The sequence below is a fragment of the Plectonema cf. radiosum LEGE 06105 genome (assembly GCF_015207665.1).
In the GTDB taxonomy this organism is placed as follows: Bacteria; Cyanobacteriota; Cyanobacteriia; order Cyanobacteriales; family Nostocaceae; genus Rivularia; species Rivularia radiosa_A.
Window position 1 is genome coordinate 1 of sequence record NZ_JADEWL010000045.1, and the last position, 48047, is coordinate 48047.

General features: G+C 36.7%; 36 protein-coding genes. 16 read left to right on the plus strand and 20 right to left on the minus strand.

Features of this window, described 5'->3' with window-relative positions; translation table 11 throughout:
- The first annotated feature begins 528 nt into the window (after nt 1-528).
- Complete coding sequence (locus IQ247_RS14835; protein WP_228059753.1) at nt 529-5088, plus strand: WD40 domain-containing protein; 4560 nt, start codon at nt 529-531, stop codon at nt 5086-5088.
- Nucleotides 5089-5415: 327 nt separating this feature from the next.
- On the opposite strand, the gene IQ247_RS14840 is transcribed toward IQ247_RS14835, so the two are convergent.
- From IQ247_RS14840 to IQ247_RS14865, 6 genes are all read right to left on the minus strand, one after another.
- Nucleotides 5416-6408 (minus strand): hypothetical protein, encoded by a 993-nt coding sequence (locus IQ247_RS14840; protein ID WP_193921209.1) that lies wholly within the window; start codon nt 6406-6408, stop codon nt 5416-5418.
- Between the two features lie 426 nt (nt 6409-6834).
- Nucleotides 6835-9237, minus strand: a complete 2403-nt coding sequence (locus tag IQ247_RS14845) for an AAA-like domain-containing protein (RefSeq protein ID WP_193921211.1) — start codon at nt 9235-9237, stop codon at nt 6835-6837.
- Between the two features lie 575 nt (nt 9238-9812).
- On the minus strand, nt 9813-10253 hold the full coding sequence (locus IQ247_RS14850; RefSeq protein WP_322745508.1) for an AAA-like domain-containing protein: 441 nt from the start codon (nt 10251-10253) through the stop codon (nt 9813-9815).
- 378 nt (nt 10254-10631) lie between these two features.
- Nucleotides 10632-12050, minus strand: coding sequence for an FHA domain-containing protein (locus IQ247_RS14855; protein WP_193921215.1), 1419 nt, complete (start codon nt 12048-12050; stop codon nt 10632-10634).
- A gap of 41 nt (nt 12051-12091) precedes the next feature.
- Entirely contained in the window at nt 12092-13771 is a 1680-nt protein-coding gene (locus IQ247_RS14860; protein ID WP_193921217.1) for a 4Fe-4S binding protein, read from the minus strand.
- A 122-nt stretch (nt 13772-13893) separates the two neighbouring features.
- The gene (locus IQ247_RS14865) at nt 13894-15495 is read right to left on the minus strand and encodes a vanadium-dependent haloperoxidase (RefSeq protein ID WP_228059754.1); all 1602 of its coding nucleotides are present in this window, start codon (nt 15493-15495) and stop codon (nt 13894-13896) included.
- A 291-nt stretch (nt 15496-15786) separates the two neighbouring features.
- On the opposite strand from IQ247_RS14865, the gene IQ247_RS14870 reads away from it, so the two are divergent.
- Complete coding sequence (locus tag IQ247_RS14870) at nt 15787-15966, plus strand: hypothetical protein (RefSeq protein WP_193921219.1); 180 nt, start codon at nt 15787-15789, stop codon at nt 15964-15966.
- A gap of 105 nt (nt 15967-16071) precedes the next feature.
- Here the strand turns inward: IQ247_RS14870 and IQ247_RS14875 are convergent, their stop codons facing one another.
- Together IQ247_RS14875 and IQ247_RS14880 are read right to left on the minus strand one after the other, a co-directional pair.
- Nucleotides 16072-16233: a hypothetical protein gene (locus IQ247_RS14875; protein ID WP_193921221.1), complete on the minus strand. Its 162-nt coding sequence runs from the start codon at nt 16231-16233 to the stop codon at nt 16072-16074.
- Nucleotides 16234-16428: 195 nt separating this feature from the next.
- Entirely contained in the window at nt 16429-16956 is a 528-nt protein-coding gene (locus tag IQ247_RS14880; RefSeq protein WP_193921223.1) for a helix-turn-helix domain-containing protein, read from the minus strand.
- 336 nt (nt 16957-17292) lie between these two features.
- Here IQ247_RS14880 and IQ247_RS14885 point away from each other — a divergent pair, with 336 nt between their 5' ends.
- On the plus strand, nt 17293-17463 hold the full coding sequence (locus IQ247_RS14885) for a hypothetical protein (RefSeq protein WP_193921225.1): 171 nt from the start codon (nt 17293-17295) through the stop codon (nt 17461-17463).
- 73 nt (nt 17464-17536) lie between these two features.
- On the opposite strand, the gene IQ247_RS14890 is transcribed toward IQ247_RS14885, so the two are convergent.
- The 4 genes from IQ247_RS14890 to IQ247_RS14905 form a co-directional block, all read right to left on the minus strand.
- Nucleotides 17537-17869, minus strand: a complete 333-nt coding sequence (locus IQ247_RS14890) for a hypothetical protein (protein ID WP_193921227.1) — start codon at nt 17867-17869, stop codon at nt 17537-17539.
- A gap of 47 nt (nt 17870-17916) precedes the next feature.
- Nucleotides 17917-18780: a hypothetical protein gene (locus tag IQ247_RS14895; protein WP_193921228.1), complete on the minus strand. Its 864-nt coding sequence runs from the start codon at nt 18778-18780 to the stop codon at nt 17917-17919.
- 595 nt (nt 18781-19375) lie between these two features.
- The gene (gene glsA / locus IQ247_RS14900; protein WP_193921229.1) at nt 19376-20395 is read right to left on the minus strand and encodes a glutaminase A; all 1020 of its coding nucleotides are present in this window, start codon (nt 20393-20395) and stop codon (nt 19376-19378) included.
- 77 nt (nt 20396-20472) lie between these two features.
- A complete protein-coding gene (locus IQ247_RS14905; protein ID WP_193921230.1) occupies nt 20473-21135 on the minus strand; it encodes a glutathione S-transferase family protein in 663 nt (220 codons plus the stop codon).
- Nucleotides 21136-21319: 184 nt separating this feature from the next.
- Here IQ247_RS14905 and IQ247_RS14910 point away from each other — a divergent pair, with 184 nt between their 5' ends.
- Complete coding sequence (locus IQ247_RS14910) at nt 21320-21859, plus strand: helix-turn-helix domain-containing protein (RefSeq protein WP_193921231.1); 540 nt, start codon at nt 21320-21322, stop codon at nt 21857-21859.
- Nucleotides 21860-21873: 14 nt separating this feature from the next.
- On the opposite strand, the gene IQ247_RS14915 is transcribed toward IQ247_RS14910, so the two are convergent.
- The 3 genes from IQ247_RS14915 to IQ247_RS14925 form a co-directional block, all read right to left on the minus strand.
- Entirely contained in the window at nt 21874-23553 is a 1680-nt protein-coding gene (locus tag IQ247_RS14915) for an FAD-dependent monooxygenase (RefSeq protein WP_193921232.1), read from the minus strand.
- A gap of 124 nt (nt 23554-23677) precedes the next feature.
- A complete protein-coding gene (locus tag IQ247_RS14920) occupies nt 23678-27028 on the minus strand; it encodes a ferritin-like domain-containing protein (protein ID WP_193921234.1) in 3351 nt (1116 codons plus the stop codon).
- A 398-nt stretch (nt 27029-27426) separates the two neighbouring features.
- Complete coding sequence (locus IQ247_RS14925; protein ID WP_193921236.1) at nt 27427-28872, minus strand: CHASE2 domain-containing protein; 1446 nt, start codon at nt 28870-28872, stop codon at nt 27427-27429.
- Nucleotides 28873-29223: 351 nt separating this feature from the next.
- Between IQ247_RS14925 and IQ247_RS14930 the strand changes: the two genes are divergently transcribed.
- From IQ247_RS14930 to IQ247_RS14940, 3 genes are read left to right on the plus strand one after another with little or no spacing between them, the layout of a single operon-like run.
- On the plus strand, nt 29224-29889 hold the full coding sequence (locus IQ247_RS14930) for a sigma-70 family RNA polymerase sigma factor (protein ID WP_193921238.1): 666 nt from the start codon (nt 29224-29226) through the stop codon (nt 29887-29889).
- 32 nt (nt 29890-29921) lie between these two features.
- Nucleotides 29922-30845: a DUF1822 family protein gene (locus IQ247_RS14935; RefSeq protein ID WP_193921240.1), complete on the plus strand. Its 924-nt coding sequence runs from the start codon at nt 29922-29924 to the stop codon at nt 30843-30845.
- A gap of 52 nt (nt 30846-30897) precedes the next feature.
- Entirely contained in the window at nt 30898-31263 is a 366-nt protein-coding gene (locus IQ247_RS14940; protein ID WP_228059755.1) for a hypothetical protein, read from the plus strand.
- A gap of 511 nt (nt 31264-31774) precedes the next feature.
- Here IQ247_RS14940 and IQ247_RS14945 read toward each other — a convergent pair.
- Together IQ247_RS14945 and IQ247_RS14950 are read right to left on the minus strand one after the other, a co-directional pair.
- Nucleotides 31775-33385 (minus strand): vanadium-dependent haloperoxidase, encoded by a 1611-nt coding sequence (locus IQ247_RS14945; RefSeq protein WP_193921244.1) that lies wholly within the window; start codon nt 33383-33385, stop codon nt 31775-31777.
- 270 nt (nt 33386-33655) lie between these two features.
- Entirely contained in the window at nt 33656-34921 is a 1266-nt protein-coding gene (locus tag IQ247_RS14950) for a calcium-binding protein (protein WP_193921246.1), read from the minus strand.
- Nucleotides 34922-35505: 584 nt separating this feature from the next.
- Here IQ247_RS14950 and IQ247_RS14955 point away from each other — a divergent pair.
- On the plus strand, nt 35506-36030 hold the full coding sequence (locus IQ247_RS14955) for a helix-turn-helix domain-containing protein (protein ID WP_228059756.1): 525 nt from the start codon (nt 35506-35508) through the stop codon (nt 36028-36030).
- Nucleotides 36031-36059: 29 nt separating this feature from the next.
- On the opposite strand, the gene IQ247_RS14960 is transcribed toward IQ247_RS14955, so the two are convergent.
- Together IQ247_RS14960 and xisF (IQ247_RS14965) are read right to left on the minus strand one after the other, a co-directional pair.
- Nucleotides 36060-36629, minus strand: coding sequence for a tetratricopeptide repeat protein (locus tag IQ247_RS14960; protein WP_193921248.1), 570 nt, complete (start codon nt 36627-36629; stop codon nt 36060-36062).
- A 58-nt stretch (nt 36630-36687) separates the two neighbouring features.
- Nucleotides 36688-38241, minus strand: a complete 1554-nt coding sequence (gene xisF, locus IQ247_RS14965) for a fdxN element excision recombinase XisF (RefSeq protein ID WP_193921250.1) — start codon at nt 38239-38241, stop codon at nt 36688-36690.
- Between xisF (IQ247_RS14965) and IQ247_RS14970 the strand changes: the two genes are divergently transcribed.
- From IQ247_RS14970 to IQ247_RS15005, 8 genes are all read left to right on the plus strand, one after another.
- The gene (locus tag IQ247_RS14970; RefSeq protein ID WP_228059757.1) at nt 38200-38553 is read left to right on the plus strand and encodes a nitrogenase component 1; all 354 of its coding nucleotides are present in this window, start codon (nt 38200-38202) and stop codon (nt 38551-38553) included. The two genes, xisF (IQ247_RS14965) and IQ247_RS14970, sit on opposite strands and share 42 nt — an antisense overlap.
- Before the next feature lie 274 nt (nt 38554-38827).
- Nucleotides 38828-39418 carry a nitrogenase component 1 gene (locus IQ247_RS14975; protein WP_193921252.1) on the plus strand — a complete coding sequence of 197 codons (591 nt, stop codon included), beginning with the start codon at nt 38828-38830 and terminating at the stop codon, nt 39416-39418.
- Between the two features lie 33 nt (nt 39419-39451).
- Nucleotides 39452-40858 (plus strand): fdxN element excision recombinase XisF, encoded by a 1407-nt coding sequence (gene xisF / locus IQ247_RS14980; RefSeq protein WP_193921254.1) that lies wholly within the window; start codon nt 39452-39454, stop codon nt 40856-40858.
- A gap of 589 nt (nt 40859-41447) precedes the next feature.
- On the plus strand, nt 41448-42923 hold the full coding sequence (locus IQ247_RS14985; protein ID WP_193921256.1) for a sigma-70 family RNA polymerase sigma factor: 1476 nt from the start codon (nt 41448-41450) through the stop codon (nt 42921-42923).
- Complete coding sequence (locus IQ247_RS14990) at nt 42910-44172, plus strand: DUF1822 family protein (RefSeq protein WP_228059758.1); 1263 nt, start codon at nt 42910-42912, stop codon at nt 44170-44172. Before IQ247_RS14985 ends, IQ247_RS14990 begins: the two co-directional genes overlap by 14 nt.
- A gap of 454 nt (nt 44173-44626) precedes the next feature.
- Nucleotides 44627-47038: a CHASE2 domain-containing protein gene (locus IQ247_RS14995; protein WP_193921258.1), complete on the plus strand. Its 2412-nt coding sequence runs from the start codon at nt 44627-44629 to the stop codon at nt 47036-47038.
- A gap of 51 nt (nt 47039-47089) precedes the next feature.
- Complete coding sequence (locus tag IQ247_RS15000; protein ID WP_193921260.1) at nt 47090-47407, plus strand: UPF0175 family protein; 318 nt, start codon at nt 47090-47092, stop codon at nt 47405-47407.
- Nucleotides 47400-47654 carry a type II toxin-antitoxin system VapC family toxin gene (locus IQ247_RS15005; RefSeq protein WP_193921263.1) on the plus strand — a complete coding sequence of 85 codons (255 nt, stop codon included), beginning with the start codon at nt 47400-47402 and terminating at the stop codon, nt 47652-47654. Before IQ247_RS15000 ends, IQ247_RS15005 begins: the two co-directional genes overlap by 8 nt.
- Nucleotides 47655-47867: 213 nt before the next feature.
- Here IQ247_RS15005 and IQ247_RS15010 read toward each other — a convergent pair.
- Nucleotides 47868-48047 (minus strand): hypothetical protein (locus tag IQ247_RS15010; protein WP_193921265.1); only part of this gene is annotated, 180 nt, incomplete at its 5' end.

Consider the following 48047-nt stretch of genomic DNA (forward strand, 5'->3'; position numbering starts at 1 on the left):
GGGGATGGGGGGAGGTTACAAGATATGTCCGCAGTGAGTAAAGTTTTTTACTTTAAAGTTACAATTAAAACTGAATTATGTAGAGCGTTCTAGACTTTCAGGATGTGCTGGGTTTGCAAGATTTGTTTATAACTTTGGCAAGCCAGTGAAAAACAATGACGATACTTGGGTTGCGATCGCGGTTATTTTGAGACAATTGAGTTCTGGATCGAAAATGCTGTACTACTAGAAATAGCTACACCAGAGTTAGCAGAAAAATATACCACTGCTTTAAAATCAGAAAAATTAGCTGAATATTTTGCTGGAAAAAATTCTTAAGTTAAGAAATTTAAATCTAGGAAACGGAACAATAACAACATTACTTAGAAATCCTACCATGTTTTTCTGATCCGGTTCCAGTTGGGAATGCAGTTTGTCTAAAAGCAAAGCCTAGGTACAAACAACCTTAAGCGGAATAATTGTTTTAATACAAATTATGATTATTATTTAACAAGAGAACAGTTTTTCCTCGGCTTTGCTGCATCTATAATGATTCATTCCGTTGTCATCAATCTGGGGTATGGTAATTTAACCGAGGGATTTCCTGTGGTGACTGCTGGATTATGGGAATTAAATAATCCTCGTCCGCAACAGTTTGTCGGTAGTTTACCCCCAGCGCCCAATTTGGTAGAGTTATATCGAAATTGGCGATTGATTTACCAGAGTTTGTGCGACCGTATTGTAAGTTCATCGCTCAGAAATTTGACGGATGATGATGAAATCGAAATTGATCAAGGTGATATTACGAATGTCTCTACTGTAGATTTCCACGATTTATGTCAACGATTGCAGCTAGATATTAATAATTGGCTGGAATCACCGGGGATTATTAGTATTAGCCGACAGCTACGAGCTTTACTTAATCCTGTTGATGAAATAAGAATAATTATCGAAACTCAAGATACTATTATTCAAAAGTTACCTTGGCATTGTTGCAGTTTTTTTGAAGATTATCCACGCTCAGAAGTTTCTTTTTCCAGAACTGAGTATAAACGCACTCCTGAATTGCAATTATCACCAAATACTCGAAATCAAGTGAGAATTTTGGCAATTTTGGGTAATTCTCAAGGTATCGATTTAGAACAAGAACAAAGGTTTTTACAAAGTTTACCTGATGCGGAAGTTGAATTAATTATCAATCCTTTACGACAAGAATTTAACGATAAACTTTGGGATTCTTTAGGTTGGGATATATTGTTTTTTGCCGGTCACAGTCAAAGTGAAGAAGAAACTGGGATAATTTATATTAATGAAAATCCCACTAATAATAGTTTAACCGTTGAACAATTATCTGAGGCTTTGAAAACTGCGATCGCGAAAGGTTTGAAGTTAGCAATTTTTAATTCTTGCGATGGTTTGGGTTTGGCTGATGGCTTGGAAAAATTAAATATACCCACGACAATTGTGATGCGGGAACCTGTACCCAATCGGGTTGCGGAACAGTTTTTTAACTCTTTTTTAAAAGCATTTGCATTTGAACAGAAATCTTTATATATATCGGTACAGGAAGCACGACGCAGATTACAAGGGTTAGAAGATGATTTTCCCGGTGCTAGTTGGTTACCTATAATATTTATCAATCCTGCTGAAGAACCTCCGACTTGGGTAAGTTTAAAGGAAAAATTTGTCTCGGCAGAAGATTATCGATTAAAAAACCGCAGCGGAAAGTGCGGTCTTGGGGTCTCCCCCTTCGGGTTCACCACTCCCCTCAACCGAGGAAACCTCGGCACGGGGGTGGATTCACCAAGTGGAGCAACTTTCCAAGAGAGAGACGCAGAGGGCACGGAGGAAAGAAATAAAAGAAAGCGTCGGGATTGGGGTGAAGCAATTGATGTTTCGACGTTTTATGGACGTAATGAAGAAGTTAATCGGTTGGAAAAATGGATTTTAACGGATAATTGCCGATTAGTTACTGTAGTTGGGATGGGTGGAATTGGCAAGACTGCTTTATCTGTTAAGTTAGCAGAATTGGTAGAAGATAAATTTGATTATTTAATTTGGCGAAGTTTACGAAATGCAACTCCTGTAAACGAATTATTGAGCGATTTAATAGGTTTTTTATCGTCTGAGCATCAAATAGTTTTAGCAAATTCTTTAGATAAACAAATAGGTCAATTAATTGATTGTTTGCGGAATTCTCGCTGTTTAATTGTGTTAGATAATCTCGAATCAGTTTTAGATAGCGAGCAAAAATCCGGAAGTTATCGAGGGGGATATGAAGGATATGGACAACTTTTAAGATGTGTCGCAGATACTCGTCATCAAAGTAGTTGTATAGTCACCAGTCGCGAACCACCCAAGGGATTTAGCGCTAGAAAAGGCGATAATTTGCCTGTGCGAATGTTGGCGTTAAAAGGATTAAGTTATCAAGAATGTCAATTGATTTTAGCACAAAAGGGTTTATCAACTTCAGCCACGCAAGTCAATAAATTAGTAGAGTGTTATGCAGGTAATCCTCTTGCTTTGAAGATTGCTGCCACGACGATTGAAGAATTATTTGATGGTGATGTTGTTGACTTTTTAGAAGCAGGTACAATTATTTGCGGTGAGATTTTCTATTTACTCGATCAACAGTTTCATCGTCTTTCGATTTTAGAAAAGCAAATCATGTACTGGTTAGCAATAAATCGGGAATGGGTATCTTTAAAAGATTTGCAAAGCGATATTATTGATGTTGTAAAAACGCGGGATTTACTCGCAGCTTTGGAAGCTTTACAATCTCGTTGTTTAATTGAAACTCAATCGGGAAAATTTACTCAGCAACCAGTGGTGATGGAGTATGTAATTGAAGAATTAATCGAACAAGTTGCTCAAGAAATCTATCATAACGAAATTGAAATACTCAATAAATATGCTTTAATTAAAGCCCAAACTCAAGATTACCTCAGAAATGCTCAAATCCAATTTATACTAAAGCCTCTTATCGATAAATTATTCAGCTTTTGGGTGACAAAAGAAATTATTCAAAGTCATTTAAATCAAATTTTATGTAAACTCAAATCTTCCCCAAAACCTGGATATGCTGCGGGTAATATCATTAATCTGCTGCGACAATTCGATATAGAACTAAATAACTATGATTTTTCTAACTTAAATATTTGCCAAGCTAACTTTCAAGGAATCAATTTACAACAAACAAACTTTGCTAATTGCAATTTGCAAAAATCAGTATTTACTCAAACATTAGGTAGTATTCTCGCTGCTAAATTTAGCCCCACAGGAAACTTATTCGCCACAGCAATTGAAAATCAAATATATCTCTGGGATGTTGACAATATTCGACAATTGCATCAACTTGAAGGTCATACAGGTTGGGTAAGGGCGATCGCATTTACTCCAGATGGTAAAATCTTAGCTAGCGGTAGTCATGACAGCACCATCAAACTATGGAAGGTCGAAACTGGGCAATGTTTACAAACAATAACAGGTCATACATCAAATATCCAATCCCTCGCTTTTAACCGAGATGGAACCATTTTAGCTAGCGGTAGCAACGATAAAACCGTTAGATTGTGGAATATGTCTACCGGACAATGCTTGATATTGCAAGGACATACAAATAATCTTTGCTTTGTCAGCTTCCATCCCTTTGACGAAAAATTAATTACAGCTAGTACAGATAATACCGTCAGATTGTGGAATATTCAAACTGGTGAATGTTTACAAATTTTCCATATTTCGATTAATTGGCTACTTGCGATCGCAATCAGTCATGATGGAAAAACTTTAGTTACGGGAAGCGATGGGAATGCGGTAAAATTCTGGGATATTGAAACGGGTGAATGTATTAAAACCTTACCAGGTTACCACAGCTGTGTCTGGTCAATAGCTTTTAGTCACGACGATAAGTTTATCATTACTGGCAGCGAAGATAACACGATAAAAATTTGGGATGTAGAAACGGGCGAATGTCTACAAACCTTGCGGGAACATCAACAGCGGGTTTGGTTAGTTGATTTACATCCAGATAATCAAAAATTACTGAGTATTAGCGAAGACCAAACAATCAAATTATGGGATGTTTCATCAAGACGCTGTTTAAAAACACTAAAAGGTTATAGTAATTGGATATTATCTCTTGCTTTTAGTCCCGATGGTCAAACCTTAGCCAGTAGTTCTCAAGATGGGAAAGTGAGATTATGGGATATGCAAACGGGACAATGTAACTCAATATTAGCAGGACATGACAAAATAGTATCTTCAGTAGCCTTCGCACCTCCACATCTTCCAGATTGTCTCTTAGCTAGCGGTAGCGATGACAATACCATCAAACTATGGAATCCTGACGGTGAATGCTGGAAAACGCTCCAGGGACACGATGATTGGGTGTATTCCGTGGCTTTCAATCCCCAGGTGAATATTTTAGCTAGTGGAAGTCGCGATCGCAATATAAAAATTTGGGATTGTCAAACTGGTGAATGTCTACATACCTTAGTCGGACATGAAAGTAGAGTCAAATCAGTAAGCTTTAATTCTAATGGTACTTTACTCGCAACTGCTAGCGATGATAAAACAATCAAAATTTGGGATGTAAATAATCAAACCTGCTTACGAACACTTACAGGACATCAAGATAAACTTGATTGCGTAATTTTCAGCCGGGATGGAAAAATAATTGCTAGTACTGGCTGTGATAAAAGTATCAAAATGTGGGATAGCAACACCGGGGAATTACTGCATACATTACCAGCACAGAGCCGTAGAATTCGCATGGTAGTATTTAGTTCAGATAATCGGATTTTAGCTAGCTGTAGCGATGACGGAACAGTAAAACTGTGGGATGCTCATACAGGTAATCATATAAGAACATTATCGGGACATGATAAAGCAGTATGGGCTGTGGCAATTAGTCCTGATAATAGTATATTAGCTAGCGGTAGCGAAGACCAGACAATTAAATTATGGTTTTTAAAAACAGGTGAATGTATTCAAACCTTGAGATGCAGTAGACCTTATGAAGGGATGAATATTCATAATATTACTGGATTAACCACCCCTGAGAAAACAGTTTTAAAATCTCTTGGGGCTATTGAAAGTATACTTACCTAAATTTCCTATAAAACAGGAAACCATTGTAGAGACGTAGCACTGCTACGTCTCCAGCAATGCGAAATCATTACTTTTGTATTTTAATTACTTATCTATCTCTCTTTACTTCTTTCCTCTGCGCCCTCTGCGTCTAGTAAGGTTTTTTAAATCAGTAATCTTCCGGGAAGAGAGTAAATCCCTAACCCCGCAACTTCTCCAACACTTCCTCAGTAAACGGATTCTTATCTTCTCGCAAAACTTTCACCCACCCTCGCCGCTGTGCTTTACTTTTTTGATTCTCAGTCTCGGCTATTAGCTACTATCCCCATCTGGATTCATAAAATCTTATTAGTGGGGTAGGTTCATAGAGAGCCATTCCTCCATCTCACGAAGTTGTTGCCAATTAAACATGAGTACTATAAAATCATCAAGTTGCTGCTCATTTAACTGTTTGAGTTGACTAATTATCTGTGGCGTGAGAGACGAGGCGCTAAACTTAGCCCGAATTATAGTACTTGCCGATTCAATCTTACCTTTTAGCTTACCTAGGAATTCACCTTCTAACCTAGCTTTGTTAATTTCAGCTTCATACCAAGCATCGATTTCTTCCATCGTTTTCATAAAATCTTCCTCTTCTGAAGTTAAGCTATCAGTAGGTATATCTTTTAGGTAAACACAGTATTTGATACATGCACTTATTATATCATTTTTTTCCCTACGATCTGGAGATAACTGCTTGATTGATTCAAAAGCCATCTGAGCAGTTTCTTTATTTCCCAACATTTTCAGCCAAATCGTTTCTGGACTATCTACCAGTTGCTCGATAATCACAATTCCCATCCGCAAAATTGGTGAAAGTCGATACACACCTACACCCAATTCTTCTGCTGGTTGAGCGTTACATAATATTAATAGTTTTTCACTGCAATTAACCGTGAGAATCCAGGTAAATGGATTTTGATTTTCAATTTGTTTTTTTGCTTCCTTCGACAGTCGCTCTCGACTTGTTAATTCCGATTTGGTTTTGGCGTTCTCTAGCAGTTCTTTGTACTTTCTATCCCAGTACAGATTCTTTCTAGTAATAGATTTATTAATATCGGTTTCTTCTAAATATGAACTATAATGTTCAATAACGAGAGTCGGATGTTCTTGCATTAACAAGTCGAATAAACCTAAATTTTCACAAAGCCACCCGGACTTTTCTCGCTCGACTATAAACATTAAATCGATTTCAAGGTCTTCATCATTACGAACTTGAATGTTTTGTAGAGTTTCTCCTTTAGTTTTATATAAAGACTGGATATAAAATTTGAAGAAGCGGTCGTGTTTGTACTGAGCCATTGAAATTTCTCTAGCCCTTGGCATAGCTCTTATGTCGTAACAGTAATTTTAACTTCTTACGAGTGCAGCAGCTAATTTATGGAGAGATATTATCACGAAAATAAAGCATTCCTCACATTAGTAGCCAATGTAATTTTGATTTCCGTCATACTTATTCTTCTAGTTTTTTCCCGCAGAGCTATTTGAAAGGGTATTTAAAGATTTATTACCTCATTTAGGTTTAACCACCCCTGAGAAAACAGTTTTAAAATCTCTTGGGGCTATTGAAAGTATACTTACCTAAATTTTGTATAAAACAAGAAACCCTTGTAGAGACGTAGCACTGCTACGTCTCCAGCAATACGAAATCATCACTTCTTTCCTCTGCGCTCTCTGCGTCTAGTAAGGTTTTTTAAATCAGTAATCTTCTGGGAAGAGAGTAAATCCCTAACCCCGCAACTTCTCCAACACTTCCTCAATAAACGGATTCTTACCTTCCCGCAAAACCTTCACCCACCCCTGCCGTTGCGCTTTACTTTCTTCATCATCAAGTTCGGCAATATATGCCTCAAAATCAGCTACAGCCCCTTTGTAATTTCCCGTCAACGCCCTCGCTAACCCCCGACTATCGCGAATCCTACCACTATCGGGGGGAAGTTTAACAGCATTTTCACAGGCAAACATCACCAATGCAGCGGATTTATTTAAACTACCTTGCCAACAAAGAGTATCCCAAGTATCAGCATCAATTTCTACTTTGGCATCAAGTTTTTGGGCTTGTTGAAACTTCGTCACAGCATTTTCAACATCATTCTCCCGTGCTAAACCTTTCCCTTCATAAACCAACCATTCCGCTTTCCCTTTATTCTCAAACTTTTGGGCTTTTTTCTGGGGGTCAAATTTAAACTTTTCTTCCGGATTCCACTTCAAAGCCGTCTTAAAAGTAGCAATTGCCTCTTTAACATCCCCAGCTTGCGCTTCCTCTTCCCCAACTTTTACCAAATACGGTGCTGCTGCTTTTAACTTTGATGGAGTTTGACATACTTCTAATTTTTGTAGTTCTTGGGGATTAATTATCAAATAATCATTCAACCACTCACAACCAGTATTTAACAGTTCCCCAAATTCTTTCCATTTCCACACCTTGGCACTTTTGTCCCATGAGGCGGTGACGATGGTCTTGCCATCCGGGCTAAAATTGGCGTTGTTGACAGTACTTGTATGCCCTTTGAGTTGATTACGCTCTTGGATATAATATAAAATACTATTTAAAGCGACAATCGGGCTGGTAACTGGATAGTCTTTGATGGGGGTGTTTTTCCCCGCGAGCTGTTGTAAATCTTGTCCAGCGTTCATTGCTGAAACTAATGCATCTATTTGGTAGGCATCAAATAGTTCTAAAGCACTTTTCCCTTCCCGTTCCAAAAAAGTAGCTGTTTCTGCATTGGCAATCAATTTTTGACCATACCAACTCGCCCCTATTGCCCCCACAATCGCCGCTGCTAAAATACTCAAGCTAATGCGATTAGTACGTTTGGCTTTCCTCTGGGCATCGCCGACAATCTGCTGGGCTTTTTTCTCCGTTTCTACCAAAGTAAATTGAATTTCTCGCTTATCCAACTCCTGACTCGCAGCCAAAAACTGATAATCAACATCACTTAAACTTTTATCCTTTGCCCAATCCAAAGCATCCTGCAAAGCCTGTCCCCGCAACAACCGCGATTCATCTTGGCGATTTGCTTCTAACCAAGCCGTCAACACCTGGGAATAGGGACGCAGTTTCCCCAGTTCCTTTTCCACCCACTCGCCATTAAACACACTTTGGTAAATGCGGTTATACACCTGTAACTTACCATCTCCCTTGACCACCAACCCCGTCAACCGCAATTCCATTTGTTCCGGGCTGTTATCTGTGGGTAATTCTCCCCGCTGTACTATTTGATGATATATTCCTAGTAACCTGCCCGCACGTTGTTCATTGCGAATAATTCTATCGCGGATAGTTTTTAAATGTTCCGGTTCATCCTGGGTTTCCCAGTTGTCAATAATCTGGGTTTTAATAACTTCTGCTACCCATTGATTTGACTTTTCCCCTTCTTTCCCACTGCCTATAATCTTACACACCTTCTGGGTCAAAAAAGGTTGTCCCCCCGTCCAATGCAACACCTCTTTCAACACCTCTTGGGGATTATCCCCCAAACCCTGGGCTAACGGTGCAGATTCTGGCAACTGAAAACCATTGAGTTGAATTGCCCTTCCCAGATTAAACGGAGTGCGATTTTTATCACTAATTAAATCCGCAGGAGTCGCCACCCCCAACAAAGCAAAAGTCAGCCGATTATACTCCGTCCGATCGACCCTTTGGTTATAACAGGCACGAATCGCCGCAAAAAAATCATCTTTAAAATTTAAGCTGAGGAGACTATCAATTTCATCAACAAAAATCACAATATTCTCAGTAATTTTAACTAATAAAATCGTCTCAATAAACTTACCCAACTTCTGCACCGGAGACAGCAAATGATTCTCTGCCCACCAAACCTCTAAATCAAAATCCTTATAAAGCTTAAAAATACCCACCAAAGTATCAATTACCCCTGCATACCACTGTTCTGGGGTAATATCAGCAGTTCCAATCGCCGTAATATCAACCGTAGCACAGGCAAAACCCTCATCCACCAAGCGCTGCATCACCCGCACCCGCAAACTCGACTTGCCCATCTGTCGGCAATTCAGCACATAGCAGAACTCACCCGCTTTCAAACCTTCATATAAATCTTCGTCAGCTTGACGGGTAACATAAGTGGGTGCATTTGGAGGAAGACTTCCCCCGACTTGGTAGTGAGTCATACCATTTTAGATTTTGGATTTTGGATTTTGGATTTGTTCTCGTTACTCGTAGTTAAGAAACCTCTTCGTAGGTTGGGCTAAGCGTTAGCGCAGCCCAACGCGGATGTTGGGTTTCACTCCGTTCAACCCAACCTACAATTGCTAACCTTTAACCTTTAACCTATCTAACGCACCCCCAGGCGATCGCCAAAGTACTGCCGATACAAATCACACAAAGGAATCACCGAGTTTCCCCGTAATTTAACCAGCCCCAGTTAAGAAACCTCTTCGTAGGTTGGGCTAAGCGTTAGCGCAACCCAACGCGGATGTTGGGTTTCACTCCGTTCAACCCAACCTACAATTGCTAACCTTTAACCTTTAACCTTTAACCTATCTAACGCACCTCCAGGCGATCGCCAAAGTACTGCCGATACAAATCACACAAAGGAATCACCGAGTTTCCCCGTAATTTAACCAGCCCCAGTTAAGAAACCTCTTCGTAGGTTGGGCTAAGCGTTAGCGCAGCCCAACGCGGATGTTGGGTTTCACTCCGTTCAACCCAACCTACAATTGCTAACCTTTAACCTTTAACCTATCTAACGTACCTCCAGGCGATCGCCAAAGTACTGCCGATACAAATCGCACAAAGGAATCACCGAGTTTCCCCGTAATTTAACCAGCCCCATACTCCGGAGTTTAAACGCCGCAGTGTTTCCCACATCTACTGGTTGTGCAACTGCTAGCACCCTTTTGAATGCTGCCAACAATTCTTCATCTTCTTGTAAATTTAGCAGATGGCGGCGCAAATGCTCGCTGTAACAACCCTCCTCAGTGGGAGCAGTTTCCAAAAGCCTGTTTAAAGTAATTCTACCACGGGCAATTTCATACAATACAACTCTGAGTAAATACGGGTGTCCATCTACCAGATTTATCAACTGTTCTACTTGGGAATCATTCCAACTCAATCCATGCAGTTGGATTAAATATTGCTTGGATGTATCCTTGGGATTCGCTGATAAAATCAAGATTTTCTTCACGATGCCATCGACCACTGTAAATTAAAATACAAATTCGCGTTGCTGATAGTAATTCGGTTTGATTTATGAATAACTCTTAAGGGGTAGGGAATAGGAAATAGGGAATAGGGAATAGGGAATAGGGAATAGGGAATAGAAAAACCTTAAATCCGTATACTGAGTTTTTTTTGTCCTACGGATAGGTTGCGCCAACAAAAATCTCCGCAGAATTCCTATATTGATTTATATTATATTTAATTTTGCATAATACTACTGATATCACAAGCGCAAAGAAAATAAGCAGAGAAAATAATCTTTAATTTCCTTGGAACTACAAAAGAATAAAAGTTAATAATCCGGCATTTTTACCGGATTTTCTGAATGTAAAATTCCGTAAAATCAAGCTTCAATTACAACTCTTCCTATAGGTTGGGCAATACAGGTTAAAATGTATCCTGTTTGACATTCTGGGTCTTGATCATAGCGGACTTCTCCTTCAATCAAACGTAATTTACACTTTTGACAAGCCCCCATTTTACACATATGAGGTAATTCAACCCCTTCTCTTTGTGCAGTTTCTAAAATAGTATCGGCGCTATCGTAAACTAACTCTACACCCGATTTAGCTAAAACTAAAGTTTCTGCTGTGTGAGAAGTACTTATTTCCTTTGGAGTTAAGGTAGTTTGTAATTGAATTTGATTGTCTTTTTTCGTACTATAAGGTTTACCAAAACTTTCCTCGTAATAATTTTCCATGGGGAATTCTCGTTCCTGGAGGATTGCTTTCACCTGTTGAGTAAAAGGTTGGGAACCGCAAACATATACAGTGCGCTCGGCAAAATCGGAGGCTATTTCCTGCAACATTGCTTGATCAAATCTGCCGATTTTCCCCCCAGGAATTGGGTTTGAGTCTTGACGAGTTACAGTAGTTGCAAGTTTGAAATTAGCATATCTCGATGTCATCAACTCTAATTCTTGCCGGAAAATAATATCCTCAGTAGTACCAGCACTATGAAAGAAAACTATATCAGAACCAGCGTTTGTATCCAACAACCAGCGCGACATCGACATCATTGGTGTAATGCCGCTACCAGCAGAGATAAACAATAGTTTTGACGATGGATGATTAACACAGCTAAAATCCCCTAATGGACTACCAATTTTGACTTGACTACCAGCTTGCAAATTGTCATGCAACCAATTAGAAACTAAACCTGGAGGTGCATCAGCAGCATTGTTTGGGGAACTAGCTCGTTTAACGGTTATATCTAAACTGTGAGGTCGAGAAGGAGTTGAAGAAATAGAATAAGCCCGTTTAACAATTTTACCATTAATCTCCAATTCGAGGGTGACAAATTGTCCCGGTTGATAAGTAAACTCAACAGCAGGTTCGGCAACAAAAGTAAAGGTTTTTACATCCGGTGTCTCATTAATTATTCGCACACAACGGGCGGTTAATTCAGGCGATCGCCATGCTGTAAATTGATTTGATTGATGTTCGTCAAGCTGAATTTCTTCAATAAGTAATAGAAAATCGCCAATGTGAATAATATCATCTGGTTTGAGGAGATAGCTTTGAGTTACCTCCATTGCTTGGTTATTAAGGCGCGAACCATCACTACTAGCTAAATCAATAAAGTAATACTGTTTATTGTAAGCATAAATCATTCCGTGGACGCGACTAACTTCGGGAGTATTGAGAACTAAATCGCAATTAGGATGCCTGCCAATTATACACTTATTAAGATTTTCCATCTCTGGTGTGAGAATTTTCTCTTGACAGGAACTTGTTTGATAATTGATTGCTTTAATTTTCATGATTGGTTAAATTTAAAAAAAAAATAAATACTTATAAAGACTTAACGTTTTTTACGCCGAATTTGTGTTTCCGCACAACCCGAATTTGGTGGTTCCTGAAGTTTTTTCAGCTTTGTAGGTAATGTTTGTGTTTCCGTTGTTTTTTCTGATTGCTGAGGATAAATAAGTTCCGGACGTTCGCTACTAATAGCAGATAAAATTTGGTAGTGTTCTTCATCTTCTAATCCTAATCTTTGACGTATTGATGTTAGATATGCCAAACTTTGCTCGGAGGATGTACATTTTTCCGCTAAAGCTTCTTCCAACATCCATCTATATACATAGTGCCGACCTCGTTCGGAAAATTGCGGTAATATTTCTGCTAAAATAAACAATTCATCTGCTTTCAACTTATCTAATGAACGTCCATTTAAAAATTGCTCAATATTAATTGGTAATCTTTGCAATTGACGGCGAAAACTATGAGTTAAACTTTCCTTTTGATATTGTTCGGCACTACGTTTCCAATTACGAACCAACCAGATAGTGCTAACCAAAACTATCAGCCCATTAAATAATAATTGTAATACCATTGGTAAGCGCAGAATTTCCGGTCTTCCGCCATAAACAAAGAACGCATTAAAAGCCAAAAAAGTAATAATCGTAAATACCCGGTGCAATACTTGTTGGGAACTAATTTCGGGATATTTATGTTTTAAATAACCCCGATAAACTTTCTCTAGCTTGTGACAACTGTAATAGCAGACAATTATGCTTAATCCTAAAGTTAGCGGCACAGCAGCAATCTTTGGAATTGCAATCGACTGATTATTAATATAAAAACCTGGCTTCCAAAGAGCGAACAATGAATTATCGTAAGTCCAAACACCAGAAAAGTAATAATCGAAGTTACCAGAATACAATCTGTAATAAATAAAGTAACCAATTGCCAATCCAAGATAACCGTATTGAAGAAATTTTCGTCCCGGCTTTTGTAATTGGTTCCAATAAGCCTTTTCAGAATCAATATCCATACAAGGTGATTTACAACCAATACAAGCACTTTTCTCTTGACCAGTTGACTTATCTACAGTTCTACACATAGACTGAGTAATACTTTTTGCTGGTGCTTGATGGGCGCTACTTCCTAATAAACCACGAGGTCCCGTAAACACAGTTTGTACAGCACCAAAAGGACAGACATAATGACACCAACTACGACCTCCATAAAGAAACACTACTGTGATGGCAGATAAAATAGTCGCAATTAAAAATAAACCAAGAACCCATCTTGTCGAATTAATAAATAGAATGCGGCTATTTAAACCTAGAAATAACAGAAAAAACTGTAAATAAAAATGGTTGCGAATTAACCATTGATTATTTTCAATATTTAACCGTGGTTTTAAACCCAAAGCACGGGGAATTTGCGAAAGAAAGTAGAGAGGACAAATCCGTCGCCAAGTTTCATGACCAAACACAAATACAATAAAAACAGCAGCAGGAAGTATCATTCCCCAAAAAATTCTTGTGCCAATTGGATAAGCTTTTTCAGGAACACATCTATCACCTTGGACAAGGATACATTCGTGATTATCGCGTAGAGGAGATGCGAGATTATTAGGGTCAGTGAGAATGTGGGTTATGGGGTCGTAAAACAAAGAAACAATTAAAATTAACCAACCAATTACAAGTATCCATCTCACAGCGTGCATTTTGCTTTCTGATACTTTGCTTAACATTATTCACACTCCTGAAATAGTAGTTCTTTGCATTCATTTCGAGGGATTGTAGAGACGTAGCACTGCTACGTCTCACTAAGCTATGGGGAAAACGAACCAATTAGAATTAATCAAAAAGACTACTAAATTGTTTCTACTCCTGCACGAGAAATTTTGATTTTAGTACCATCAAATTTTGTGAGTTCAAAGTAACTGTCTTCGTTATAAGTCAGTGCTTGCTCTTGAAGAATATCAATCGCCACTTGTTCGCCCAGTTTAATCGATTCTGTGTAGTCGGTAAGCCAGTGAACCCCAGCACCATTACGAGCGATCGCAATGTTAGAAGCAAGTTTGTTCAACTCACCACCAACTGTCATAGTTGCTGCATCAGTACCGCTGTAGCTAACCAACTCAGTACCATCTTGATTCGGAACTACAGGGTTAGGAATTACCCAAGACTCATCAAACCAAGCCTTAAGAATCGTGACACAAGCACCTGCTACAGTTGCGTGTCCGGAACCATAAGACGGATGTGTGGGAGAACCTTCAGGATATGCCATTGGTAGCAAATAGTTGCCGTACTGGCTGAAAACCCTCTGTAAAACAGGGGAATTAAATAGTTCCGAATTAATTGGATATTTTGCACATTCGCTGAGATGGTTATGAACCCTTCCACCAAATGTTTCGGGGCGCAAGCGACGGTGTACAAACCACTTCTGAAACCACATTGCTTTGAGAGCGCGGGTTGCAACCTCTGTCACCAAACTGAGAATATGAGGACCGCCAAAAGTGCCAAAACCTATTTGAGTCTTCGCTTTCTTATAAAGGTTTCCTTCATCTACAGGAGCCTTCATTCCCAACAGTATCAAACAAGCATTTAGGTGAGCTTCGTACAAAGCATCTACGTGTACATACTGACCTAAATCTCGCAGATTACGCATATAGCGAGGTGTGGAATCAAAAATATCTGAACCCGTTAACCCTCCATTTTGGACGTGCAACCAAGAATCATAATCAGTCATGTAATTGATTCCAGGCAAGACGGTTTTCTGTTTTTGAGAAATAGTCAGCGAACCGTAGGGAATATCCTTCAGCATGAATTGGGAAACGTAAGGACCGACCAAATCACCGTCAACAATTCCCCGGAACAGGCTTTGTGGTGTAACTTCGTGAACAACACCTTCTTTGGTTTGACGCTTGACTTTGGCTCCACGAAAGTCGGATAAGCTGGATAAATCTGCTGCTGCTTCTGCAACCTGGGGATTGTAATTATATAAACTAAAATCGATGTCCCGTAGAAGTGCCATCCAGTAGAGTTCTGTCATCTCTGCGGAGTTTTCAGCAGAATCAATACGAGGTGCAGGACGTATTGCTAAAGCATGGCTATCCGATCCTTGAAGATCAAAAGCGAGTCCTGCTTGGGGGTTGGTGAACTTGCGAAGACCACCCAGAGGGATTGCTTCAAAATCTGCGGGTTTACCACTCTTGAGGGCTGCGATAAATGCTGTATAACCATTGGGGTCTACTTCACCTAAATAGTTATGTACTAACCCTTTAGAGAAATTGGCAATAAAGTTAGGACAGCCATCTTCGTTTCGATAGTCTTGTTCTTCCCCATTGCATATATGTGCGGCTATATCCCTATGAAAAGCAACTTGAGCGGCTTCTTGACGGATACAGAAAGAGGATTTCTGACGTTCTAAATTAGTTTCAGGACCGAATTCTCGACAATTTTGATTGCTCACGATTTATTCCTTGATAATTTAAATTGGTTTTCTTTACTAAGTAAACAATCAACTGTAACTAACAAGATTACGAAAAATTTTTTAGTACCTAAGAGGGTACTATTGTTAGTTGATATAATTACTTAATTATCGTTAATGCTGAAATACATAGTGTAAATGTGTTTCAACTATTTTGTTATAGATGCAGCTGATGGAAGCTTATGCAGATTGAATAGACCCGTCCAAAATATAATATAGACACAAAAAAATGCTAGAAAGTAAAATTAGCAGTCTACCACTCTGTAATTGAAAATGTGTATTGTGTTTGATTATATCCAAAAATACCCTGTAAAAACAAAGCATATTTTAGGTATTAGTCACGAAAAATTTCAAGAATTAATTCAATCAGCTTCCAAAAAACATCTTGAAATCCAAAAAGAAAAGGAAAACCAGAAAATTAGGGTTCATTTTCCTGGTGGAGGACGTAAATAATTATTATCAATTTCTGAAGAAATATGTTTATGTATATTTTATCTCAGACAGATACCAAATTAATGAAAAGGACTACTAGTAGTCGATTGCATTAGTTTTGCTGAGTTAAATATTTGTAGTGCGAGCGTCCCGCTCGCTAGCCATCAGCAAGCTTTTCGGTATGCCCCGGAGGGGCATACGTCTCGCTCGCTCGGAAGCACCAGCGACGCTACGCGAACGCTGGTTGTAACGAGCGCGTTGCCCATCAAATTTAATGCAATGGACCACTAGAGTGTCGGTACATTAGTTATGAAGAGTACTTGATCAACTATACCAATCCTAAATGACTTGTGAGAAATTTATGTATAATCTCTATTCCTAACTTTCAATCTACGTATTTTCTCACATCTCAATTCGGATTGCTATATCATCTGATTAATTTTATTATGTAATCCGGTTCCCAGTTTTGAGGCTGGGAACTACTTAAAGGTTTATATTGTAAGTTTTTCTACGCTGTGCTTCTCTCCAACAACGAGGAGTATTTTGATGGCGATCGCGAAATTGGCAGTAAAAATGATTGATATTTTGATAGCCTACTTGCAAAGCTATTTGTTCGATAGAATCTTTGGTTTCTAAAAGCAAGCGTCTTGCTTGGGCTATTCTGCGTTCGATAATCCAATCATTGACGGTTTTTCCTGTCATCCGTCTGACTAAATCGGTCAAATACGCTGAAGAATAACCGACTGCTTGAGCTACTTCTTTTAAACGAATATTTTGATGATAATTTAGTTCGATAAACTGAAAAGTTGGATTTAGTCGAGGAATCGGTGGAAATATAGAGCAATCGCGATTCGATTGTTTATTTTCAGAATAAATTGAGAGTTTATCTGGTGCTAGCTCAACGCACAGACCGTTTTCTACATTCTTAACTTCAAATCCTGCTGTTTCTAAACATTTGATTACAAGCTTTTTAGTATCGGGATGGTTATCATTCACTACGATATTAGTCATTGCAACCTCTACAGTTCGTGATTAAAGTATCGATATTTGATCCAAGTCTTAATTAAAACGTCGCAACAAGTAAGTTTTTTAACTGCTTAGTAATAGATGTAAGTCAAATTAACTGATGCAGTTTTTTAGCAACTTTCTTACTGTTGGCTGTCCGGGAGGTATATGCCATGAACAGCCAAATCAGTTTATATAGTCAGGTTCTGTTTGAGATTTATTTTGTGAATACCCCATTTTCTTAAGTAAAATTACCTCTTAGGGAGGATATGAATTTTGTTAAAAGTCATCCACTATTTAACTTGGCTTGCTGAAAAATAGATGTAACATTTTACTTTCAACATGAATCAAGAAAATCAAGAACCAAAGAAAGCTAATACAGAAGACCAAAAAGCTGATGATTCTTCTCGTTCTCCAGGGGTTGATAGGGGTTCTCCAGGAGTTGACAGAGGCTTGGGTAGTTCAGAAAATACACCGAAAAAGAATACAGAGAAATCTAATCAAGAGAGTTAATTCATACAAATGTAGAGACGTAGCAGTGCTACGTCTCAAACAATGTGAAATCATCAGTTAATTTTTCAAAAAACTAAAAAATCGGAACAATTCGAGCAACAATACTGGAAACACTTTGAATCCCACTAATAATATTCACTGCATTATTCACACTTTGTATTGAATTATCTAAAGATTGGATAGCTCGGTTTAATTCTGCTTCTAAAGGTTTCATTTTTTCTAAAATACCTTGTAGATTCTGTATTTCTAATTGATGAAGATAATCGTCATAATATTTTCGCTGGGTGACAAAAGCTTTTTTCTTTGCTTCATCTCTTTCTTGTTCAATTTTAATTTGAACTTCCGGTGAGTAAAGTTTTGATACTTGTTCTCTCATTTTTGGAAGTAAATTAGTAGTAGTTCTCATATCTGTAATTTTCCTTGTATTTTAATTGTTAATTTGTGTTTGAGTTTTTATTTACCTAGCAGAGCTAAAAAATAATCGATATCTTTTAAAGCATCATTAAGGCTTTGAGATTTAACTTTTCCTTCGACTGAGGCTTGATAAATTTCTTTAAAACCTTCTAAAGCAAAACTTGCTTGATTTAACTCTCTAACTTGTCGATTCATTAAAAACATTTTCTTTCTTGTTTGAGTCCATTGTGATAGTAACTCATGAGAAATAGGCTGTTTCTCTGTCAAGGGAAGAATCACAAGAAGTTGCTCTCGTTGGTTTTGTAACTCATTAATATTATTGTTCATTATTTCTCCAAGTGCTTTGAGCATCTCTTGTTGAATTGTCAGTTCTTTAAGAATTAATGGATTGCGTTGTTCCAATTCTTCTCTTAGTACACCATTAATTTTAGAATGAACAATCAGCTTACCTATATTTCCCAGTACGCTTTTACCGGGAAATAAACTATTTTTCTGAAGTTTAATACCGATAGTTTCAAGGTTGGTTGCAATATCTTCTATTTTTTCTTTTGTTATTTCCGGTGTATCAGAATGAGCAAGTTCTCTCAATGTACTAAAATAAGCTGTTAACAGTCTATTATGCTCGCTAATATCTTCAATAACAACCAGCATTTCTCGGTCTCGTTTTTTAGAATCTTCATAATCAGTCAAAGTTTGATTTGAGATTCTGTCATTGAGTAATAATTTCTCAGAGCTTAAATCGATTTGTAGCTCGCTAGCTTTATTTAATAATTCGTCAACAGCAATCGTATATTTATCCCCAGCTTCTGATAGTTTTTGGTATTGTTTGCTATACTTGCAACCAGTTGATAAAGTTGCAACTACAGCCACTAAAATAAATGTTTTGCGAAAATTATTGAGCATAGTTCTTAAATTTTTATGAGATTTTTGATGTTTTTACTGTGTTTCTGCGTTATTACCTGGATTTCTCACAAGTAAGTGGTAAGCCTTGAGTGATCGATTAATTTTCACATTACTCACTACTCACTACTGACTCCAAATTCCTTATTGTTTGTGAGAAATGCGTTATTAGGATATAGATGTTATTTGATTTAACTTATGCAGTCAGTTTGTTGCTTCTGGTTGATGACATTAGGTGATATTTGCAAGTTTATTTAACTTATGCAGATAAAAAGCGATACGACTGATGTAGAGATGTATTGCAAGTGATGAGATTTGTTTATAACAATACCAAATGATCAAAGATTCACAAATAAGGGTTAAATTATTAACAGTTATCAGTTATCAGTCACGTTTATATTTGGGAAAGGGCTAGTCCCCAGATAAGGTGGGAGCGCGTCTTCTGTATTGGTTTAAATAGAACACCATAGGCCCGTGTTTACTGTTCACTGTATGAGGCTACCGCGTCACGCTGCGCGCTTCACTGTTCACTGATTTAAATTAATTGTATATTAATGCTTGAGGCTATTTCTGAAGTTACAGCTTTACCAATTTGAAATTACAACGGTTTAGTTTTATCAAATATAAACTCTATTTTTTTAGGTATTGATTCAATTCGATTTTCAGAAATATCTAGAAAAGAACATTTTGGTAATGGATAATCAAATAAATGAAGATTGAATTTATCAGATAAAGCTTCAAATACTTTCATTCCTCTAATACTATTACCCCTAGAGTCAATCAAAGGAGAAAAGACAGCAATACCAGCACTGTCGGGGATTACACCAATTATTCCCCCAGAAACTCCGCTTTTTGCCGGAATTCCGACTCGATAAGCCCATTCGCCAGCATAATTGTACATTCCACAAGTGTACATTACACTTAAAATATCTCTGATATAACAAGGTTTTATTCCTTGTTCTTTGGTTATGGGATTAACACCTCGATTTGCCAAAGTTGCAGCCATCACTGCCAAATCATGACAATTAACAACCAAAGAACATTGTTGAAAATAGAGGTCAAGAATTTCTTCAATATTGTTTTCAATAATTCCAAAATTCAGCAGTAAATTGGCTAAGGCTCGATTGCGATGTCCGGTAGCTCGTTCCGACATAAATACAGGTGCGTTGATAAATACATCATGACCGATATAGCGGCGGAACATATCTAACATTCGATTCAGCTTTTCAGTAGCATTGGCACCTTTAATTAAACCAGCAGTAGCAATCGCTCCAGCATTAACCATCGGGTTATCCGGACGTTTAGAGTTTTCATCCAAACGGATTACTGAATTGAACGGATCACCAGTTGGTTCCACACCAATTTTTTCCAACAACGTTTCGCGATCGCAATCTTCCAATGCCATACCATAGACAAAAACTTTAGATATAGATTGAATCGTAAAATTTTCTTGGCTATCTCCAATTTCAAAAATTTCTCCTTCTTTGGTGACAACGGAAATCGCAAACCAGTTTGGATTGGCTTTAGTTAGTTCGGGAATATAGCTAGCCAAGGAACCCGAATTGAGATGGCGATATTCTTGATAAAGAAACTTGATAAATTCTGGTAAGTTAGACATTACATATTTTACTTAGTTGATCAACCACGTTGATTATCTTGCCATATTTCCAGGAATTATCGTAGACTCCATTAATTTCAAAGATGGGTATTTACAGGATATTTTAATGTAGATAACATTTGCATCATCTGTTCGCGTCCTTCGTGAAAAACCCTCGCTACAGATGCTTTTTCTTCCAACCGTTTAAAATAAGCCGTCAAATTCTCTAAATGCTCATAATTATAAACAATCCGTAGATAAGAAAGAGTCGGAGCAGCAGCACAATCAGCTAATGTAAAATCTTTACCCACTAACCAGGTACGATTAGCCAGTTTTTCATTTAATAAATTACAAGCTTCTTCCAATAATCCCTTGGCTTTGATAACTTCTTTGTTTCCTCGTTCCTCCAACGGACGTTGACTATCTTTAAATAATGCTTCTCTTCCACCGTTGATATATACATCTACGATACGTTCGAGCATTCGCATTTCTAAAGCCAGTTTCATATCTTGAGGAATCAAGGGAATATTGCCATCAGATCCATCAAGATATTCAATAATAATGTTTGCTTCTAAAAGTACTTCCCCATCATCCGTTATTAAGGTGGGAATTTTACCAAAGCGGTTTATCTGTAAATATTGCGTTCTTGATTCTACATCAAACAGATTTACTTCAACAGGTGTGAAATCTATCTGTTTTTCGTACAAAGCAATTAATACCCGTTGGGAATACGACGAAGCCGGTGCGTAATAGAGTTTCATCTCAGTGGACAGTTAACTGATTCAACAATACGAAAGCATTAAGTATAAATATAGACTTAATATGCAGATAAGAAGCATTTAAGGGGGAATATAAATTTTCTTTTTGTAAAGAAAATTTAAAAAGTTGAGATATTCCGTCATCGGTATAGTAGTATTTACTCATAGGGTGATTTGGTAATCAAAAATGATTGGAACAACAGAAGCAGCAAAATTGTTGAATATTTCTCCTCGAAGATTGAGACATCTAATCGCTAAAAATAGAGTTTATGGAGCTTATAAAATTGGTAAAACTTGGGTAATGCCTGTAGTAGATGGTTTACCCAAAATAAAAACAGCATCTCATGGGCCCAACTCGACCTGGAATAAAGTTAAAACTCCCGCTCAAAGCTTTGTTCATATTAATCGTCAGTTAATAGGTAAGAAAATGGATGATGGTGAATTCGCGCCAGTAATCAGCGTTAAATCCAGGAATAAGAATATTTATTCAAGTAGAGTTGTAATTCCGGGTCCTTGTACCATCGTTTACGAATACGAGAATCCTCAAACAAAATGCGGTGCCAGAGTCTGGATTGAAACTTATTCACTACCGATGGCTGTAAATGGTTGTACTTACGAAGAAATCATTACTAAACTTCCAAAGAAAACTGAAACCAAATCTCAAAAATCACCCAAAAAATCTTACTCTAAAGGATTTGCCTTAGATAGCCATCGGGTACCAGCTTAATTACAAATTACGAATTAATTTAATTGTCCTCTGAGGAGATCAATTATCATCTCCACATCAGCAGGTATTTCATCACCTCTCCAAGCGACGTGTCCATCTGGTCTAACCAAGACAAAAGCACGTTCGTAAAGTTTGGCAATGTCGGGATTATCTATATGATGAGTTGTTAGAGGAACTTGTTTTTGCTGACAACAGAGTTGTAATTTTTCAATTCCTGGATTTGAATTTGAGCTAAAACACATCAACGTAAATCCATGACCGAATAAATCCAAAGTTGATAATCCAGGTTTTAACCAAGCATGAGGAGCGCGACAACCGGGATAACTACTTTGAGTCCATTCACGATAAGCCGGAGGCTTGACGCTGAGTCCTAGCCCTTTCAGGGCGGCTTCGCCTACGGACACGCTGCGCGAACGCGCAACGCCATTTTGAGGAACTAAGTCATCGGGAATTACAATGGGCGATTGATAACGAAAACCGAGGTGAACTCCAGGAGCATCAAATTCTTTTTTGACTCCACTTGTTTCCATAGATAAAGCCATTTGTTTACGAATTGCTTCTCCTTGAGGGGAATCGCTAGCAATTTCAGGAGGTATACTGCGTTTTTGAGTACGTTGTAAATTAGCATTTGCGGCTTCGAGATTTCTCACAGCAATGGGACGACGTTCGATTTCGTAAGTATCGAGTAAATTTTCACCTGCCCAACCTTTAATAGTAGCAGCGAGTTTCCAACCGAGGTCTACTGCATCACCGATGCCGGTATTCATCCCAAAACCACCGGATGGGGAAAGTGTATGAGCGCAATCACCGATAAAAAAGATGCGTCCGTAACGGAATTTTTCTGCAACTCGATGAGTTAAACGCCAAGGAACATTTGAGATAATTTCTATGGGAGTATCTATAGAGATAGCAGCTTTGATTGCTGTATAAGCATCGTGAATTTCACCATTTTCTTGGGGTTTTAAAATTAAGCGATATTGTCCTTTTCCATCGACAGCGCGTAAAGGTTCTTGAATTGTGGGATTTACCAAGAAGAAAACCATTGCATTTTTAGAACCGAGTTGAGATGCTAATTCCGGAGCTTGGAAAACAACGCTTTGAAACATCTGGGTGTCGTGATATTGAACTGCATCAACACCGCATTGTTTACGAATATTAGCACGAGCGCCATCACTAGCGACCATATAAGAAGCGTGGATAGTTTCAGTGTTTCCACTAGATAGATTTGTGATTTTAGCAACTATTCCGTCACCGGAACAGTAAAAATCTTCTAATTGGGCAAGTAGTTTGATGCAACCTTCGGGATATTGACCGAGGTAATTAATAAATTCTGGAGCAAACCAATGTTGAGGACATACCTGTTCAGTTTCAGGAGCGTAATCTGGTGGAGTGCGTTGTGCATAGGATGGTAAATGAACGCGGAAGATTTCATGTCCTCCGACAGTAGTTACCCAAGCCACATCTAAAGTGTGGTTTTTATCCCAACCAGCATTTCTAATTTGTTGAGAAATTCCCCAACGACGGCAGAATTCCATCGAACGATATCCTACAGTACTTACCTTGGGGTCGCGAACAACTCCATCTGTTTTTTCGATCAGAATGCAATCTATTCCTTGATAGCGTAATTCGGCTGCCATTGCCATACCGACGGGTCCGCCACCTACTATTAAGACTTCTGTTTTGATGTTTTTCATGGTTAATTGGATGGGGGGACAAGGAGAAGATAATTCCTTATTCTTTATATGTTTTGTGTTTGTTTTAAAAAAATACTCTGCGTTCCTCTGCGCTTACCTTTGCGCTCCTTTGCGTTTGAAAAAATCATTCCTCACTTTTCCTTAATTCCTCAAAAAAATTACAATAAAAATCAAACATTTCAGAAACTGCATCGGGAATCACTTCGCAATTATGAGAACGTTTTGCTAAATCCTCGAATTTACGAGATATTGTAGAGGCGGCAATTTCTGGGTTGGGAATATATTCCGGTGTGGGTATCTCAAAGGAGGGACCTGCTGTTCGACCGCGTTTTCCGGAGGGTAAGGTCATTAATAGTTCTCCCAAGGGACGCATCATTCCTGTCATTACATCGATGCTGGCGTTCATTAATTTGGAACGTCGTAAACTACCTTTGGGATTGGAACCGAAGTGTTGTACCATCAACTGCATCATTAGAAAGTAACTTTCGTTAAATATTTCCATAACTGTTCTAGTTTGGGGAACGGTAACGACGTTACTATTACAATCTTGATAATTTAAGCTGGGATTACGAACGGATGGGTAAGAAGGATTCCAAGTTCTTTTTTTTCCTTTCTGGGATTGATTAATTTGTTCTAGGGAAAGCGCATCTGCTAAATTGCGGAATTTTTGATAGTGCGATCGCGCAAATTTTTCAGTTTCTATTTCGCTTCCTTCTCCATGTTCGACGATGACATCTACTGCAAATAAGGCACTTTTCAAGTCGTAAACTTGCATTTGATAATCTGGGTGGGCTTTATTCAAGTTGTCGCGCATAAATAAACGATGTTCTCCACCAACGTTATCTTTATTTACGGTAAATAAGTCGGAAATATTTTGTAATCCAGTACGGATTTGACCGTATAGTTCACTTAAGGAACCGTATGTATGTAACTGTTCCGGTGTCGGAATAGGTTGATTATCAAGGGTTTCGGCGAGGAAGTCGGGCATTTCCAAACGCATAAAATACTGTAGTGATAAAGCATTTAATGGTTCGAGAGCAAAGTCGATATCTATAGGAAATTTGGCGTTGAGTTGTTTAAAATCAGGAACTGCGGGATAAAATGGTTCACCAATTGCCATTAAGATGTTATTAACTAGGAGAAAATGAATCATTTCTTCGCGAGCGATTTCGATTAATACTCCCCGCATTCCATAATTATCAACTTCTTTACCATCACCACAAGCTAAATGCAGTTGTTCAGGTGTCCATAATCCCCGACGGACATATTCTTCCCCGGTGACGTAGTTGGGAACGGAATATCCCGCGTAAATATATTGCAGCATCACAGCAATTTCTAATTCTGCTGCTTGCTTTAAAGCTGTAACTAATTGTTCGCGGGTTTGAATTTGATATTGTTTTTTTTGAGGTTCCGGCTTCTGTTCCGGTGTGGGAATATAACCAATTTGCTGTTGATTTTGCAGGAATTTAAGTAATAATTTTGATTTAGCTTCTGACATATCTCTGGTAGGGGGCATATAATATGTTTTATGTTTATTTTTGGGGTCGGACATCTGCCACATTAAACGAGCATAGGTAGCGACTTTACATTTATCGGCTAAACTAAAAACTTCGGCTTTCATAAAGGAAAAACTGGCTTCGTAGAAAGCTAAAATATGTTGGTAAATTAAGTTGAAATCTACATCTTTTTGGGGAATTTCATCTAAATGCCAATCATCACCCATTACTCTGACAGCAAGGAAGCCAACACCATTCCAAAATCCCAATTTATTGTAATTATCGTAAGCAATTTCTGCTTCATCTAAATCGTTTGGGTTACAAGGTATTTGGTTTAAGGAACTAGATATTAATACTTTAGTAGTTCCAGGTTTGGCACCTCTTAAAGTAAACCAACCCCGTCCTTCTTTATTAGTAGAAATTTCGCAACTTGAACTGAATTCTCCTTTATCTAAAATCTTCCCTGGCTTTAATCCGACGATTTGCATTTCACAATTACGGGGATAGTGGAAAGTTTTATCAAAATTATCTTGATTTTGTTCAAATTGATAACGTAATTGAGGAAAAGCTCTAGGATTATAAAATTGATTTAAATAAACTGATTCCACAGCTTGGGGACAACCTCTAACAAAAGAACGGACTTCTAATTCAACAGCATGGTCTTCCCCTTGCTTAAAATTGGGAAATTCAATAAATAAACAAGCATCATCTACCTGAAGATTAATTTCTTGCTCTTGTAATAAAATCTTTCTTTGATTATCAATCGTACCAATAATACACAAACCTTGATTTTCAACTTCAGAGCGTAAATCTTGCCAATTTTCATAATAAGGAATATCTACCAAACCACTAGTTAACTGATGAGCTTCCTTTTGATATGCTTCCTTAGATATCTTCCCAATTAATCTATAACTATCAACCGTGCGTAATTCTAAATCACCCAAATCCAACTTCGAGAAAATCTGGTGCAGTCCATTTTCAGCAATTGGCGTAATGCGGGAGGCATCATGCTTTGCATATCGCGATCGCCCTACACAAGGAACAGCCGTAATCATATTTAAACTAATACCTTGGGGAGTTAAATTTAAGGACATATTCCCCATTGCTTGAGATTCTGTTGGAGTTAATAACCTTCCATTTGGATAAGTTTTCAATTCATCCTTACACCATAAACCGATAGTTCCATGTAATTCCCAAAAACTGGGAGCATCCGGTTGCATTGGTGCGGACATATTACTAATACTAAACTGCACCACCAAACCTAAAACATCGTCTCGCTCCATGGCTTCCCGTAACATGGAAACCGTAGGAGATATATTTACCTGATCATTCCAAAGAAAATCTTGTGCATCTTTAGAAATCGCAAACTGATATACAGCAGCTTTTGCAAATTCATCATTTAAACAATGCTCCGGTAACTCGCGAATATAATTAAAATCTTGCCAACGAGCTAATAAATATCCCTCTATGGGAGCAGTTACCATATAAGGAACTTGATTGGAATCACCCAATCTACCAAAAGCTAACTGACCCAACATAATTGTATTCGTCCAATTAGAAGCGGGGTCACATTCAAATATTCTGGCACGATTGACAGTAGTTTTCACATACTCGTTATAATCACCCCAAAAATCAACACTGCGTCCGATAACTGAGTCATCAATGTCAACTTTACCAAATTCCCTTTGTGTACTGATAATTTTGGCATCAATAGAAAAATGACCATTTCCACCAAAATCCCAACCCATAGCTTTACTAAAAGCACCATTTTCATCTAACTTGCCTTCAGCGTTAAATTTTGGTCCTAAATTATAAAGGTATTGATGATACTCATTCGCTTTATGGTGTTCATTGAACGGAAGACCATTCATATAACAAGTATTATCACCCAAATCGATTAAACCGTTTTTATATCCAGTAGGAGCGTGAATGCGGGCTAAACCCTGAAAATGTAAGCGAGGGAAATCTAAAACGCTCATGGTAATTAATTATCTATATAGCAATTCATCATTTACTATTTCTATATAGAGGTGAGGGAATTAGAATTATGCAATCAGGGAATAGTTGACAGTTGAGAGTTAACGAAAAAGTTTTTGTGTGGAGGGCGATATGCAAAGCATGATGCCTCCGGCATTACGCCATTTTGTGAGAATTGGAGGATACAGATTAAGTGATATATCCGAATCTTTTCAACCTATTCATAGCAGTATAACCATTAATTATTGATTAAGTAACCCATAATACTTTAATGTACGTAGGCGCGATTAGTGATTGCTGGTGGGAGAAAATTCACAGCAGTTAGTTAGTTGTACTTGAGCAATTTTTCCTAAACCGATAGATTCTAAAATTTCTGACCATTCTGAATTGATTCCAGGAGCTAATTTAATTTCGGCGAAAGACGAGTTTTTAATTGTTGTTGTTCGGGGTTTACGGGAAAATCTCTAAAGATATCCAATCCGATGACTCGTGGTTGATGAGGTTCAAGTTTTGTGAATAATTTATTTAATGCACTATCGGCTAAAGACCCTTTTCTATTCTGCTGCTCGGCTAGTCCAAAATCTGTTTCTTTTATTCCTACCACTAATAATCTTTGATCGGGTGGTTGATCAAATCGCGATCGCATTAGTTGGTCGTAAGTTTGCAATTCCCATTTTTGCAAAATTCCCAGTCGTCGGACTCCCATTACCAAAGTTGTAATGAGTAAAGTGGTTAATAGCAATGTTCTCCAACTTTTGAAGGGTAAGTTAGTTGATTGCTTCCATTGCATTGGTTTGATTGTAGGATGCTCACATATTATAGGTAGCCAACTAGCACCGGGATATTCGGCTTCTAATCCTTGTAGTTGTTCTCTAGCTGTACGAACAGCGTTATATATAGACTCCCCTCCAGAAAAAGTGATCAGAAAATCCTTTAAAAATTGTTGAGCCACAAAATCCGGTACGGGTTCTTTCATGACAATTATTTGTCCAATATGCAAATCCTGTAATTCCGGTACCAATCCCAATCCATCGCAAGAATTAAAAATTGCTAGTTGTAAACCGTTACTCACAGCATTTCTCAAAGCATAGCGTAGTTGTGCAATGGTCAAACTATCTTCTCCATTCAGATATATTCTCCCTGTATCTGCTTCGCTGTGACTATGACCTGCAAAAAATAAAATATTCCAATTTTGGTTCCACAGTTGTTCGCTTATATCTTGTGGTCTAGGTTGGACTAAAAAGGTTGTATTGGCATTATTTAAATTTTCTAACAATTGTTTATCTTGATTAATATCAATTCCATCACTATTACCTAAAATTGCTAAAATCTTAATTTTATTCCTATAGATAGATGTTTGCGGTACAGATATTTGTTCTAAATTATCAGCACTTAAAGTAACTTCTGCTTTGGGATAATCACGGTCAATTAAATCCCATAAATGCCAAGGAAGTTTTTTCAATTGTATGGAGTCGGTACTAATTAAAACTCGTATTTCATCGGATGGCATCAAATATTTTAACAATTTTTCGCGAGCGAGACGAAATGATTCGCTCTGAAGCCATTGATTAAAACAATTACGTAATTCACAGGCTTTTTGATAACAATCTTGTCTATTTTGAGAGAGGGAACCGTAAACAATTCTATTAACTTTAATACGAGTCAGTTTACTTAAATTTCCAGACATAGAATACCATTGTTCTATTGCTGTTACCATCTGTGGTGTAGCAGGTAAACTACAAGTAACTTCTATGGTTGGACGTGCATTTTCACACCCAATTTCGAGTCTGACTCGGACTCCCGTTTCCAAATTACCATCGAGTTTAAGTACAACTAATTTTCTCATCGGTCAGTTATCAGTTAACAGTACAGTTATAATATTATCCTTACAAACCAGATATGGAGGAAAAAACAGAATCAATCATCGTAATCATTTTTGAAGCTGTTGCGGAATCATAAAATACGAAAGTGTATTTTGATGGGTTATCATAACAAGCCCCAAATTAAGCGAATTATCTATAAGCGTTTTAAGAGTGTTAGTGAAGGGTGTCCTTTATGACATACAGTGAACAGTAAACAGTTATCTATTGATATGCTCCCTATCTTATCTCTGAGCATACAGCAAGTTCGGGGATTGATAACTGATTTAATGCTTGACGCTTTGAGGGTATTGTAAAACATTTTCGTATATGATTTTATGAATCAGTTAGATTTAAAATTGCGAGAGCTGATTGCATCTGTTCAACAGTTACCACCTAAAAGTTTGGAGCGTCAGCAAATTTTGGCTGAGGTGTATTTATTAGTGATGAAATCTGGCAAACTGTGGAAAGAACATACATGGTACTATAATGATGCTCTCCAAGAAATGTGGGAATATTGTTGCGAACATTCGGAAGAATATAACCCTGAGATTAAAAGTCCGATTGTTTGGCTTGATGATGAACTAAAAAAACGATTGAGGAGAATGCGAGACGGTAAAAATAGACAGCAACGACGGTTTATTACAGCAATACAAACAGAACAAGGAATCATAATTAACCCTATAGATGGTATAGTAGCCCCTCCAGACATTGAATCAGTGATGGAAATTTGGCAAAAAACCATTTCATGGGTGCAGAATGATTCAAATGAACGATTACGCAATATTTGTTTCCGAAAACGTCCCGAAATCAACGCTCAGACTTTAATTTTACGACGACTTCCTCCAGATACACCTTCTTGGCAAACCATTGCCTTAGAATTTAAACTAAATCCACAAGAAGCAAAAGATTTACCTAAATTTTACAATCGTAAATGCTTGCCTCTGTTAAGGGAATTCGGTTTATCTCAAGGTTATATAGAAGAAATCAGATATTGTTTGTAGCGGCACTAAACAAACCCGAAAAACCCAGTGTCATGAATAAAAATAACCAATTTCCAACTGAGGATTGGTCAATTCCGGTACCACTAACATCAGAGATTTTACAGATAGCAGAGCAATTTGCTCAAGAGCAGTCAATTCCTAGGAAAGCACAACAGGTTTATCTCAATACTATTGCTGTATGTGCTGTGAATAACTATTTACGTATTCTGGGGATTCCCACTAATCTCACAGCCGGGGATAGTTGGAATTCTGCGGTACGTTTAGTTGAAGATGTAGCAGATTTATGGATAACTGGTAAAGGGAGTTTAGAATGTCGTCCAATTCAATCAGGGACTTTAACTTGTTCGATTCCTCCTTTGATTGGTTTGGAAAAAATCGGCTATTTAATAGTTGAGATTGATCGAGAAGATAAACAAGCTATATTACGAGGATTTACGGCAAATAAACAATTAAGCGGGGTTTTATCTATAGATAAATTGAATTCTCTTGAAGATTTGCCCGCATACCTCGATAAACTTAGACCATTAGTAAATCTAAGTCAATGGTTGAGAAATATTTTTGAAACTGGTTGGGAGACTACAGAAATTTTAGGTAAACAAGTAAATCAGCCTGCTTTCGCTTTTAGAAGTAAATTAAAAATAAATCATTTGCAGCGTTGTAAGCTGTTAGAATTAGGACACAAAGGTGAATTGATAGCTTTGATTGTGACAATCACTTCAGAATTGAAATCAAATATTAATATTGTTGTCGAACTCAAGCCTGCTTCCAGTCAAATTTACCTACCTGCCAACCTACAATTAATATTATTAGATGAGGAACAACAACCAATAATAGATACAAAAACTAAAGAAGCCAATCAGCATATCCAGTTAGATTTGACTGCTGAACCGGGAGAGCATTTTACTATTAAGGTACTCAAGGGAGAGGTGACTTTCACTGAAAACTTTATCGTTTAGCAAGCATTTATTACTCATAAAAAAATACTCAATACATCGACGAGGTACATCTATGTTTATACAGAATAATCCTGCGAAAAATATGACTCAAAATCAATCTTTGTTATCCCTAAGAGTATGGCGATCGCCATTGCTCGGATTAGTAAATTTATTAGTTATGGGTGGAACAATTGTATTCGGCGGAGAATTGGTGTTAGGAGAAGATACCCCGACTCCGGAAAATCGATGTTTGATTCCAGGATGCCCACCAATGTGCGTTCCCCTAGAAGCGTGCAAGCCACCTGCTCCAGCAGAGCCAATTGTCCAAAAAATAATACAATTGTATCCAGCAGCAGTAGAACAACTGCAAAAAGATGATCCACAAGCGATAGAAAAGTTATATCAAGGTGATAGAAAAACATGGCTCTTTCGTACATAACGTGCTTAATTTTTCATGAAGGTCGATAATTTTGTTTAAAATCAAGGCTTACAAGCAGTTATGGTCTAAATCTCAGCTTGAAAAGGTGTTTTGAAGTTAATAATGGCTGTAAGCAAATACCAGCAAAGGTTTCAAGATTATTTTTCAGCCAATTTAGCACGCTAAGTACGGAAGAGCCGGAAAAATTATATAGAGACGTGATATTGCAACGTCTCTATTTTTTTATGGTTACATCATGTCCGGTTAAACACTTGTAATCAAGTTAGCTGGGGAATACTTAACAATTACCCATTACCAGTCGTCGGTACGGGAACTGTGCAACGGCTTCCGCGTAACCGGCGTTTCCCGGTCAACATGATATTATAGATTAATTCAGGAGTAAGTATTGACAGAATCATCAAAGTATGGGAATAAATATTATTTTCCTGTTATCCAAATTGCGATCGCGTAGTGCAAGGGAGGCGATCGCAATTTAGGTGAAACAGATTCTACAAGGGAAAAGGAATATTAATTAACCAAAGTTATCAAACACAAAATTACCGATATTTTCACCGACACTGACACCATCTACATTTGCAGCGTTAATATGAACTCCACCAAAAAGACGACTATCAGCATTTTCATCAGCAGCTTGGGAAAAACTACCATATGAACGAGAAACACCTGGTAATTCTTGAGAAGGAATCTCAAAACTGGTATTATCGCCAAAAAAGCCAGCCAGAATAGCACTAGCTGCACCACCAAAAACAGAATGTCCGGATATGTAATCGGGAAATGGAGGAGTATCTAATAAAGGTTCCCAATTTGGATCAGCAATAGTATTCGGATTATTATCTGCGTCGGCTTCTCGAATTGCAGTTATGGGACGAAGTTGTTCGTAGACATACTTTGCGTCCCATGCTGCAATCCCTGCATCAGCTAAACCAGTATTTAACACTGCAAATAACTTGGCATTATCTTCTAAAGAGTTACCTTTATCTAATGCCACCTCTTGAGCAATTTGATTCCACTGACCAGGTGGTCTAAATGAATCATTACGGTCATAAGCCCAAAATAGGGCGATTTCAGTTTGGTCTGCGTTACGAGTGGTACTATTTTCTGCACCCAATTCCTTGACTTGATTTAGCTGTGTCGCGTAAAAAGGACTGTTGTATTGCGGAAATGTATTGGGACGAAATTGATTACCGCTTTCCAAGACAAATGGAGTCACTCCTCCCCAATCTGGGAATAATGCTTCGTCTACAAAACCGGGTATTTGATCTGTGGTGTCACCATCACTAAAAGTAAATTGCCAATCACCTATACCATTTCCCGGTGTAAAGGGTACTTGTGCGGTTGCTGAACCATCATTTTGACGTTCGTTGATTATGTTGTCAGCAGCTTGTTTTCCTAGTTCAAACCCATTGTCCTTTGCTTCACTATCAGGAATTGCTTCAAGAAAATCGTTTCGTAAGCTTTGAATTGTAGATGCTTGTGTAGGAAACAAATCAATTAAAGTTTCAGAAGCTGCTCCCACTACCGCAGCTTCGTCAGATGCATCTGGTGCTTGCAAAACAGCATCATAAATTGCTTGGTGAACAATTGCTTGTTGATGTGCTGCTAATGGGGGTGGAGTTCCATCACCACCATCTTTTCCAGTAGCTTGGATGGTGTTTAAGAGAATCGAATTCCATTGAATAACAGCGTCACCTTGAGTAATTAATTCAGCGTCTGAAATTATGCTTCCAGTATCTTCATTACCCGGTTCTACCTCTGCAAATAGATAATATAAACCTGGAGAAACAACACTAGCAGTGCGAAAATCAGACCCTGCGAAATCGATAGTTAAAGTTTGAAATTCTCCGGGAGCTAGAGTAATGTTGTCTTGTTTAAGAGTACCTAAAAGTTCATCAGTACCTTTGAGCAAATCATTTCCATCTGCACTTACATCGTCTATTTTGTTGAGATTATTTAAATCTAATACTTTATCGGTAGAAGCATAAAGTTTTAGGTCTAAAGGTGCGTTAAAATCTGTATTTCCTTGATTGGTAATAGTAACTTCAACTTTACCTTGTTCGTCAGGAAAAATTGTTGGTGTTTGAATTACTTCACCGAAATCAACAGTTAAATTTGCGTCACTCATAAGTATCTCCTCTTTTTTCTTTTTTTGTATGATGGATTAAGCAGATAGATTATATTGAGAAAAATCCATTTTTCTAGTAATAATTAATCACAATTTAACTTGCTTATCACTTATTACTAGAAAACTCTTATTGATAGGACTTACCCGATGAACCGCACCCGATGGGTGAATGTCACAATAGAGGGGTTAGTGCATGATACTACAAGCTGCTTATTTTTACCTTTAAGATAGTTGAAAGTGTCAGACAACGCCATAAAAATGTGCCAGAGACTAGACAAAAACAAATTGAGTAGTATCATTTAGACTCAGAGTCTCAACTGATATTTCCTGAACAAGAGCAATTAATTCGGATGTATTTTGTCCTTCATTTAAAAATATTGCCGTACCAGAGATATTATCAATAGGAGATGTACCCAAAGAATACATACTCTCTGAACCTGCTAATTGAATTTTATCGGCACCACGAATCACACCATCACCAACAAAACCAAAATCAGTAATTAAAGCATAATCCCCAATGCCATTGCTGTCGATGTTGCTATTGTTATAGAGAACTACATCTTGAATCACAACATCATTCCCATTTTCATCTCTACCGTTAGCTTCAGCAAGTCCTAAAACAAAAGTGTCGTTGTCTCTACCACCAGTTAAAGTATCTCTCTCCCCAAAACCAAATCCTAATTCTGAACGACCAAAAAAATCTGTATCAGTACCAATTAACTTATCCTTACCTCTTCCACCCTTAAGTTCATCATTACCTTGTCCACCAGTAAGTTCGTCGCTTCCTTGATTTCCTTCTAGGATGTCATTTCCCTTACCACCATAAACTTTGTCGTTACCACCTCCACCAATTACAGTATCATCACCACCGACAGTTGAAAAAGGTTCTCCCTCAAAACTATCACCGTAAAGAGTATCTTCTCCTTGATTTCCATAAACTAAATCGTTACCATCTCCACCTTCAGCATAATCATTTCCATCTCCACCATAAATAGTATCTTCACGGTCTTGCCCATAAAGGATATCATCTCCCTCGTTGCCATAAATAGTATCATTACCGCTTCCAATTAAGCTGGAATTTTCACTAGCAGAATAGTCTCCAAAAATCAGATCAACTCCGGCATTTCCTTCGATAACATCATTTTCACCTCCACCACTAATAATGTCATCTCCAGCTTGACCAAAAATTTCGTCATCGCCACCCAGAGCGATAATATTATCGTTTATATCAGTACCGATAATTGTTTCACCATTGGGAGTACCGATGATTCTATTCAAACCAGAAATAGTACTATCAGTTGTGGGTACTTGTAAATCTGGTTCAAATCCTGGTGTTTGACTTGGAGGTGGTTGTAATGCTTCAGATTCTTGTTGCTGGAGGATTTCTAACCTAGTTTGTTGCTCTGGAGTCAATTGGATACCTACTGGTTGAGTAGATTCAAAAATCGCCTCTTGTGTTGCACTAGGTTGTTCGCCTTCTGCTTCTGCGACTGCTTCAAGTTGTAATTCTTGTTCTAATGTTAGATTTTCTGTCATTGTTTTTCCCTCATTAATGATGTGTCATGAACAATTACAATAACTAATCAATGCAAATAGTTCTCTAAAACTAATTCGCAATTAATTACTAAACTACGTAGAAACACATGATTGATGCAAATTCTTCAGAAAGCCAACTTTAACAGGATAAAACTTACCGGGGAACGCCGGCCCTCCTTACGCGGAAGCCGTTGTACGGCTCCCGTACCGACGACTATTTGTTAGTTTTACGAACAGTTGATTTCTGGCGAATTACTTATTCAAAATATAAATTCAACTTTCACACAATATTCAGATTAAGCTGACTTATATCTCTAGAGATTTATCTGATGAGCTAGAGCTTTATAGGGCTTTACTCTCTTTTATTTAAAACTATATTCTGTGAATGTCAATACATTTTTCCAAGTTTAAATCACATAATTCTCTTAATTATGTTTTTGAGAAAATTAAAATATTCTTAAAATATTCTTAAATTATCTTTAAATTTGAATAACTTTGAAAATATTCAGCTTTAGCTTGCGAAAAAATGGTTTTAGTGACGTAGTAACTAATGACATGGGTGGGAAAGGAAAGGAAAACAAACAATGAAAATTGGGTATTGCTCAACTAAAAACCAACCATTTCCCAATCAAAACTACTGTCTGACAACGGAGGAAACGATGAAGATAGCTAAAAGTTTGTATTTAACATCTTCCCAACGCCAGATATTGCAAAAAAGTTTAGAATATAATTTACGTCCTGAATTTCGTCGTCGAATTCATATTATGCTACTTGCGGATGCAGGTGAATCTCAAACAAATATATGTAAAAAACTAGGTTGTTCACATGAGGCTGCCCGGCACTGGATTTGTATGTTAAAAACAAATCGGTTTTATAAATGGGATGATTCTCCTATCGGAAGACCTAAGATAGTGAGCGAAAAATATATTCAACGGTTACAAGAATTAGTAATTAATAGTCCGCGAGAATATGGTTATGCATTTGAAAGATGGACGGCAGAATGGTTAAAAAAACATTTAGCAAAAGAACTAGGAATTAGTATTAGTAACTATCATATTACTCGGTTACTAAAATCAATGGGACTTTCTACTGTAAACAAGAATAAATAAAATAAATAATTGAGATTAAAGAGTACTTATTAGAGCCAATTTCCAACCAAAATAAAAGAAGACCAAAAATAAGGAATACTATATTCTTCTTGGTTTAATAAAGCTAATTGAGCATGACGTAAAGCTTGTGATTTAGTGATATGAGGTTTGTTCAATTCGTGATAAAAATGACTATAAATTAGGTAAGCATCTTGCCAAGTGGTTATTGCATTTTCAAATTCTCCTTGTGCAAATTGCAATTTTCCTTTAACATCTAATGATTGTGCATAAATCTTAGAGATTTTATTTTTTGGTAAAGATTGCAATAAACTAAGTGAATGATTGATAGTTTTTTCAGCTTTTTGCCATTGTGCTAATTTTTGATACCCTAAAGAGAGATTACTTAAAGCTATGGCTTGATATTTTGAAACTGCTTGTTTTAATAATTCTATTGCTTTGTCAAATCTTCCTATTTCATAAAATTTTTTACCTTGTTCAATTAAATTTTGTGTTGGTAAAGAGTTGATAAATGGAGGTGTTGCTAAAACCGGCGGCAATCCTGTTAAAATTAATGATATTAATAATATTAAAATTAAATGTTTTAATCTTTTGATTAACATCTTAATAATGAGTTGACAGTTGACAGGACACAGGGAACACACTTCACTGTCAACTGATTTAATTCACAAGATGTAGTAATTCAATTTTTGTAACGCGATCGCCATTTACGACTATTTTTTTGATACATCCTTGCAATAAAGCTTTTTTATCCTCTATCTGCAATTGTTGCCAAAATTTAGGATTTGAAAACGCTTGAATAACTCGCTCTTTAGCAATCAAATATTGAACGGAATTATTAGTAACAGTGGCTAAAATATCAGCAATCTGCATTTTAATATCCTCCTTAGCTGTTTCAATTGCGGAATTTGATGGTAGTGCTTCAAGAGTATTTAACGATGCTCTAAGGGTTTTTACTTGAGATGGTTCTTCTATGACTTTGGTTTTTTGTTCTGCTAAGACTGCTAATTTTTCGGCTTCTTTAACTAAATATTCAATCACCTGCTTTTCTAAATTATCCGAAGAAATCATCTTACCGTTACTACAAGCACCTGTGCGATAAAAACTACATTGGTAATGATGTCGAATAAAATTCTGTTTTTTGACTAATTTCTTACACTGACGACTGTAAGCTGCATCACAATAAGCACATTTAATTAAGTTGGCAAAGGGATTAGTATATTTTTGTTCGCTAACCCATCGGTTATTACGGTTTCCACGAATCATGGTTTTGATGCGTTCGTGTTCTTCACGGGTAATAATCGCTTCCGAATCGTGGGTTCCCCAGACAACTTCCCATTCGTCAAAGGGTTTACGGTGTCCTTTGGAACGAACTACTGTGTTATAAGGGGTTCCTCCTGCATACACGGGATTGACAAGAATTGACCGTAATCCGGAAACTGACCATTTTAAACCTGTATGGGGATAGCGTAAATTTAACCCGCTTCCACGAGATTTATTGATATTTGCCAATATAATTTCGTCTTCTTCTGCCAATATATTAATTTTATCGTTGTGGAATTGAGGAACAGCATTTGCTTGAATTCCTAGAATATCGTGTAATTTTTTCGCTGTTTGAGATACTGTACCGACTAGAAAAAAAGTGTCAAATACTAATCGCATTAATTGAGAACGTGTTAATTCAATTTGTTGTTCAATCAAACAAACACAAGGACTATTATCTCTTTGATATTTATCCGAATCAACTGTATATCCTAATGGAGCATTCCAATGAGCTTTTTTATTAGCTTTGCGAGTATCTCGTTCTTTTTTGACTCGCATTCCTAACATTTTTACTTCATATTTACTCGCTGCTAATCTGACATCAATTGTTAATTCTCCACCAATACTTGATATATCAAATGGCTCATCAATTGCAGTTGGTTCGATATTTTTTTTCTTTAAAGCATCCATCAATTTATAAAAGGTTATTGATGATGAAGTTAAACGGTCTATTCTAATAAATAATAACTGGGATACTTGACCTTTTCTTAATGCCTGAATATCATCAATTAACCGTAAAAGCCCTTTACGTTTGTCGCTAGTACGACTTTCAACGTCATAATACAACTTGGTGGCTCCCGCACTCCGCAAACGACGCATTTGCTTAATCAGCGCTCCTTCATCCTCTGCTTGTTCATCGGTGCTAACGCGAGCATATCCCCAAATGTCCATACAGTATACCTTCGAGCAATTTTATCTATTTTACCTGATAGTAAACATATTAGTTCTTTACTGTTCACCGAACCCGTAGACTTTATCATTGGTAATTCCTACGGTAAGTATTTAGAGCGCGATACTAAGATTCCTTTGATTCGTATCGGCTATCCTATCATGGACCGCCACAATCTACACCGCTACGCTACCATCGGTTATCAAGGTACTATCAATCTACTTACTTGGGTTGTAAATGCTATCTTTGAGGATATCGATCGCAATACCAATATTCCTTCTAAGACTGACATTTCCTTCGATTTGATTCGTTAGAAATTGAATTAATTTGCGACGTGCCTTTTAAGGGAAAGGTAATGGTAATTAAGGATGAGGTATAAAGGCTCAAGTATGAAATGTGAAGATATTTTATCCTTTATCCTTTATACTTCGGCTTCCTTTTTTACCTTTTCCTTTTTTTATAATTGGTATTTTCTCCAATATAGGGAAAAGCTTTTTAACAATATATTGAACATCTAAGATACTGAATAAACAAAATTATTGATAACTGTTAACTGATAACTGATAACTGATTTATTAGGCTGAAAAAATGAAAATAACTCAAAGTAAAATTAATGAATTGCTAACTGAACCAGGATGCGAGCATAATCATCAAAAAGATGGGGAAAAGAAAAATAAAGCTTGTAAACAACAAGCTCAACCGGGTGCAGCACAAGGAGGTTGTTCTTTTGATGGAGCGATGATTGCTCTGGTTCCCATTACCGATGCTGCTCATTTAGTACATGGACCAATTGCTTGTTCTGGTAATTCTTGGGGTAGTCGTGGTAGTCTTTCTTCTGGTCCAATGCTTTACAAAAAGGGCTTTACTACTGATTTGAGCGAAAATGATGTAATTTTCGGTGGCGAAAAAAAACTTTACAAAGCTATCCAACACGTACACAAAAATTACAACCCCGCTGCTATTTTTGTTTACTCTACCTGCGTCACAGCTTTGATTGGTGAGGATATAGATGCTGTTTGTAAAGCTGCCGAGAAGAAATTAGGTGTTCCGATTATTCCTGTAAATGCTCCGGGTTTTGTTGGTAGTAAAAATCTCGGTAATCGTCTGGCTGGAGAAACTTTATTAGAACACGTTGTCGGTACTGCTGAACCAAAACGTTTACAACAACACCTTTTATGATATGATTCCAGGAAACGATTTGAATCGATTCTTATGAGAGTTTACGGTTATGCTCGCGTTAGTACCCAAGAACAAGCTGAGGAATTTGATGCATTAAATCAACAGATAGCGAGATTAAAAGCAGCGGGTGCGAGGGAAGTATTAATAGATATTGAATCTGGACGTAATGATTCGAGGAAGCAGTTTAACGAGTTGTTGAGGTTAGCGCAACATCACATTGTTGACGAAATAATTATAACTCGTATAGACCGCTTGGGTCGGAGTGTGATTACAATTCACAAGGCGATCGAAGTATTTGTGAAACATAATGTGAATTTGCGGGTATTAGATGCACCAGTCGATCCAAATAGTCCTTTTGGTTGGTTTAGTATTAATCAGATGTCGGGATTGGCTGAATTTGAATCGAGGCTTTTATCCCAACGGGTGAAACAAGGAAACGAATATTTTCGACAGCAGTTAAAGTTTTGCGTTGCTCCATTTGGATATACCAAGGATGAAAATCATCGGTTGACTCCGAATCAAAATATTCACGAAAAGTCGGGTAAAACTTATTTTGAGTTAGCCAAAATAATTATTGATTTAATTTTAGAAAGGCGATCACTAAAGGATGTATGTAACTATATTTATACCGAATATGAAATAGTGTTTACGGTATCAGGGTTGCGAGATTGGTCAAGAAATCTTGCATTACAAGGACATACAGCATATTTTGTCAAAAAGAAAAAAGGTATTAATCGGGAACCGATTATTAATTTTAATACCCATGAGGCTTTAATTAACTCGACAACATTAGATGCAATCGAACGTAAGTTGTCAGCAAATAGGAAATACCGTAGTTCCGCACAATCAACCCGTGGAAACTATCCCCTTGCAGGTTTAATAAAATGCGTCCATTGTGGGGGTAGTATGTATCGTAACTTTTCCCGACATCAAACAAAAACCGAATATATGCGGTGTGTTAATTATAGTAAACCAGGGTTATATCATTGTGAGAATTCAAAATGCACCCGATTGAGGGAAATTATAGCCAAGACTATTAGGACTTTGTGTAAAAATGCTCCGAATTTAATCGAGCATTTAGAAAATCATTCACAGACGACAGAAGTTATCAATACCAAAGAGATTGAAAAATTAACCAACGAATTGTCAGTTTTACGGGGACTTCGCAGTTCAAACCCTGATATAATTGCGGCGATGGTCAAAATAGAAGCAACTATTAATACCCTATCAATCCCGGTAAAAATAGTTGATAGTAATGGGTTAGAGAATGCTAAAAGAAAAATTGCGATCGCGTCTCAAGCAGCATTTTGGGAATCATTGGATGATCAGGAACTCAAATTAGCATTATCGGAATTTGTGGAAAAAGTTGAGGTGGATTCCGAGGGGAATGTAACTCCGAATTTTAAATTACCATTCACCCTATCCTCAATAGTTCCATAGCTGTTGATAAACTCTTGGGGAGACATATCCCCAACCTTTAAATCTCCGTAGTATTTTTCATAAGCTTCAAGTAACCTGTCATTAAGCATTTTAAACACTTGTTGAGAATGTGTCGAAGTCATAACATAAACAGTGTAGCGATGTATTTAGGTTATTTGTTAGCGAAAATTTTTCTGTTTGCAGCAAACAACTTGAAAATTGCCAAATCCATCAAGTGAATAATATCCGGTGTCTTCTATCAATAGATGTATAACCACCTTGACAATAGTGTCAAAAGCTGAAGAATCTATTAGTAACAAATGATAGATACATTTAGTAGTCAATTGATGAGAAATTACCATGGTAGCGGATGAATCCAATTTTCCATACTTTGAAAGGTGAATCGATCGGAAAATTGGTTCAAACTGCATAATCACTTTACAGAGGCACCCATAAATATATATAGCAATATAGGACACCTGCATTAATGCGGCAAAGATGCAAATCAATAATAATGATGAATTTTTATGGGTGAAATAGCAATCATGTATTGTTAATATCATTAAATATAGGAGAAGGAATGTTTCAAATAATTATCTGGTAATATTTTATGCTTATGGAAAGACGGGGAAACATCATCAAGAAGTTTTCTAGCTTTATCAGCTTTACAGGTGATAATCATCAAATAAAATTGAGTTGGCAGGTTGACTTGACATTAGAAAATAGTATCAAATTAAAAGTAGCAACAGACCCAGAGGCGAAAGAAAGTTTTTGGGTGCAATATTTTCTGAAAGTGTTATTAATTCAACACCAATTTGAAAATCCGGAATATATTCCCACAGCAAAAAGGCATTTTTCAGCTTATTTACAAGAAGCCTGTTTTAAAGCTGCCAAAGATATACATCATGAATTGAAGTATATTAAGCATAAATATTCTTTAGAAGAATGTTTTCAAATAGCAAATATTGCTGCTAGTTCACCGAACCAATTTTTCAATAATTTTAATTTATCACGAGATAAAATTAATATAGAAGCATATGCAATAACTGCTTTTAAACGATTTATTCGCAATCAAATTTATCAGCAAGATTTAGAAGCGAGAAGAACAAAATTTTCTAATTATGGTTTATTAAAGAATTTAAGTACGAAGGAATTAAATAAGGCTTTGCTCTCGCAAAACGTTAATAGTCAACAAATCATTTTATATCGTTTAGGTTGGCAATGCTTTAATGAAATTTTTCAGCCACCATCTAACCAGTTGAGTCGCACACCAAATCCTTCAGAAGAAGACTTTACAGTAATTGCTAATTATTACAATCAACGTTGCAAGCAACTGAATCTTATCAATGTATCAGCAACAGATATCACAATTAAAGAAATACTTGAAACTTGTATAAATGCAGCTAAAAATTATCGTACTAAGCAATATTTTTCCTTTGAAGAAAATTATCATGGTATTTGTGACGATACACCATCTACCTTGGATATATTAATACAGCAGGAAGAATGGCAGCAAGTACAAGTGATTATTGACAATTTATTCACCAATATGCCAAAACTATGTCAAATCATTTTTCAATTATGGCAGGGATTAAACTTAACTCAAACAGAAATAGCCAATCTTCTCAAATCTAAATATCCAGAGTTGCAAAAACAGTATCAAGTAGCTCGTCAGTTAAAAAGATATACAAGAAGTATATTAAGAGAATTTGCCGAGGAATGGAATAAAGTGAATTCAGAAATCTACCTGGATAGCGATAAAGATATTGAAAGAATTAAATCAGCTTTAGATAAATGTTTAGAATTATATTGCAAACAATTTTTATTCTCGATTCTAGATGAAACATTTCAGAAGTTTATTGTTGAAAAGCAAAAAAATTGTGATTTGAGCCATCCTTTAAGTTTAGTAATGGTCATTAAATTAAATTTCATTGATTTATTCCAAAATGAACTTGAAAAAAGTATGTGTTTAGCTGCTAATTCTCTTTCAGCAGTTAATTCTAAGCTGGTTGACATTGTAAATGAGTGGATAGAAATTAAAGAAATTAAAGAAATTAAACAGGATAATTTTTATGATAGGAAATAATCAGATGTTGAAATTAGAAGATTTGTTAGAAATTTATCCCGAACATTTATGGTTGGAATTTTCTGAAAAAGAACAGGAAACAGCATGGAATCAAAGTAGCGTAAATCATGACCAAAATGCAACTGCTTGTCACAGAGCTTTTGTTAATAACTTATGTTTAAATACTTTCGTTAAATGGTTGGAAGATGAACCGGATTTACCCGAAAAATTCCAGATACCCGCACCATCTCCAGATTTGCATCGACAATGGGAATTTGTGAATGGAATTGAGTTAACTTTTAATCGAACTCGTTTAGTTTTAATTCCCACTGAACAAGATAATATCGATGAGTTTCGTATTCCCCAAGAATGGATTGATATTCCTAATTGGGTTGCTAATTACTATGTTCCGGTACAAGTAAATTTAGCAGAAAATTGGTTAAGGATATGGGGATTTATTAGTTATGGACAAGTTATCAAGAAAGCAAAATATGATTCTCTCGATAGAAGTTATTGTGTAGATAATTGGGATTTAACTGCGGATATTAACGTTATGTGGGTAGCTCAGCAACTTTGTGCAGTTAAGGAACTAAAAGTTAAGCCATTACCAAGTTTATCAAAAGTTCAAGCACAAGAAATTATTCACCAATTAAGCAAATCAACTGTTTATTCCCCTCGTTTAGATATTGATTTTAATTTGTGGGGAGCAATCTTAAATGACAATGAATATCGCTTTATTTTGTATAGTCAGAGCATAAAAAAATCACACAATAATCTTATGAAAAATACAAATAAAATTGTATATAATTTGAGTTCATGGTTTGATAATATCTTTAATGAAGGTTGGTGTTCTGTTGATGATTTATTTAGTTTGACAGATACAAGGGCTTTTCAATTCAGAAGCGATTCTGTTTTGAATGAAGTTTGTGTCAAAGGAGCTAAACTGATTGATTTAGGGATGCAAATAGAAAATAAATCTGTAGCGTTACTGATTGGTTTATCACCGCAAATTGATAATAAAGTTGGTATTCGCGTACAGCTTTATCCAGCATCTGGAGAAACTTATTTACCCGCTCATATTAAATTAAGTTTGCTTTCTGAGTTGGGAACAACTTTACATTCAGTTGAATCGAGAAGTTACGATAATTATATTCAATTGAAAAGATTTAAACTTCCCTTGGGTAAACATTTCAGTATTCAAGTAGCTCTCAAAGATGTCCAAATTATCGAGAATTTTATTCTTGAAGGGTTCGCCTCTTCCGATATATGATTAAGTTCTTTAATTCCGCAAAAACTCTACAAAGAATGAATTACAAAATATAAAAATAATTTCTTAATGCCAATGCTCTAATTTACAAGTGTAGGCAAGAAGTTGATTTTTGATGAATTTTGTTATTTTGATATTTTTTAATAACTAATAGTTATTTTGATAGTATCATCTGATGCCAATCTAAAGAATATTCCTTTGGATAGATAAATTAGGATATTGTCGATCGCACCTGGATTAAAAATTGGTTTAAAAACCTTGCAAAAGCATTTAAAAACCCCGGTTATTTTTTGCGTTGTCGAGAATGGTGTAAAATATGATATTAAATTCACCCGAATGTACCAGTTGGAATAATCCTTAAGAGTAGCCTCCAAAGATTAGTTCCCAGGAACCGATACTGATAACTGATAACTGTCAACTGTCAACTGTCAACTGTCCTCTGTCCTCTGATAAATTTATGAGTAAAATAGTGGTATTGAACTTATCGGGGGGTAACTTACAACAGGGATTTAAAAACGCGATCGCGCAAATTTACGAATGCCAAGAAAACGTAAATAGTTTCCTGATTCAGTATACTGTTAGTTTACCTGCTGCACCGCAACTAAACGAACTTTATAGACGTTGGCAAATTTTGTATAACTTATTATATGATTCTTTAATTCCGGATTTGAATTGGCGACAGGAATGGGAATCGGGTGTAGAAATAGAAATAGAATCAGAAGATATTACAAATATTTCATCGATTGAATTTAATAAATTATGCGACGAATTAAGAGATAAAATTAATATTTGGTTGAATTCGGGAAATTTTGTGAATATAGAGCAGAAAATACGTACAAAATTAAATCCCAGGGAAGAAATTCAAGTCATTATTCAAACAGATTTAGATGAACTGCGACGATTACCTTGGAACTTATGGGATTTTTTTGATGATTATCCTGATGCAGTTTTATGTTTGAGTATGCCTCAATTTGAGCGATTGGAAACTAAAAATAAATCTGACAATCATCAAATCAGAATTTTAGCAATTTTAGGTAATAGCGAAAATATTGATATCCAAACAGATAAAAGAATATTAGAAAATTTACCAGGTGCAGAAACAACGTTTTTAGTAGAACCTCAACGTCAAGAATTAGATTCGATGCTTTGGGATAAAAAAGGATGGGATATATTATTTTTTGCTGGACATAGTTCGAGTCAATTAAATGGAGAAACCGGACGGATTTGTATTAATCACCATGATAGTTTAACAATAGAGCAATTAAAAAATGGTTTAAGAGCAGCCATATCACGAGGGTTACGGTTAGCGATTTTCAATTCTTGCGATGGTTTGGGATTAGCAACTCAACTTGCTTCATTAAATATTCCCCAAATGATTGTAATGCGTGAACCAGTACCTGATTTAGTTGCTCAGAAATTTCTCAAATTCTTCTTAGGAGCTTTTTGTGAATCCAAATCCTTTTATTTAGCAGTACGAGAAGCTGGAGAGAGATTACAAGGTTTAGAAGCGGAATTTCCCTGTGCTAGTTGGTTGCCAGTAATTTGTCAAAATCCCACCGTAACACCTTTAGTTTGGTCAAATCCGCTTCAAAAACCCAAAAAATCGAATTATGCCAGATTATCCCCCCATAGAATTTTACCTGTAATTTTCACCATGAGTTTTGCGATCGCAACTGCAATTAGTGGAGCAAGATATTTAGGATTATTACAAAATTGGGAACTTGCAGCGTTTGATAGGATGATGGTAAGTCGTCCGGATGAAGGAAAAGACCAGCGGATTTTAATCGTCGAGATAACTGAAGCTGATGTACAATCACAAAATGCAGAAGAAAGAGGTGGTGCATCGCTTTCAGATAGAACATTCGCGCAACTGGTAAATAAGTTAGAAAAACACAATCCTCGCATCATCGGTTTAGATATCTATCGAGAGCATCCCGTAAAAAAGGAATATACAGATTTAGCTGAATGGATGAAAACAAGTCCAAAATTTATTGCAGTTTGTCAGGTGAGTGAAGGGGATAAAAACCCCGGTGTTCCACCACCTCCAGGAGTTATGAATAAAAATTTAGGATTTAGTGATGTTGTAGTAGATGATGATATAATATTACGCCGACATTTATTAGCAATGGCTCCTATAGAACCTTGTAATACTGATAAATCCTTGAGTTTTCAACTTGCACAACGTTACTTAGCCCAATCCAATCTAGAACTAAAACTCAATCCTGAAGATAACTCAAAACCAGGTAATAGTATATTTCCATATTTATTAGAAGATAACAGCGGTGGTTATAGTAAAATTGATAATCTAGGTTATCAGATAATGCTTAATTGGCGATCGACATCTGAAGTAGGAATGAGAGTTACCCTATCTGATGTACTCAACGATAAAGTTAAACCCGATTTAATTAAAGATAAAATAGTCATTATTGGTACCACAGCAGAAAGTTTTAAAGATTATTGGCAGACACCTTATAAGGAGACTCCAGGGGTAATTATACACGCACAGATGGTGAGTCAACTGATTAGTGCTGTGCTTGATAATAGACCGTTATTATGGGTATGGTCAAAATGGAGTGAAGCATTGTGGATTTACTGTTGGTCAATTGTGGGAGGGTTACTTACTTGGAGATGTAAATCAGGATTGCATCTGGGATTAACTATAGGATTATCCGAAATTATATTATATTATCTTTGTTATGCTTTATTAATTCAAGGTGGTTGGATACCCTTGGTACCTTCCGTCTTAGCAATTATAGCTGGTAGCAGTAGCATTGCAGTATATACCCGATTTAAGTTAACATCTTCGGGAATTCTCAATAGCACCGACAGTACAACTATACATACAAAATCCGTCTGGGTTGACTATTAAAAGGAAGTTTAAAGGCTAAAATAAAAATGTAGAATTGAAAAATTTGAAATTATGCAAATTACAATTGATTTACCAGATAAACTCACACAGAAAGTTCAAGATAAATGGGGTGATTTATCTCAAAAAGTTCTTGATAAATTAGTTCTAGAAGCTTTTCTAGAGGGTTTGATTAATTGTGATGAATTTAGGGAAATTTTAGGTTTTGATAATGATATCTCTTTAAAAGATTTTTTATCAGCAAATATTCCCCTTCATAATTCAGGATTGTTGAATTTAGCAGGAAGTTGTGCGGATATAGATTTTACAGTTGATAATCTAGGTGTTTGTGATGAAATGGATGATGATTTAGTTGGGGTTTTTGATGAGTGATTTTTCTCTAATTTATTTACTCGATACTAATGCTTGTATAGTGTATTTAAAGAACAAAAATTCTAGTATTAATCATCATTTTAATAGCATAGAATCGAATAAAATTGTAGTTTGCTCTGTGGTTAAGGCTGAGTTATTTTATGGTTCTTCAAATCCTAGTAAGAAGTCGGGTTTTTTAGATAAATATGGCGTTGCATCAGACAATCTGACTAAAAACCCGACTTCTGGGACGAGCTTTTTGCAATAAATACTTTTACAGCAAACCCTACTTATAAACGCAGAGGGACACAAAGTTAAACGCAGGGTGACGCAGAGTTTTTCATCATGCATTAAATAGTTCCAATATTAAGCGGAAAAAATCTGATTCAAAAACCTTGTAGAAACGCGATACCCTAGGTGTCTCTACATTTTCAATTCATAGCACGATTCAGCAATGCCTATGGTTTTAAAATCAAACAGGCTAACAACCAACTTTGTTAAAATTATCTTTTTTTAGATTAGGCTTACCAGCGACAAAAAGTATATCACCATTTTCATCCATAACCCAACCAGTAGCTTCAACAATCTGATTTTGGATTTTAGATTTTGGATTTTGGATTAATAATTGTGAATTATCCCCTTGTCCCCTTGTCCCCCCATC

Coding starts and splice junctions, on each gene's coding strand:
- IQ247_RS14835 (WP_228059753.1), top strand. CDS start 529: ATGATTCATTCCGTTGTCATCAATCTGGGGTATGGTAATTTAACCGAG.
- IQ247_RS14840 (WP_193921209.1), bottom strand. CDS start 6,408: ATGGCTCAGTACAAACACGACCGCTTCTTCAAATTTTATATCCAGTCT.
- IQ247_RS14845 (WP_193921211.1), bottom strand. CDS start 9,237: ATGACTCACTACCAAGTCGGGGGAAGTCTTCCTCCAAATGCACCCACT.
- IQ247_RS14855 (WP_193921215.1), bottom strand. CDS start 12,050: ATGAAAATTAAAGCAATCAATTATCAAACAAGTTCCTGTCAAGAGAAA.
- IQ247_RS14860 (WP_193921217.1), bottom strand. CDS start 13,771: ATGTTAAGCAAAGTATCAGAAAGCAAAATGCACGCTGTGAGATGGATA.
- IQ247_RS14870 (WP_193921219.1), top strand. CDS start 15,787: ATGTGTATTGTGTTTGATTATATCCAAAAATACCCTGTAAAAACAAAG.
- IQ247_RS14880 (WP_193921223.1), bottom strand. CDS start 16,956: ATGACTAATATCGTAGTGAATGATAACCATCCCGATACTAAAAAGCTT.
- IQ247_RS14885 (WP_193921225.1), top strand. CDS start 17,293: ATGAATCAAGAAAATCAAGAACCAAAGAAAGCTAATACAGAAGACCAA.
- IQ247_RS14890 (WP_193921227.1), bottom strand. CDS start 17,869: ATGAGAACTACTACTAATTTACTTCCAAAAATGAGAGAACAAGTATCA.
- IQ247_RS14895 (WP_193921228.1), bottom strand. CDS start 18,780: ATGCTCAATAATTTTCGCAAAACATTTATTTTAGTGGCTGTAGTTGCA.
- glsA (WP_193921229.1), bottom strand. CDS start 20,395: ATGTCTAACTTACCAGAATTTATCAAGTTTCTTTATCAAGAATATCGC.
- IQ247_RS14905 (WP_193921230.1), bottom strand. CDS start 21,135: ATGAAACTCTATTACGCACCGGCTTCGTCGTATTCCCAACGGGTATTA.
- IQ247_RS14910 (WP_193921231.1), top strand. CDS start 21,320: ATGATTGGAACAACAGAAGCAGCAAAATTGTTGAATATTTCTCCTCGA.
- IQ247_RS14915 (WP_193921232.1), bottom strand. CDS start 23,553: ATGAAAAACATCAAAACAGAAGTCTTAATAGTAGGTGGCGGACCCGTC.
- IQ247_RS14920 (WP_193921234.1), bottom strand. CDS start 27,028: ATGAGCGTTTTAGATTTCCCTCGCTTACATTTTCAGGGTTTAGCCCGC.
- IQ247_RS14925 (WP_193921236.1), bottom strand. CDS start 28,872: ATGAGAAAATTAGTTGTACTTAAACTCGATGGTAATTTGGAAACGGGA.
- IQ247_RS14930 (WP_193921238.1), top strand. CDS start 29,224: ATGAATCAGTTAGATTTAAAATTGCGAGAGCTGATTGCATCTGTTCAA.
- IQ247_RS14935 (WP_193921240.1), top strand. CDS start 29,922: ATGAATAAAAATAACCAATTTCCAACTGAGGATTGGTCAATTCCGGTA.
- IQ247_RS14940 (WP_228059755.1), top strand. CDS start 30,898: ATGTTTATACAGAATAATCCTGCGAAAAATATGACTCAAAATCAATCT.
- IQ247_RS14945 (WP_193921244.1), bottom strand. CDS start 33,385: ATGAGTGACGCAAATTTAACTGTTGATTTCGGTGAAGTAATTCAAACA.
- IQ247_RS14950 (WP_193921246.1), bottom strand. CDS start 34,921: ATGACAGAAAATCTAACATTAGAACAAGAATTACAACTTGAAGCAGTC.
- IQ247_RS14955 (WP_228059756.1), top strand. CDS start 35,506: ATGAAAATTGGGTATTGCTCAACTAAAAACCAACCATTTCCCAATCAA.
- IQ247_RS14960 (WP_193921248.1), bottom strand. CDS start 36,629: ATGTTAATCAAAAGATTAAAACATTTAATTTTAATATTATTAATATCA.
- xisF (WP_193921250.1), bottom strand. CDS start 38,241: ATGGACATTTGGGGATATGCTCGCGTTAGCACCGATGAACAAGCAGAG.
- IQ247_RS14975 (WP_193921252.1), top strand. CDS start 38,828: ATGAAAATAACTCAAAGTAAAATTAATGAATTGCTAACTGAACCAGGA.
- xisF (WP_193921254.1), top strand. CDS start 39,452: ATGAGAGTTTACGGTTATGCTCGCGTTAGTACCCAAGAACAAGCTGAG.
- IQ247_RS14985 (WP_193921256.1), top strand. CDS start 41,448: ATGCTTATGGAAAGACGGGGAAACATCATCAAGAAGTTTTCTAGCTTT.
- IQ247_RS14990 (WP_228059758.1), top strand. CDS start 42,910: ATGATAGGAAATAATCAGATGTTGAAATTAGAAGATTTGTTAGAAATT.
- IQ247_RS14995 (WP_193921258.1), top strand. CDS start 44,627: ATGAGTAAAATAGTGGTATTGAACTTATCGGGGGGTAACTTACAACAG.
- IQ247_RS15000 (WP_193921260.1), top strand. CDS start 47,090: ATGCAAATTACAATTGATTTACCAGATAAACTCACACAGAAAGTTCAA.
- IQ247_RS15005 (WP_193921263.1), top strand. CDS start 47,400: ATGAGTGATTTTTCTCTAATTTATTTACTCGATACTAATGCTTGTATA.